Genomic DNA, 46,460 nt, shown 5'->3' on the forward strand with positions numbered 1-46,460 from the left:
ATTGCGCGGCGCCTGATTGCGCTGCAGCTGGTGGTGTGCGCCACGCCGGACTACCTGGCCCGCCATGGCACACCCACCCGCATCGAAGACCTGGCGCAGCACCGCTGCAGCGGGTTTCGCCACCCCACCACCGGCAAGCCCATGCCGTGGGAGTTTCAGGTGGGCGATGACATCGTGGCCCATGCCATACCGCCTGCGTTCTGCGTCAACGACATCGAGCTGGAAGCGCGCGCGGTGCTGGGCGGCCACGCCATCGGCCAGCTTGTCGGCGTGACGGCGGCGCCACTGGTGCGCAGCGGGCAACTGGTGCCCGTGCTGACCGAATTCGTGCCCCAGCACCTGGGCCTGTACGTGTACTACGGCAGCCGGGCAGCGCAGCCGGCCCGCGCGCGCGCCTTCATCGATCTGGCGGTGGAGATGCTGGCCGACAACCCGGCGTTCGGGCTGAGCGTGCAGGAGCTGCGGGCCCAGGCCCCAAAGCCCCGGCGACGCAAAGCTTCGGCCACCTGAACGGGCTCCGGCCGCCGATGGCTGCCGTGTGCGCCCGCCGCGTCGGCGCACAACGTCTTCGCCCGGGAAAGGGGCGATTGCGGGTCATATCGCAAACAGTCCGTTGCGGAGAAGGGTATTTATCGGTGTGGTCGCACGCCCTACAGTGACTTGACTGCCCGAGAGGGCGGAAGCAACGCACCGGATTCACCCATGACCACCTTCTCTGCCACGGTCCAGACACACATCAAGGCCTCCCCGGCACTGGCGTTCCAGCACATCGCGCCCATTGACCCGCGCGCCCTGTTCACCGGCTACGGGCCTTTGCCCGCAGTGATCGGCACGCGCGACCAGACGGGCGCCTGGGACACGCCGGGGCAGACGCGCATCGTGGCGCTGTCCGATGGCAGCGTGGCCGAAGAACGGCTCAAGCACTACCACCCGGCGCAGTACTTCAGCTACACCGTCAGCGGCTTCACGGGTGCGATGCGCTGGCTGGCCACCGGCGCCAACGGGGCCTGGTGGTTTGACCCGCAGGCGGGTGGCACGCAGACCACGGTGCGCTGGCGCCACGCGTTTCATCCCCGCTCCAAATGGGCCGCGCCGGTGCTCTGGCTGCTGGCCAACGTGCTGTGGCGCGGCTACATGCGCAAGGCGCTGCGGCTGGCCAAGATGCAGATCGAGACCCCACTGCGTGCGCCCGGAGGCCCAGCGATTTCAGCCTGAGGCGGCCCCCATCCGACCCGACGACTGCCCACCACGGCTCAGTTGCTTTTGGCTTCGAAGAATGGCGTGCCCTGAATGGCCGACGGGCTGACGGTAAACGTTCTCAGGGGCTCCAGGGGCGGGGTCTCGCCTGGTTTCGGCGCAGGGCGCGGGGCGCCAGGATTCAGCGCGGGGGCTATGCAACCCGTACGCACTGTTTGCACCACTTCAGGGTCCAGCGCCCGGCGTTTGCCCAGGCGGCTGCCTGACAGAAACAGCATGTCTCCTTTCAGCTCGGCCCGCTGGCTCATCAGCGGCAAGGCCTGCAGCGGATCAAACCCCACACGCACTGAATTGGCACCGTCCAGCCGGTACTGCACCACCTTCACGACCGCTGGCTTTCCCGGGGCTTCCTCCACCACGTCGCCCAGGTAAAAGTAGCGCACGGCCTCTGCAGGCAGTGGGGGCAGCGGGTAGTTTTCAGACCAGCTGCTGTGGTCCGGGCCAAACAGCGGGCGCAGCGTGGCCGGGGCCTTGTCATCAGCCGACACCGCAAACACCGGCGCGCGGGCACTGGACAGCGTGGGGCCGTGGAAGTCGAACTCCACCATGGCGCCCAGCGCTGCCACCTTGCGGGCGTAGGCCGGGAACAAGGTCTGGTCCTGCCGCACCTGCTGCAGCCGGACTCCGCTGCCTTCCGCCTTCCAGCGGCCCGCCATCAGCATGTCCAGCACCCCGCCCGTCACCGCAAAACAAAAGGTGTTGTCGTCCAGCAGCGCCAGTTGCGTGATGGTGTCCACGGAACGCCCCCGGTATTCGCCCACATAGCCCGACTCGGCGGGCGTGGCGGCGTGCAGGGAGACGCTGACCATCAGCGCGGTCAACGCTGCTGCAGGGGCGCAGGCATTGCGCAAAGTGCGGAGGGTGAGGTTCACAAAAGGGTCCCAGGTGGAAGGGTGGGCCACTATATCGCCCTGGGCGCAACCCGCGCGCGCAACGCCACCCACCAGCACAAAGTCCCCAAAGTCCCGCGAGCCCAGAGCTACCTTGGCTCAGGCAGCAAACCCGCCATCGATGAGCAGGCTGGCCCCGGTCACCATGCCCGACTCCGGCCCCGCCAGATAGGCCACCATGCCCGCGATCTCGTCGGGGTGGGCATGGCGGCCGAGCGCCATCATGCCGTGCATGTTGCTGGCCAGGGGGCCGTCGGCGGGGTTCATGTCGGTGTTGACCGGGCCGGGTTGCACGTTGTTCACCGTGATGCCACGCGGCCCCAGGTCGCGCGCCAGGCCTTTGGTGAGGCCCACGATGGCGGCCTTGCTCATGCCATAGACGCTGAAGCCTGCCCATGGCACACGGTCGGAATTGGTGCTGCCGATGGTGATGACGCGGCCATAGGCACCGCCCTGGCCCATGTGGCGCACGGCAGCCTGCGTGGCCACAAACACCGCGCGCACGTTCACGTTGAGCGTGTGGTCGAAATCGGCGAGGGCAAAGCTGTCGATCTCGCCCGCCACTGCCACGCCGGCGTTGTTGACGAGGATGTCGAGGCGGCCCAGCGTGCGCGCGGCCGTGTCGATGGCTTGCGTGAGGGCGGCGGCGTCTGCACTGTCGGCACGCAGCGCCAGGGCCTTGCCGCCGGCCGCTTCAATAGCCGCCACCAGCGCCTGCGCGGGAGCTTCGGAGCTGCTGTAGGTGAAGGCCACGGCCGCTCCGTCGCGCGCCAGGCGCTGGACGATGGCGGCGCCGATGCCACGCGCGCCGCCGGTGACAAAGGCCACCTTGCCCGCCAGCAGGCGTGACGCGCTGGCAGGCAGCGTGGTGGGGGCGGATGTATCGGGCACAGAAGACATGGTGTTTTTCCTAAAAAAATCAGATGGTTGAAAAGGTTCTTCACGGAACCAGGAACACCTGCAGTTTCAGAAAAACATTGCTTTGCGGGTAGCCAGGAATGGGCTGGATCTATTTCAACCTGCAGTTGAAAATGCAAACCATGCAACCCCTGAGCCACCTCGAATCGTTCGTCAAATCCGCCGAGTGCGGCAGCTTCTCGGCCGCCGCGCGGCTCATGGGCCTGACGCCTGCCGCCGTGAGCAAGAACGTGGCGCGTCTGGAGGCAGGCCTGGGCGTGCGGCTGTTCCAGCGCAGCACGCGGCGCATCACGCTCACCGAAGGCGGGCAGCGCCTGCTGGCGCAGATCAGCCCGCCGCTGACCGCGCTGGCCGATGCGGTGGACCACGCGGCCGAGGCCGAGCAGCAGCCTGCGGGCACGCTCAAGGTGAGCATGGGCCTGGCGTTTGGCCGTGCCTACATCGTGCCGCTGCTCACCGAGTTTTTGCAGCGCTACCCGGCCATCCAGCCCGACTGGCGCTTTGAGAACCGCCAGGTGGATCTGATCGGCGAGGGTTTTGATGCCGGCATTGGCGGTGGCCTGAATCTGAACCCCGACATGGTGGCGCGCACGCTGGGGCCGATCCACCTGGTGGTGGTGGCCGCCCCCGCGCTGCTGCAGGGCCGCAAGGCGCCGCGCCACCCGGCAGACCTGGCGCAGTGGGACGGCATTGCGCGCCGCGCCATCCGCACGGGGCGCGTGCCAGTGACCACGCTGCGCAACAAGGCGGGCGACGCTGCAGCGGCAGTGTTCCGCCCCCGCATCGTGTTCGACGACCCCGAGGCCATGTGCCAGGCCGCGCTGATGGGCCTGGGCCTGGCCGTGCTGCCCATGCCGTTTGCGCAGCCCTGGCTGGCGCGCGGCGACCTGGTGCGGGTGCTGCCGGGCTGGTGGGCGGATGCAGGGCCGACATCGCTGTACTACCCCAGCAAAAAGCTGCTGCCAGCGCGCACGCGGGTGTTTGTGGATTTTGTGGTGGAGCAGTTCGCGCTGCGCGGGTTTGCGCAGCGGGTGCGGGGCGATTGAGCGCAAGCCCCTGCGCGAGACTGACCTGCGCAACCTGCACCACCCTCGGCCTAGCCCTGGTGGGAGAGGGCGGGGAGAGGGAGAACAAGCGCGGCGCCCCCGAAGCCCCGTCTCCCCCACCCCCTCCCGCGAGGGGAAACGGAGTTAACCCCGGCGCTGCGGCGATGGAAGGCGGCCGTGCCCAGCGGGCGTCATGGCTGCTTGCCCACAAACGCCACGGTGAGCCCCTTGGCCGTCACCGTGATGGGCCCGGGCTGCAATCCCAGGCCGTCGAACATGGCGGTGTCCTGCGGGCGCAGCTGGTGCAAGGTGACTTCGCGCAGGGATTGTTCGGCCAGCACGGGAGCATAGGCGTTGATCAGTTCGGTGACGGCCGGTTTGAGCGTGGGGAAATCCAGCCGCCCCAGCCGGATCTGGTGGGCGCGCAGCGTGCGGTCACTGGCTTCATAGCGCAACGCAAACTCCACATCGAACGTGCCCGCGTGGCTGCGCCGCAGCGCAGCGCCCGCCGCGTCCACCGCCATGACGGCGCCCAGGCGATTGACCTCAGGCAGCAGGCGCAGGCGCGGGGGCTGCAGGGTGAGATCGAACAGGCCTTGCACCGGCACACTGCGCGGGAACTTCGTGGCCACCATCTCCTGCAGCTGCGCGAGCGGCACGGTGTAGCTGGGCTGGGCCCACGCGGCACGCCCTGCCAGCAGCAAAGCGGCGCCGCCCAGGGCCAGGCCGCTGCCGGTGGTTCTCAGAAATCGTCTGCGGTGCAGCATGAGGCTATCTCCTTGATAGGCCTGTGTGACACGCACGAGATGAAAAGGTGCCCCATTTGTGGGCCATGGCTGTGTATCCGTTCGCACAGCCCTGCAAGCCGTTCCCAGCCATGGGTTGGAACCCAAAATGACCGCTGGCGCTTATCCAACAAACGCTGACCTCTCTCCATGGAGATGCGATTGCTTATCGCCCCACCACCGACCAGCCTGCCTTCTGGTTGCCCTTGTCGTTCTCATACTCCCACGCCGTGCCGCAGCGGTCGCACACATAGCGGGTGATGGTGACGGAGCCCGTCTCGCGGTCTTCCTTGCGGTTGCCGCGCTGCACCAGCTCGGCGTGGCCCGGCGCCTTGCGCCAGTTGCGCTGGATGCCCTGGCAGGGCTCGCACAGCGCCATGGGTTTGAGTTCGTTCTGTCGGGCCAGGTCTTTGGTCATGGGGTGTCAGCCGTCGTGGGCCGGTGTGGGTGGGTTTGTCTGCTGCGGGGCGGCTACTGTAAGGCACCTGCGGGTGCAAAGACACAGCATGATGGCTGAATTACAAGCAAAATCAGCCTCTAGCGCTTGATAGACAAGCGTAACCAGCTATCAAATCAGGAGTTGCCTTAGCCCATCACCAGCGCCTTGGCCATGCGCGCGTTGTGCAGCACCACGCCCGCACGCTCCACCTGCTGGCGCGCTTCCACCGCGAAGCCCTGGGCGGCAAAAAAAGGCTCGGCCGTCAGGCTCACATGGGCGTTCAAGCGGGTGATCCCGCGCTGCGCCGCCTGCGCGTGGAGGTGTGCCATCAGCGCCCGGGCCACGCCCTGGCCTGCAAACGCCGGGGCCACAAAAAACATGTCGATGGTGCCGCTGGCGTGCAGATCGGCAAACCCAGCTATCGCCCCGCCGTCAATGGTTTGCGCGATGAAGGGCTGGTTGGCCCGCATGCGCTCGGCCCACTGCACAGCGTCGTGGTGCAGCGGCGCCCAGGCGGCCAGCTGTTCGCCGGTGTAGTCCTTGCAAGCCAAGCCATGCACCGAGGCATGAAAAACGGCGCGCAACGCGGGTTCGTCGCCAGGGCAGAAGTTGCGGATGCGGAAGGAAGGCATGGCGAGCGAACTGCAGAGAAAAAGGGGCGCGATGGTGCCACAGCGCAGCGCAGTGGGGAAATCTCAGCCCGCCGCCATGCGCAGCCTGCGCGCTGCATCTTCGTCGCGCGCGTCGTCGATCTCGCGCAGCACGGCCTGCATGTCCACATCGGCATGCGTGGGCGCATAGATGCCGGTGAGCGGCGTCTCGTTGCTCAGCAGGCCGCTCTGGTACAGGCTCCAGATCTCGGGGCCGTATTGGGTGGCGCGCAGCTCGGGGGCAAACTGGCCGAAGAAGTCGCGCAGGTTGGCCACATCGCGCAGCAGCATGCGCTGGGCGTGGTTGTTGCCCGCAGCGTCCACGGCCTGGGGCAGGTCGATGATGACGGGGCCATCGTGGCCGGCTTCTCCACCTTCTGCGCCCGGCAGGTGGGCCAGCAGGATGTTGAACTCCGACAAGTCACCATGCACCACGCCCACACACAGCATGCGCACCACCTCGGCCACCAGCGTGGCGTGGTGGGTGTGCGCGTCTTCGGGCGTAAAGCTCACATCGTTCAGGCGCGGGGCGGCGTCACCGTGGGCGTCGGTCACCAGCTCCATGAGCAGCACGCCGTCGTGAAAGTTGTAGGGCTGCGGCACGCGCACGCCGGCAGCGGCCAGGCGGTAGAGCGCATCGACCTCGGCGCTTTGCCAGGCGGCCTCTTGCTCTTGCCGGCCAAACTTGCTGCCCTTGGCCATGGCGCGGGCCGAGCGTGAGTTCTTGACCTTGCGGTTTTCGGTGTAGTCCACCGCCTGCCGAAAGCTGCGGTTGTTGGCCTCTTTGTAGATCTTGGCGCAGCGCGTTTCATCACCACAGCGCACCACATAGACCATGGCCTCCTTGCCGCTCATGAGCTGCCGGACCACGGTGTCGATCAGGCCTTCCTCAATGAGGGACTGCAGGCGGGGGGGAGCTTTCATCGGGTCAGTGCGGTAGAGGGGGAATGGTCCATTGTCGTTGCAAGGCCACAAGAGCACGGCGTGCCCAGGGCCTTGAACGACAATCCGACGGCTTTTCAGTGTGACGACAGGCCGCCCCTGGGCACGCCGCCGTTCCACCGCCTTCTCTTTTTCTTGCGCCGTACCAGGCGCTGCCGCCCGGAGACACCCCCCATGCCCTTCGCCATTGCGCTCCCCGCCACCGCCCCGCGCGCTGCCGTGTTGGCGGGGCTTCTGATCGGGGGCGTTGCGGTTTCGCAGCCTGCGGCGGCTGCCGGGTTCCGCCAGGGTGCCTATGCGGACTCCTTGGGCAGCACCGCCGTGGTGTGCGTGACAGCGCAGCACATGGCCAGCCTGACGGCCCCCGCCTGGAAGAGCGCCATGCAGCCGCGCGGCATGGACTGCACGGTCAGCGAGTCTGACCAACCCATGCCCGGCCATGAGACCTGGAAGGCCCGCTGCGTCGCCCCTGCCCAGGCCGCAGGCGCCAGCGCCGCGCACCTGTACCAGTTCACCGTGCACGCCGATGGCGAGCAGCTTGTCATCGACAGCGGCATGCAGACCTCGGCGGGCCGGCAGATGATGAAGAAGGCCTTTTTCGGCACCTACCAGGGGGCGTGTGCGCCCGGCACCCCACCCCTGGACGTGTGGGCCTACCTGGATGGCACGCACGGCATGGGGACACCTGCGCAGGCCGATGCACGCAAGGCGGTCGCCATCGACCTGATCCGCTGCGGCAATGTGTTCAACGGCCTGTCGCTGAGCGTGGCAAAAGCCCGGCAAGAAGGCATGCGCGCCGCTGCGGCGGCCATGCTGGAAGCAGCGGTGGCGCTGCACCCGGGCGAGGGCGACTTCCACATCGACGCGCTCAAGAAATCGGCGCCCGAGGTGTCGGCCGAACTGGTTGGTACGTCGGCAGAAAAGAAGTTTGCGCTGTACCAGACCTGCAGCCCGTATCTGGAACCAGACGGCATCACCAAGGCGGTACAAAGCCGCGTGGCAGCGGGTGCCACCCCACGCTAGTGGGGTGTTGCACGCTATCCGGCACGTAGAACGGCGTTTCGTTCGCAACTGCAGCACCTCGGTTCAGCCACCTCACGGTGCCCACAAACACCAACGCCCCGCACCACGCACAGTGGTGTCGGGGCGCTGCTTGGGGCTAGGAGTCTGCGCTTATTTGTCCAGCTCGGCGGCCAGCATGTCCCAGCTGGGGTACGAGCTTTCATCGAGAGTGATCGCACCCTTGCCTGCGGCAAACTTGAAAGCGGTGGTGCCGGTGCGGGCAAATTCCAGGGTCTTGAGTTGGCACACTGCGGCCTTGGAAGGGGCATCGTTGCAGTAGCGCGGGGCGTTGTCCACGATGGTGCCGGCCGCGTAGCGCACCTGGCGCAGATGGTCCACGGTCTGAAAGCTGTCCTGTTTCACATCCATCTTCACATCGCAGCCGCACGATTGCTTGAGGGTGCTGGCGGCGGTTTTCAGCGCGGGGGCCACCTCGGCAGCAAAAAAGTCGCGCTCGGCCTTGCCGGCATGCGCCAGCGATGCGACAGCCAGGCTGAGGGTTGCGACGAGCAACAGGGGGGTCTTGTTTTTCATGGTTCTCCTACGGGTTGGCTTTGGGTGTGCAGGCCCCTGCCCCTCCCGGACAGACGGGCCGCGCCAGAGGTGGTGGCGCCAGCGCGGAATTTTGCGGGGGGCCAGGTGCAGCGCTTGTAACAACGCGGTAACAGCGCATGCTTTTTGGGCAACAGGTCATGCACGCACGCGGCCCGGCAGTCCGAGGGGCGATGGCTCAGAGGCTGAGAGTTTTTTAGCCGAGCCCGAAAGGCGCGCGAAAACGCCTCGGATCTAGGCACAAAGCACAGCCATAGCTCGGGCTATGGCGAGCATGTGCAACGACGAGCCGGGGCGTTTCGGCGTGCAAGGCGGGCATGGATAAAAGACTCTCAGACTCTCAGCCGCGGCCCTGCGCCAGAAGCCGGAGCCGTGCGTGCGCCGCCCCGTTCACGTCCGGCGGCAGCTGGTGCTTGGCTTGCAGGTAGTGGTGGGTGAACACGTCCAGGTACGCCTCCAGCGCCTGTGCTGCCTGCAGCTCGCCCGCCAGCTCCAGGCACAGCGCGCCCACCTCCGAGGTGCAGAAATGGTCCGTGCGCGTGGAGCGGCGCAGGTGGTAGCGTGAGAGCTGCTCGGGCTGCAGGCTCAGCACGGGCAGACGGTCCAGGTACGGGCTCTTGCGGAACATCTTGCGCGCCTCGGGCCAGGTGGCATCGAGCAGGATGAACAGCGGGCGCTTGCCCGTCGGCTCGGTGCTGCCCACCTGGGTGACCACGCGCCCGGGCTCCACAAACTCACCCGGAAACACCACATACGGCTGCCACTGGGGGTCAGCCAGCAGCGCCAGCAGGTCGGGGTGCACCTCGGTGCGCGCCCAGCCAAACGCGTAGGTGTCGGCCACCACATCGGCAATCAGCCAGCCGGTGTTGCTGGGCTTGAGCGGCTCGATGTCGGCCATCAGCAGGCACATGCCCGCGCGCGTGGGCAGCACGGGGCGCAGTGCGCAGATGCAATGGCTGGGCACCAGTCGGCAGCCCGCGCAGCGCTCGCCCTTGGGGCCGCCCCGGGCCAGGAAGGGCTTGGCGCTGCGGGCCAGGCGCTCGGTGCGCAGGCGCGATACCGCATGGGGCGGGTGCGGCACCGCCTGCGGCTGGGGCGGCGGCACAGGGGTCGCCGTCACTGCCCGCCCGCCTGCTCCAGCGCAAACAGCGGCAGCTCGGCCCGGCGGCTGAGCCACACGCCGCCACCCAGCTCGATGGCGCCTTCGCGCAGGCCGCGCCGGTACAGCTCGGCACGGTGGCGGAACACGCGGTTGTCGGTGATCTCTTCGTCGATGATGTCGCGCTCAAAATCCTCGCGCGACACAGCCTCGACATACAGCGCGCCTTGTGTCAGACGGCCCAGGTTGAGCAGCGCGGCCTTCAAATCCGGAGGGCTCAGGTAGGGCAGCACGCCCTGGCAGATGACCAGGTCATACGGCGCATCAGCCGCGTAGTCCAACACCGAGCCCTGCTGCCACCCAAAGCGCTCGCACAGGTAAGGGCTGAACTCCACGCCCTGGTAGCTGGCCTCTGGAAAATGCTGCGCCACGATGCCCTTCCACAGCCCGATGCCGCAACCCACATCCAGCACGCGGTTCACCGGCACGCGCAGGTACTTGAGGTAGCTGCACACGAAGGTGCCCAGGCGCTCCATGTGCGCCGGGTCCACCACGCTGGTCTTTTTGTCGAAGTAAAAGCGCTGGTAGTAGGCCTCGTCAAAAGTGGTGGCGCTGGCGGATTTCAATGGCGGGTCCTTGGGTCTTTTGGGGGGGTTTGCACCACCCGGCGGGCGGCACAGCGAAGCGGCCAAGTATCCCCCACGCATGCTGGCGTGCCATCGCAGCAGCACGCTGCGGTAGTCTGTCGCCATGGATTCGCTGATCTCCGCCGCCGCCCGCGCGCTGGCCGCAGGCGACGCCCTGGCCGCCCTGCAGCGCGTGGCCCTGCGCGACGACCCCCCGGCCCTGGCCCTGCGCGGCATTGCCATGGCCCAGCTGGGCGAGCACCCGCGCGCCCGCGATCTGCTGCGCCGCGCCGCACGCGGCTTTGGCACGCACGAGCCCGTGGCCCGCGCCCGCTGTGTGGTGGCCGAGGCCGAGGTGGCCCTGGCCCAACGCGACCTGGGCGGGCGAGCGCAGGCGCTGATGTCGGCAGGGGCTACGCTGCAGGCCCACGGCGACATCGCCAACGCGCTGCAGGCACGGTTGGTGGCAGCGCGCACGCTGATCCTGCTGGGCAAGTTGGACGAAGCATCGGCTGCGCTGGCAGGCGCTCCCACCACCGACGCCACAACGCGACTGCCCCCTTCCCTTGTCGCGGTGGCCGAACTTGCCGCCGCAGAGCTGGCCCTGCGGTCACTGCACATCGGCGCAGCGCGCACCGCCCTGCAACGCGCGCAACAGGCTGCCGCCCAATCCGGCGTGCCCGCGCTGCTGACCGAGGTGGCGCAGGCCCATGCGTTGCTCGAACAGCCCGCTGCGCGCTGCCTTGCGAATGGCGCCGAGCACACGCTGCGGCTGGATGACGTGGCCGCGCTGCTGGCGTCCTCCACGCTGTGGGTCGTGGACGCCTGTCGCCACGGCGTGCGCGCGGGCGAGGTGTGGCACCCGCTGGCACGCCGCCCTGTGCTGTTTGCGCTGGTGCGCGCGCTGGCTACCGCGTGGCCGGGCGATGTGGACCGCGAAGCCTTGATTGCCAACGTGTTCCGCACCCGCCACCCCGACGAAACCCACCGCGCCCGCCTGCGGGTGGAAATCGGCCGCCTGCGCGCCCTCATCGCTCCGCTGGCCGGGGTGGAGGCCACGCCGCGCGGCTTTGTGCTCCGGCCCCACGGCGGACGCACTGTGGCCGTGCTGGCCCCGCCGGTGGAGGGCGAGCAAGGCGCGCTGGTGGCGCTGCTGGCCGACGGCGCGGCATGGTCCACATCCGCCCTGGCGCTGGCCCTGGGCGACAGCCAGCGCACCGTGCAGCGCGCACTGGCTGAACTCGAAGCTACCGGCCGCGTGCGCGCCATCGGCCAGGCGCGCGCACGCCGCTGGCTGGCCGCGCCCCTGGTGGGATTCACGACGATCTTGTTACTCCCCACCGCGCAGCCGATTGCCTAAAGTGGCTTCACCGCCCAACGCACAGCGCCCTTGCGGTGCACCGGGTACCTACCCTCAGGAGCTTTCGAGATGACCACAGCCACCCCTACCGCCACCCACGACACCGCCTGCAGCAGCGACATGGCGGGCACCCCGCCGTCCACCAAACAGCTGCCCATTGCGGCCCGCCAGCCCGCCGAGGTGGTGCGCGAATACGGCCCCTTTGGCGGCGCCAGCACCATCCACGGCGTGACGCACGATGGCCAGCGGGTGTGGGCCGCCACGGGCGAACACCTGGTGGGTTTTGACCCGGCCAGTGGCGCCACCACCCGCACGCTCAACGTGGTGTGCGACGCAGGCACCGCGTTTGACGGCACGCACCTGTACCAGATCGCTGAATCACGCATCGACAAGATCGACCCCGCCACGGGCCGGGTAGTGGCCACCATCCCCGCACCGGGCGGCGGCAACGATTCAGGCCTGACCTGGGCCGAAGGCAGCCTGTGGGTGGGCCAGTACCGTGACCGCAAGATCCACCAGATCGACCCGGCCACAGGTGCGATCCGCCGCACCATCGAATCCAACCGGTTTGTGACCGGTGTGACCTGGGTGGACGGCGAGTTGTGGCACGGCACCTGGGAGGGCGAAGAAAGCACTCTGCGCCACATCGACCCCACGAGCGGCGCCGTGCTGCAGCAGCTCGATATGCCGCAAGGCGTGGGTGTGAGCGGGCTCGAATCGGATGGGGCCGGGCTGTTCTACTGCGGTGGTGGCGGCAGCGGCAAGGTGCGCGCCGTGCGTCGGCCCGGCGCACACACGCCCGCTTGAAGATCAGAAAACCGATGCGCTGAGCCGGTCGGCCCGGCCGTCACGCCGCTGGCTTGGGTGGGCGGTGCAGCGCGCAGATCTTGTTGCCGTCCGGGTCGCGCAGGTACGCCAGGTAGAGCTTGCCGCCAGGGCCTTCGCGGTAGCCCGGTGGGTCTTCGCAGGTGGTGCCACCGTTGGCCACACCGGCCGCGTGGAACGCATCGGCCTGCTCGGGCGACTGCATGGCAAAGCCGATGGTGCCGCCATTGGCAAAGGTGGCGGGCTCGCCATTGATGGGGGTGCTGATGCAGAAGGTGCCGGTGGGGCCCCGGTAGAAATACCGGTTTTTGTTGGCGACACCAGGGGGCACACCGATGGTGCCGAGCAGCGCGTCGTAGAACTTCCGGGACACCTCCAGATCGTTCACACCGACCATCACATGACTGAACATAGCTTCTTGTCTCCGTAGTGCCCCCGGGGGCAGTGGTTGATAGGCCCGGGGATGTTACCGGCCCTGCACCCACCCGGCGCGCACGCTGGCGACACGGCCACACACGGCAGTCTGGTTTCAGACCAAAATGCCATCTACCGCTTATCCAACAAGCGCCACCAGCTATGAAATCATGAGCAACCCCGACCCACAACATTCGCCCCGAATCCCCCACATCGCCCCCGTCCCCCTCGACAAAGCCTACCGCCTGCTCAACCACGGCCCCACGGTGCTGGTGTCGGCAGAGCATGCGGGCCAGCACAACGTGATGGCTGCATCGTGGGCCTGCGCGCTGGACTTTGCACCGCCCAAGGTGACAGTGGTGCTCGACAAAGCGACACGCACGCGCGAGCTGGTCGAAGCCAGTGGCGAGTTCGCATTGCAGTTGCCCACCCTGCCCATGGCGGCGATGACCGTAGCCCTTGGCACCGACAGCGCCAAGACCCACCCCCACAAACTGCAGCAGCACGGCGTGGAGCTGTTCCACGCCCCTGGCCATGCCACCCCGCTGGTACAGGGCTGCGCCGCCTGGCTGCTGTGCCGCGTCATCCCCGAGCCCCACAACCAGCAGACCTACGACCTGTTCATCGGCGAAGTAGTGGCCGCCTGGGCGGACGAGCGCGTGTTCCGCCACGGGCACTGGGCGTTCGACACCGCGCCCGATGCGCTGCGCACGCTGCACTACGTGGCGGGTGGGCAGTTTTATGCGACGGGGGCGTCGGTGACGGTGTAGCCCCGGGCCCGTGTCTGTGCCCGGAGGAGTATTCAGGCCTTGACCCCCAGCTTGGCCAGCAAGGACTCTGCGCGGTAGTTCGGTTCCGCCACCCCATCCAGCAGAAACACCGTGGATTGCGCGTGCTGCGCACGCAGTGGAATCAGCTCGGCATAGGCTGGCGATTCGTACCAGGCACGCGCCTGCTCCATGGCCGGGAAGCTGATGATGATGCAGTCCCCATCGAACACGCCTTCCTTGACCTCTGCCCGGGTGCCATGCACGAGGAAGGCCCCGTCATAAGGCGTGAGGGTCGCGTCGATGCGCTGCAGGTAGGTGACGATATCGGGGCCGAACTGCAGATTGCTCAACAGGCCAACGGCATAGGCAGACATATCTGGGGCTCCTTTCTGGTCTCTCAGTGAGTTGGTTGGCTGCGTCTGTGCATGCACAGACGCAGCGCGCGTCTTCAATGCCGCTTTGCGCTGGCAACCGACCCGCGAGGACCACTGTAGAAAAAGGCGCTCCGCTTGGCGATTACCTCAGAGGTCAAGGTTTGGCGCCGCGATGCTCTTGCATCACTCCCCGTCCAAAAGCCCCACCTGCTTGAGCTCTGCAAACTTGGCCGCCATCGTAGGGTTGCCGCGGGTCAGCTTTTTGATCGTGAGGTCTTCGGCCTTGTCGTTGGCCAGGCGCAGGTTGTTGGCCGACTTGTGCAGCGCTTCCTTCGTCTTCTCCAGGTCCTTGATGGCCTCGTCAATGCGCCGCACGGCCTCCTCAAACCCGTCTGACGCCAGGCGCCAGTTGCGCCCAAATGCCGTCTTGAACTCGTCCAGCTGGGTCTCGAACTTGGTGATGTCCAGGTTCTGCGCCTTCACCAGCGCCAGCTCCGACTTGTACTGCAGCGACTTCATCGCAGCGTTGCGCAGCAGTGTGATGATGGGGATGAAGAACTGCGGCCGCACCACGTACATCTTGGGGTAGCGGTAGAACATGTCCACGATGCCGGTGTTGTACAGCTCGCTCTCAGGCTCCAGCAGCGACACCAGCACCGCGTACTCGCAGCCCTTTTCAGTGCGGTCCTTGTCCAGCTCTTTCAAGAAATCTTCATTGCGCTTCTTCGTGGCCGTCTCGTCGCTCTCGTTCTTCATCTCGAACATGATCGAAACGATCTCGTTGCCCGCCTCGTCCGCATCGCGAAAGATGTAGTCGCCCTTGCTGCCGCTGCGCGCGTCGTTGTCCTTCTCAAAGTAGGCGCGGGGAAACGCCGTGGCGCGGATGCGGTTGAACTCCGTCTCGCAGTGCTGCTCCAGCGTCTCGCCCACCATCTTGGTGGACAGGCGCGCCTTCATGTCCCGCAGCCGCGCAATCTCGCCGTCGCGGTCGCGCAGCTGCAGGGCGAACTGCTCCTTGATGGCGGCCTCCTCCAGCTGCTTTTTCACCACTACCAGGTTCAGGTCGTTCCTGAGTTCATCGCGCTCCCGCGCCACCACCGTGACTGCCTCGGTCACCGCCAGCCTGCGCACCACTTCGCCTGCTTCCAGCTGCGATTTCAGCTGCTGAATCTCCGCGTCCTTTTGGGCAGCCACACCTTGCAGCTCCTGCGCCAGCCGGGCTTGTGCCAACTGGTCCGCTGCCTGCTGCGCCTGCCGCGCACGCTCCAGCTCATTGGCCAGCGCATCGCGCTGCTTTTCTACCGCGCTCAGGGCGTGCGCCACCGCCAGGTCGCGCTCCACCGCGCCCGCATCCAACTGCGCCTTCAGGGCTTGGATCTGTGCATCCTTGGCGGCTGCCGCCTTCTGCAACTCATTGGCCACCTGGGCCTGTGCCAGCGCCACCGCATTGCGCTTGTCCTGCTCGGCCAGCTCCAGCCGCTCGTGCAACTGCGCATGGAAATCTGCGTCGCGCACCTGCTTGAGGATGTCGGCGTAGCCGGTCTCGTCCACCTTGAAGGCCTTGTTGCAGTGGGGGCAGATGATGTCGTGCATGGCGGTCACCGTGTGTCGTGTTGCGTTGGTGGGGGAGCATAGCGGGCAGGAGCATGAGCGGATTCATGCTGCATCAGCCGCAGGTCTGCGGCGGCAGTTCCTGCATCGCGCCCATCTTGCTGATCACCAGCTCCATGAAGGCAGACACCGCCAAGGGCAGGTAACGCCGGCTGGGGTACACCATGTGCACGCCGTGGCCCTGCCGGCGGTACTCGGGCAACACAGGCACCAGCAGGCCAGCGCGCAGATCGCGCTGGGTTAGCGTGGAGGGCAGGAGCGCAATGCCCAAACCCGCCAGCGCGGCCTTGCGCAAAGCCTGCGCCGTGTTACCGCTGAAGCGGCCCGCCACCTGCACCTCGGCCTGCGCTCCATCCGGCCCCGTCACGCGCCAGGTGGCCTTTCCGCTGGGGTGGCCGAACACCAGGCAGTCGTGGCCTGCCAGGTCTTGCAGCGTGTCCGGCACGCCCTGGCGGGCCACGTAGGCCGGGCTGGCCACCAGGCCGTCGTTGCCCGCATCCAGCACCTTGCGGGCAAAAAGACTTGAGTCCTCCAGGATGCCGCCCCGAAGGGCCACATCAATCCGGTCTGCAATCAGGTCGGCGCGCCCGTCGCTCAGTACAAAGTCCACCCGCACCTTGGGGTGCGCTGTCAGAAACTCGGTCAGCCACTCCATCGCAAAGAAATCAAAAAAATCGGCCGGTGCCGCCACCCGCACCAGGCCACTGGGCTCCTGGTTCACCGCCTGCAACTCCTCGCCCGCATCCATCAGCCCCTCTACCGCGCCGCTGCAGCGCTCCAGAAACACCTGGCCCGCGCTGGTAAGCGTGAGATGACGGGTAGAGCGCTGCATCAGCCGGGTACCCAGCTGCGCTTCCAGCTGCTGCACCCGGCGGCTCAGGGTGTTGGGCGGCACGCCCAAGCGGCGCGCGGCCTCGGCAAAGCTGCCACAGCGCACCACCTGCACAAAGATGGCCACGTCATTCAGATCCAGCATGGTCGCTCTCATTAATTCAAATAATGGACGAGTTCAATCATATTGCACCATCTAGTCAATCAATCGATGAATTTTTAAGCTACAGGCATCAGTTCAACACCTCCAAGGTTCTCTTGATGTCTGCACCCGCCACAGCCCCCCGCGCCATCGCCCACCGCACCCGTGGCACCGCGCACGGCCCCATCACCCGTCTCATGAGCCCCGGGGACCTGGGCCAGGTGCTCAAGCCCTTCATCTTTTTGGACCTGGTCCACTTTCAGCCGGGTGCCGCGCAGCAGGGGTTTGGCATGCACCCGCACTCGGGCATCGCCACCGTCACGTTCTTGTCAGAAGGCGATGTGCGCTACGAAGACAGTACCGGCCAAGCGGGCCTGCTGCCTGCGGGCGGTGTGGAATGGATGCGGGCGGGCAACGGCGTATGGCACACCGGCGCCCCCGTGGGCGACACACCGGGCCGGGGCTTTCAGCTGTGGGTGGCCCTGCCCGCCGCGCTGGAAAACGCCCCCGCCCAGAGCCAGTACCTCGCCCCTGAGCTGGTGCCACAGGTCGGCCCGGTGCGGGTGCTGCTGGGCGAGTACGGCGCAGCGCACAGCCCGGTGGCGGCGCCCGAGGGCATGACCTATCTGGCCGTGCAGTTGGCCCAAGGTGCGCGCTGGACCTACACCCCGCCCCCCGGCCACACCGTGGCATGGGCAGCAGTGGCCACCGGCGCGCTGACGGCAGGCGAAGCCATTGACGCTGGCGAGCTGGTGGCGTTTGAGCCCAGCAGCCAGAGCATCGACTTTGTGGCCCCCCAGGCCACCAGCTTTGTGCTGGGCTCTGCCGTGCCGCACCCGCACGACCTTGTCATGGGCCGCTACTCGGTGCACACCAGCCCGGCCGCACTGGCACAGGGCGCCACAGAAATCCGGCGCATTGCCACGCAACTGCGCCAGGCCGGGCGGCTCGGGTAGTCGTCTAGCCCTTCCATCCCGCTTTCTCACCTCACCCCTTCCACCTCACTTCAACCCACTGCATTTCAACCAGGCAAACATCATGAACATCGGCATCATCGGTTCTGGCGCTCTCGGCTCCAACGTGGCCCGCGCATTGGCCAACAAGGGCCTGTCGGCCACCCTCTCCACCCGGCGCGGTCCGGAATCTTTGGCCCCGCTGGTGGCCGAACTGGGCCCGACCATCAAGGCGGGCACCGTGGCAGAAGCTGCCGCCACAGACATCGTGCTCATCGCCGTGCGCTGGGAAGACCTGGGCCAGGCCCTGGGCCCCCTGCCCGCCTGGAACGGCCGCATCGTCATCGACGGCACCAACCCCGTGGCGTTTCTGGACCCCAACTCGCCCGACGCCCAAGACCCCACCAACCCGCTGGCGGCCTACGGCATCAAGGCCATCGACCTGGGCGGGCGCTCGTCCAGCGAAGTGTTCAGCGAATTCGTGCCCGGCGCCCGCGTGGTCAAGGCGTTCAACCACCTGGATGTGAACGTGCTGGCCCAGCCCCAAGTGTCTGGCGGCCAGCGCGCCATGTTCTACGCAGGCGACGATGCCGCCGCCAAGGCCGAAGTGCGCAAGGTGCTGGACGCCATCGGCTACTTTCCGGTGGACCTGGGCACGCTGGCGGTGGGCGGGCGCTTGTCGGAGCTGCCGTTTGGCGCGTTGTCGAGCACGCAGTTCATCAAGATTTGAGCGGGGTGCCTGCCCAGGCACTTTCAGGGCCCCAGGTGCACCTTGTCTAGCCCAAGGTACCTGGGGTCTAGGCATTTATTGCAAGCGCTGGTCACCGCCGAATTGGTATCCATGGAGGAGGTGTCGGGGCAGACTCCCTCAGCCCCGTGGGTGTGGCGCTGTGAGACTTGGGTTTTGGATCGCTGGATGACAACACGCTGGAGATGGCGCTGACCGCGATGGACACTGAATACCAGCGGGAAGATGATCGGGATCATTGGCCATGTGGATGCGTTGACGGAGCGGCGTCATGCGCAGATCAGGGTTAAATTGCACCGCATGCCTACCACCCCTGCTTCTGCACACATCGCCGCCCCGGCATCCCTCATCGATTCACCCCAAGCCGCCTGGCGACTGCTGACCACCCTAGGCCTCGTGGTGCTGGGCAACAGCAGCATGTATGTGGTGTCGGTGGTGCTGCCGGCCGTGCAGGCCGAGTTCGGTGTGGGCCGCGCGGATGCGTCGCTGCCCTACACGCTGATGATGGTGTGCCTGGGGCTGGGCGGGCTGTGGACGGGGCGCATGGCGGACCGGCATGGGCTGATGCCGGTGTTGTGCGTGGGGGCGGTGGCGGTGTGTGGCGGTTTTGTGTGGGCGGGGCTGTCGGGCAGCATCTGGATCTTTGGGCTGGCGCATGGGTTGATGGGGTTGGTGGGCAGCTCGGCCACGTTTGCGCCGTTGATGGCCGACACGGCGCTGTGGTGGAACCGGCGGCGCGGCATTGCGGTGGCGATTTGCGCCAGCGGCAACTACATTGCGGGCGCGCTGTGGCCGCCCATCGTGCAGCACGGCATCGAAGCCATTGGTTGGCGCCAGACCTATGTGCTCATGGGGCTGGCGTGTGGCGCGGGCATGCTGCTGTTGGCGCTGCGCATGCGCCAGCGGGCGCCGATGGTGCTAATGGATGCTGCGGCCGTGGTGCCTGCGTCGTCGTCACCTTCGGCAGGGGGTGCTGCACTGGGTGCTGCTGCTTCACCAGCGACTGCGTCCGCACCTTTGGTTCCCTTGGCACTGGACCGCAGCCGCCCGTTTGGCTTGCGCCCGGTGCACGCGCAGTTGCTGCTGTGCGTGGCGGGCGTGGCGTGCTGTGTGGCCATGGCGATGCCGCAGGTGCACATCGTGGCCTATTGCACCGACCTGGGTTTTGGCGCGGCGCGGGGGGCAGAGATGTTGTCGCTGATGCTGGCGTGCGGCATTGTCAGCCGCCTGGTGTCGGGCGTGATCTGCGACCGCATTGGCGGGGTGCGCACGCTGCTGCTGGGGTCGGCGCTGCAGGGGGTGGGGCTGATGCTGTTTCTGCCGTTCGACGGGCTGGTGCCGCTGTATGTGATCTCGGCGATGTTCGGGCTGTTCCAGGGCGGCATCGTGCCCGCGTACGCCATCATCATCCGCGAGTATTTCGCGCCGCAAGAGGCGGGCGCCCGGGTGGGCGCGGTGATCATGGCCACGCTGATCGGCATGGCGCTGGGGGGCTGGATGTCGGGCTGGATTTTTGACGTGACGGGCAGCTACCAGGCTGCGTTTATCAACGGCATGGGGTGGAACCTGCTGAACCTGTCGATCATGGGCTGGCTGTACTGGCGGGTGCGGCGCCAGGGTGCGGCTGGGGGGCGGATGCAGCCCAGTGCGGGGTGAGTGTGGCGGGCGCTAGTGTGGTGTTGCACGCTTGACGGCACATTGAAAACCGATGGATTTTTGGTCAGGGCAAGGCGCAAACCACAGCGATACCCGTAGGTATCGCGAGGATTTGCAACGCAACCCTGGCCGAAAAGACGCGGTTTTAAGTGCCGGATAGCGTGCAACACCGCACTAGGGGCTCGCTGGCCCTGCGCCGCCTTCATTTCGTTGAAATTTTTATCAAATAGGGCTCTAGCGCTTCATGGTCAAGCGCCTGCAGCTATTGATTTATGAGCAATTGAGCGGTGCAGCATTCGCTCAACAGGCCCCGGCAGGTGCAACCCGATTTTTTATCGGCCTGCACCTGCCGGGGCCCCACGGGACCGCAGCAGCAGCTGCGGTCCCTGAGCAGGTCGTCGTTACCTTCGACCCTGTGTTCGGGCTGCTCAGCAAGGCGTTTCTCACCAGGCTGCATGCCTTCATCCCGAAGGTATGCGCCCGGTGCTAGTAGCAACCCTGTCGCCTTTGCTGTCAGCCTCTCCTCCCTGTTCCCGCCCTTGTGTGCATTTGTTACTTGACTGTAGGGGGTGAGGGAGCGCGGCACAACCTGCGAAAGTTGGTAGGTACGGCGGGCTGTGCGGGGCGAGGGTTCGGCAAAAAGAATCAGCCAACATGGCTCTATCGCCTTGCTGTATTGCATTGGCAGCTTCTGCTTTGATAGCAAACGGAATTTGCACGGCACAAACCCACGCACAGGGTGCCGCGCGATTCTTCGGGGTCTTGGTGCGAATTGGCTACACCGCCGCCTGCAGATAGCGCCCCGCCAGCTCTGTCTGCGCGGCGGCGTCCACGCCTAGCACGTCCACCAGATACGGCTGCAGGCCGCCGAACTCGGTGTCTACCTTGTGCAGGGCGGCGTCCAGAAACTCCTCTTGCACGCGCCACAGCACGGCCAGCACTTCCTCGGGCGCGTGGCTGCCCATGCCTTCGGGGCGGCGGTAGAGGGCGTTGGTGAGCAGGTAGTCGTGCATGACCACGTCGCGCGGCACTCCCAGGGTGAGCAGGATGAGGGCGGCGGCAAAGCCGGTGCGGTCTTTGCCAGCGGTGCAGTGGAAGACGGTGGGGGTGTCGCTGGCCAGCAGCAGCTTGAACAGTTCGGCAAAGCGCGGGGCGTTGTCGTGCACAAAGCCGCGGTAGGTGTCTTGCATGAGCCCCACGGCGTCTTGCGCGGTGAGCTGGCGGCCGGTGCGCTGCAGGTCGAGTGCACGCTGCACCACGGTGGGCTCGATGGCGAGCGGGTGGTAGGCGATGCCGGGCAGCGCGTAGGCATAGGCGGCGCTTTCGGCCTTGCCGCGAAAGTCCACCGCGCGGGCCACGCCCAGCTGGGCCAGCAGGGCCTGGTCCTCGGGGGTCAGGGCGGCGAGGTGGTCCGAGCGAAAGATGCGCCGCCACTTCACGGGCCGCCCGCCGTGGCCGGTGTAGCCGCCCAGGTCCCGAAAGTTGGTGGCGCCTGCGAGGGGGAGGGATCGGGTGGGGGCTTGCTCTTGCTGCATGGTGCGTGGCACAGGTGTGCGGTGGATAGGGATGCTGAAGCAACAAGGATAGTCGGGCAGTGCGGCAGGCGCGTGTCGCACGGGTGGCTGGTGCAATGCGCGGGGCGCGACCGTGTGCAGAATCCGGGCATGCAGCGTTTTGTGCCCGTGCCCTCTGATTTGCAGCCCTGGCTGATGGCGGGGGTGGTGGTCGACGCCCCGGCGGAGCTGGTGCAGTCGCAATTCCCGGCCATGGTGTCGAGCATGCTGGTGGTGCGGCTGGCCGGGCAGGTGCATTGCCGGGGCGCACTGGTGCCGCCAGCGGCCTGGATCAGCGCCAGCACCACGGCCACGGCGTACGAACACGGCGGGCCGGTGCGGGCCGTGGGGCTGGTGCTGCAGCCTGAAGCCGCGGCTGCACTGTTTGCCAGCGCACGCGGTTTGGTGAACACGCTGCGGCCGCTGGCAGAACTGGTGGGCCCTGGGTGGACCGAGGTGGAGCACGGCGTGCATGCTGCGCAGGATGATGGCGCGTGGATCGCGGTGCTGTGCCAGTTCGTCCGGCAGCTGGTCGCACCGCCGTCACCCTGTGAAGCACGGCGCCTGCAAGCCCTGGCCCTCTTGCAGGCGGCCCACGACGATGCCCCAGGCGCGAATCAGCGCATGGGCCTGAGCCAGCGGCAGTTTGAACGGCGCTTTGTGGCGCACTGGGGCATGGCTCCCAAGCAGTTTCAGGTGATTGCGCGGCTGAACAGCACGCTGGGCAACGCCCTTGCCGCGCCCGGCGGCCCGGTGGTGGACCTGGCGGCCGACCAGGGCTACTACGACCAGTCGCACATGGCGCGCGATGTGCGCAGGCTGGCGGGCCACCCGCTGCAGACCCTGGTGCAGGGCACGCGCAGCCCGCTGACCGCGCACTGGCCCTTGCAGATTGGGGCACAGACCCTACCGAATCAACCTGCCCCACCCTTGGAGCCCACGCGCAAGCGCTGAGCCAGGTACAGCGGCATCACAAACGCGAGGCCAATGCCAAAGCAGGCGGCGATGTAAGCCCAGCGCCACGCGCCCAGGCTGCGGTCTGCCGCCACCCAAGCGGAGAACGCCACGGCGGCCAGGTACACGTCGAGGGTGATGCCGGTAGTCAATGCATTGGCAAAGGCATCGCGCCAGAAAACGTCTGGCATCACGCTGCCGCCCGCCAAAAAATACACGGTGTTGAAGTACCAAGGGACGGCCAGACCCAGAAGGGCCAGCAGAAGAAAAAATGCGCGCAGGCGGGTGTGGTTTTGCATCGGTGCATGCGGCCCTCGAAATAGAAAGAGAGAGGCCTTGGGTAGTGAATCAACGCACCGATTGAATCCGCGCAGCCCCTGGCGGGCTAGGAAAAAAACGACATGCCTCGCACCGGCGGACGAGCCGCTGCACGCCATCTTCATGAACTTACTGCGCGCGCGGCAGCGATGTCACAGCGCCATCCACCGGCAGCTCCTGCGTGCCCTTGGGGCAGGGCTGGTCGGTGTAGGTGGTGCGGCCGTCCTTCACGCACTTGCGCGGCTGCGGTGCCACGGGCTCAGACGCTCCACTGTTCGCAGAGCGGGCCTGTGCGGCAGGCTGCTGCTTGCCGGGCGGCAAGGTGTCGGGGCCGGGGCGGGTGATCTTCTTCCAGGCCTGCTCGGTCCACGGCCCGGCGTGGGGCAGCCACTGGTCGGCCGTCCACCATGCGGCGGCTGCGGCGGCCAGCAGCAGTGCGGCCAGAATGGACCAGAGGGTGCGTTCGCGGGTGCTGCGCATGGGGTGGGCCTGTGGTGTGGTGGGTGACCACCAAGCTTAAAACATCACGACGCCCACCCGACCACGCGGTATCACGGCTGCTTGCCTTTGGCCGCAGGGCGCCCGTAGCGCGCCGTGAGCGTGGCCTTGCCCAGGCTGTTGGCGTTGATCATGTAGCCGGCCAGCGCGGCGGTGGCGTCGGCAGGCAGGTCCAGGCGCGGCACCTTGAGCGCGTGCACGGTGAAGATGTAGCGGTGCGGCGCATCGCCTTCGGGCGGGCAGGCCCCGCCCCAGGCGGCCACGCCGTAGTCAATGCGCACATGGCTGGCGCCTGCGGGCAGCTTGGCGCCGCCGGCAGCACCCGCGTCGGGCCGCAGCTCGGTGGTGCTGGCGGGGATGTTGACCACCGACCAGTGCCACCAGCCCGAGCCGGTGGGGGCATCGGGGTCGTAGGCGGTGGCGGCGAAGCTTTGGGTGCCTGCGGGTGCACCGCTCCAGCGCAGGGCGGGTGATTGGTTGTCGCCCGCACAGCCAAAGCCCTTGAACTCGAAGCGCTGGGGCAGTGTGCTGCCTTCGGCAAAGTCGGGGCTGGTGAGCGCGAAGGCCTGGGCGTGGGCGGCAGGGGCCAAGCCGATGGTGGCGAATGCTGCGATGGCGGCGCCAACGCGAAGAGGGCGTGAAAGTGGGTGGGTCATCTGAAAAGCTCCTTGCAGTAGCGGTGTGAGACAAGGGCTTGATGGTGCTGCGCGCCGCGCCTTCGCATTGGCCCGGCGGCGTCAATGGCTGTGCGCTGCGCGTCAGCCGCAGCAATCAGGGCCGCAGCTGCGAAGGCGGAAAGCCGAAACGTTCGCGGAAGGCCGCGCTGAAGCGGCTGTGCGATTCATAGCCGCAGCGGGCCGCAATCTCGGACACCTGCAGCGTGGAGCTTTGCAGCAGCACCAGCGCCGTCTCCAGCCGCACATCGCGCAGGCACTGGCTCACGGTCTCGCCCTCTTGCGCCAGGCGGCGCTGCAGGGTGCTCGCGCTGGTGGCAAACGCGGCGGCGATGCGCTCCACCGTCCAGTCGGCCTGCGGGCTGGGGCCGACCAGGCGGCGCACGCGTTCAGCCCAGCCCAGCTCGCCCGGCGGGGCGAAGACGATGCCCGCCTCGGCCAGCATCAGCAGCACTTCGAGCGCGCGGTGTTCGCGCAGCGCCTGCGAGCTGGCATCGCTCTCCAGCGCGGCCACGGCGCGCGTGAAACTGTCTCCAAAGGTGGCGTCGGCCGCCAGGCCTGCGCAGCCCTGCACCGGCGGGACGGCTGCAAACTGCCCGAACTTGCGGTGGAACTGCTCCACCAGCTCGGGCGCAAAACACAGCAGTCGCGCCACATAGCGGCCTTGGGGCGCCGGGTCGTTCACCACCTCCCACTGCGCGCCACGCGGCAGCACAAACACCCGCCCGCGGGGGTAGCGGTGGCCGCCGCCGGGCGTGACCAGGTGCTTGGTGCCCGAGACCACCCAGCCCACCGAATCCATGCGCACGGTGACGGTGTGGATGCGGTGGTGGACCGTGGTGGCAATCTGCAAGGACAGTGCGGGTTCGCCCATCGTTCTTTCCCCTGGGGCTCAAGCGCCATCATCTGCGCAGCGCTGTGCCGGATGATGGCAGGCTTCACCCGACAGCAGCACAAGCACCGTCAGCGTGTGCGCTCTTTCGTCACGCCGACATCGATGTCGCCAAACACGGTCACGCCGCTGGCACCTTGAGGCTGCTGCTGGCTGGCAGGGTCGCTGGAGCGCGCAGAGCCTGCGGTACTGCTGCAACCACCCAGCGCACCGGCAACCGCCAAAGCCGCCAGCGTGGTGCGCCAGAAGCCTTGTGCGAACCGTGCGGGCGATGCGGCGTGTTCCGTGTGGAGCGGCTGCATCATTCGCCACCCAGGTGGTTGCCCAGGATGCCCGCCAGCTCGAACATGCCCGCGCTGTCCTTGCCAAACACGGCGCGCAGCTTGTCGTCGGCGACGATGGTGCGCTTGTCCTTGGGGTCTTGCAGGTTGTGGGCCTTGATGTATTCCCACATCTTCTTCACGGCCTCGGGGCGCGCCACGGGTTCGTTGCCGATCACGGCAGCCAGCGCGGCACTGGGGGCCTTGCCAGCGGCGGCCTTGCGCGGTGCCTTGGTGGCAGCGGTCTTGGTGGCCGGGGCCTTTTTGGCAGCGGCAGGTTTGGCGGATTTTTTGGCTGCAGCGCTTGTCTTGCCTGCCTTGGCAGCTATCGTTTTAGCAGCAGCGCCTGGGCGCGGCGGGAACTTGCTGGGCGCAAACTCAAAGTTGACCTTCCCCGCCTCCTTGTCCCACGCCAGGTGGGCCTTGAAGGCGCGGCGCGTGCGCATGCTCACGAACTTGTCGAGCAGGTCGGTCTTGCCGGTGTCCAGCAGCTTGGTCATCTGCTCGCGCTCCACAGGCTGTTGCAGGATGATCTTGCCGCTTTTGAAGGTGCAACTCGGTGTGGGCTGCGCAGCGGTGGGCACGGCCTTGCTGCACACGTAGTTGCTGCCGTGCTCATGCACTTCCGATCCGCAAATGGGGCAGGCACCCAGCGATGCGTCTTCAAACTCGACGATCTCGCCGGACTCTTCGCCTTTCTTGTCATCGCCAAAGTCGAATTCGAGCTTGTAGTTGTGCGCTTCGTCGTCGTACTTGATGACGATCTCGGACGTGAACGGCCAGCCGGCCTTGGAGCGGAAGCCTTCCAGCGGGCCGATCTTCTTGTCGCGCAGCAGGGCGTTGGCCTCTGCGGTTTCAAACGTGCGGCCTGCGGGCGACTTGCCAAAGCTGAAGCCGCAGCCTTCCGAGCCGGGCTTGCCCACGCAGGCAAAGCGGCGGTAGTTCTCTTTGACCACGCCGCCGCAGTTGGGGCACGGCGATTCGAGCGTGGCGTAGTCGCCGGGGATGGTGTCGCGGTCGTATTCCTTGGCCTTCTTGACCATGCGCTCGGTCATGGCGGCGATCTCGGCCATGAAGGATTCGCGGCTGAGCAGACCCTTTTCCATTTGCGAGAGCTTGAACTCCCACTCGCCGGTCAGGTCGGCGCGGCAGAGTTCTTCGACCTCCAGCCCGCGCAGCAGCGTCATCAGTTGAAACGCCTTGGCCGTGGGGATGATCTCGCGGCCTTCGCGCAGCATGTACTTTTCAGTCAGCAGGCCTTCAATGATGGCCGCGCGCGTGGCTGGCGTGCCCAGGCCTTTTTCCTGCATGGCTTCGCGAAGTTCGTCGTCGTCGATCTGCTTGCCCGCGCTTTCCATGGCGCCCAGCAGCGTGGCTTCGGAATAACGTGCGGGCGGTTTGGTCTTGAGGCCCTTGGGGTCCACCTGCAGGGTGTTGACCATTTCACCGGGCTTCACGGGCACCAGGTTCTGGCCCTTGTCTCCGTCCTTGCCGCCTTCCACCTCCTCGGCCGCTTCCTTGCCGTAGATGGCCAGCCAGCCCGGCTTGACCAGCACCTTGCCTTCGGTCTTGAAGCTGTGCGGGGCCACGGTGCTGATGCGCGTGGTCACGGTGTATTCAGCGCTGGGGAAGAACACCGCCATGAAGCGGCGCACCACCAGGTCGTACAGCTTTTGTTCGGCCTCGCTCAGCCCGCTGGGCGCCTGCAGTGTAGGGATGATGGCAAAGTGATCGCTCACCTTGCTGTTGTCGAAGATGCGCTTGGACGGGCGAATGTAGTTGTTGTTCAGCGCGGTGAGCGCGTGCGGCGCCAGGTGGCGCATGCCGCTGTCGGCCAGCATCTCGAAGGTCTGCTTGGCCACGGGCAGATAGTCTTCGGGCAGCGCGCGCGAATCGGTACGCGGGTAGGTCAGGGCCTTGTGGCGCTCGTACAGGCTTTGCGCCAGGGCCAGCGTGGTCTTGGCACTGAAGCCGAACTTGCCGTTGGCCTCGCGCTGCAGGCTGGTCAGGTCGAACAGCAGGGGCGAGGCTTGCGTGGTGGGCTTGCTCTCTTCGGTGACCGTGGCCTGCTTGCCGCGCACGGCGTTGGCAATCGCCTGGGCTTCTGCGGCAGACCACACGCGGTCGGCGCGGGCTTCCACATCCTCGCCCTTCTTCCACTTGGGGTCGAACCACTTGGCGGGGTATTCACCGGCCTGGGCGCCAAAGGTGGCGTGGATTTCCCAGTAGTCGCGGCTGATGAACTTGCGGATCTTTTCTTCGCGCTCCACCACCAGCGACAGGGTGGGCGTCTGCACCCGGCCCACGGTGGTCAGGAAGAACCCGCCATCGCGCGAGTTGAACGCCGTCATGGCGCGGGTGCCGTTGATGCCCACCAGCCAGTCGGCCTCAGACCGGCTGCGGGCTGCACTGGCCAGTCCCGCCATCTGCTGCTCGGTGCGCAGTGCGTCAAAGCCGTCGCGGATGGCCTGGGGCGTCATGGATTGCAGCCACAGGCGCTTGACCGGCTTGCCCAGGGGCTTGGCGCCGCCAGCGTATTGCTCGATCAAACGGAAGATCAGCTCACCCTCGCGGCCCGCGTCACAGGCGTTGATGAGTTGCGTCACGTCCTTGCGCTTGGCTTGCTTGACCACGGCGTTCAGGCGCGTCTTGGTCTTGTCCACGGGCTTCAGGTCGAAGTACGGTGGGATCACGGGCAGGTGCGCAAAGCTCCACTTGCCACGCTTCACGTCAAACTCTTCGGGCGCCTGTATCTCTACCAGGTGGCCCACGGCGCTGGTGACTACATAGCGGTCGTTCTCGAAGTGGTCTTCGTGTTTGTCGAACTTTCCGGCCACGGGAGTCAATGCGCGCACGATGTCTTGCGCGACAGAGGGTTTTTCTGCAATTACCAGGGTCTTGGTCATTTTGGGGCTCTCGCCAGTCATTCTGGTTGCCCGGGTTCCGGGCGCTTCTACAATTCGGGTCTCACGCGCATGCACACGCATACACGCGCACGCACACATGTGTGCACTATCAAGTTAACAGAGTTTTTGCCATGCCCCGCTCCGCATCGCCTGCCGCCCCCACCCTTGCACCGGGCCGCCGCATCCAGACCCGGCGCTCTGGCGTCCATGGCAAGGGCGTGTTTGCCGTGCAGGATATTGCGGAAGGCGAAGTCCTTGTGGAGTACACGGGCGAAGTGATTGGCTGGCAGGAAGCGCAGGACCGGCACCCGCACGACCCCCTGCAACCCAACCACACGTTTTACTTTCACGTGGATGAAGACCACGTGATCGACGCAAAGTTCGGCGGCAATTCGTCGCGCTGGATCAACCACAGCTGCAACCCCAACTGCTACGCCGACGAGCGGGACGGCCGCATTTTCATCACCGCGCTGCGCAATATCAAGGCGGGCGAAGAGCTGAACTACGACTATGGCCTGATCATCGAAGAGCGCTACACCAAGAAGCTCAAGGCCGAATACCCCTGCTGGTGCGGCAGCAAGAACTGCCGGGGCACGCTGCTGGCGCCCAAGCGTGGCTGGGCACCACCGGTGCCGTTGCCACCATCCAAACCCTCTCCAGCCAAGTCTTCCGCCAAAAAAGCCAAAGCCCCCAAAGCGCCTTCAACCACCAAGCCGCGGGGCCGAAGCCAGTGAGCGCCGCCTCCCCCATCCGCTGGCCCGCCGAGGCCATCTGGGAAGCAGTGTCACCGCTGTTACCGGGCTTTACCGTCGAGGTGCTGCCCACCATCGACTCCACCAACACCGAGCTGATGCGCCGCGCGCGCAACGGCCAGTGCGAGCCCACGCTGCTGGTGGCCGAGCAGCAGACCGCCGGGCGCGGGCGGCTGGGGCGGGTGTGGCAAAGCGATGTGGGGGCTTCCCTCATGATGTCGCTGGGGCTGCCGCTGGCGCCGCAGGATTGGTCGGGTCTCTCGCTCGCTGTGGGGGTGAGCGTGGCTGAAAGCCTGCAGCCTGTGCTGCCCGCTCTGGGCGCCGACCAGCCCGCGCGCGTGGGGCTCAAGTGGCCCAACGACCTCTGGCTGGGCGGCGCGGCGGGTGACCGCAAGCTGGGCGGCATCCTTGTGGAGACTGCGAGTTTTGTGGCGCCCCAGGCGGCCTCTGCTGCAACAGCCAGTGCCAGCACCGCACGGTATGTGGTGGTGGGCATCGGCATCAACGTGCTGCCGCGCAGCGCCGAGGGCATGAGCATGCCGCCCGGCAGCTTGCAGGACGTAGAGCCCGGCCTGGACGCCCCCTCCGCCCTGCTGCGCATCGTGCCCGCGCTGGTGGCCATGCTGCAGTCGTTCGAGGGCTACGGCTTTGGCCCCATGCAGCCCCGCTTTGCAGCCCGCGATGTGCTGCAGGGCCGGGCCGTGACGCTGAGCGACGGCCACACCGGCACGGCGCACGGCGTGGGGGACGATGGCGCACTGCTGGTGCACACTGCGGGCGGCATGCAAGCCATCACGAGTTCCGAAATCAGCGTGCGGCCCACTGCGGTGCCTCCGGTGTGAAGAAGCTCCCTTTGTTGATCTCGATGTTCCTGAAAGGCCGCGCTCCATGCTCCGTCTTGCCGTGATCGCACTGCTGCTGGCCAACGCGGGCTACTACGCGTGGTCGCAAGGGCTGCTCAAGGACTGGGGCTTTGCCCCCGAGGAACAGACTGAGCCGCAGCGCATGAACCAGCAGATCCGGCCCGAGACGCTGCAGATCCTGCGTGTGAACCCCAGCAAAACCTCTTCCTCCTCCTCTTCTTCGTCCTCCCCCCCACCCTCTCCCTCCACCCCCGGCACGGCCACCGCATCGGCCGACGTGGCGTCTTCCGCCGCTTCCTCCCCACCCCCTGCCGATACCGCCGAATGCCTGCAGGCCGGTGTATTTGACGAGCGCCAGGCCGACGCCCTGCGTACCGCCGCCGCCAACCTGCCGCCGGGCAGCTGGCTGCTGGAGCCCACGCCCATCCCGGGCCGCTGGATGGTCTACATGGGCCGCTTTGAAGACCTGGAAACGCTGGACCGCAAACGCGCCGAACTGCGAGCCCGCAAGGTAGACCACGACCGGGCTGGCGGCACACTGGAATACGGCCTCTCGCTCGGCCGTTTTTCGTCCAAAGAGGCCGCAGAGCGCGAACTGGCCAACCTGGGCAACAAGGGCGTGCGCACGGCCCGCGTGATCCAGGAGCGGCCCGAGTCCCCCGGCTTCACGCTGCGCCTGCCCGCCGTGACCGACGCACTGCGCCCGCAGTTCGACGCGCTGCGCAGCGCCATGGCGGGCAAGACGCTGCGCAACTGCGCGTAACGGCAGCAGCTGCGATGGCGGGGCCATCGCTTGCGCCGCCGGTTGTCACATCGGGACGGCGCGCGTCTCGCCGTGGCGCATGAGCCAGACCCGGTCCTGCGGCAGGCCGCGCTGCGCCAGCGCTGCGGCCACGTCGCGCGGCGGGTGGTCAAACGCCTCCTGCGTCAGCATGAACGTGCCCCAGTGCACGCCCATGGCCTGCTTGGCGTCCACATCCAGCATCAGCTGCACGGCGTCCTCGGGGTTCACGTGCATGGGTTTCATGAAATCGCGCGGCAGGTAGGCGCCGATGGGCAGGGCCAGGAAATCCACAGCCCCCAGGCGCTGGCGGATGGCCTTGAAGTCGTCGCTGTAGCCCGTATCGCCCGGAAACAGAAACCGCCAGGGGTCCCCAGCGTTCGGGCGCGCCCATTCCAGCGCGTAGCCGCCCCACAGCGAGGCGTTGGTATCCCATGGGGTGCGGCGGCTCCAGTGCTGGGCGGGCGTGAAGTGCACCCGCACACCCGGGGCGATGTCGGTGTGTTCCCACCAGTTCAGCTCGGTCACGGGGCCCATGCCGCGTTGGGTGAACCAGTCTCCCAAGCCCCGGGGCACCACAAAACGCGGCGACTGGCCCGCGTCGCGCAGGCGGCGCAAGGTGCCGTAGCACAGGTGGTCGTAGTGGTTGTGCGAGATCAGCACCACGTCGATGGGCGGCAGCTGCTCGGGGGTCAGCGGTGCCGGTACGCGGCGTGGTGCGCCAAAGCGGCCGAGTGGCCCGGCAAAGCCGCACAGTGTCGGGTCCATGAGCGCGTTCAGGCCTGCCACCTGAAGCAGGATGGACACATGGCCCAGCCAGGTGACGACCGGTGCCTGCGGGCGCTGCGCCAGGCGCGCGTGGTCCACGGGCGCGCTCCACTGCCGGGCAAAGACTTCATAGCCCCCGGCGGGGTCCGAGCGGGGTTTGAAATCGCCGCGCAGCGAGCGCCACACCATCTCGTACCAGGGGAAGTTGCCAATGACGACGCCGGGGTGGGTGTTGGCAAAACGGCTGGGTGATGGGGGCATGGTGGCAGCTTCGGGTCAAAGAGGTCGCATGATGCCGCAGCCGGGTGCGGGGCGGTGGGGTGTAGTGCAATCGCCCCTGCGGTGTGCCCGTATTCGGGCGTTGCTGTTCAGCCGCCCGCCACCTCATCGCGCGCGGCAAAACGCACGCTGAAGCGCGCGCCCGGCGGCTGCTGGCCCGGGCGTGCGTCCTCCAGCGTGACCTCCGCCTCGTGCTTGCGCGCAATCTCCAGCACGATGGGCAGGCCCAGACCGGAGCCGTCGGCCTCGCTGCCCAACGCACGGTAGAACGGCTGGAACACCAGCTCGCGCTCGGCCTCGGGCACGCCGGGGCCTGAGTCTTCGACCTGCAGCAGCAGCACATGGCCAAACGTATCGGCCAGCACGCGGGCCGTGACCACGCCCGGCTTGTCGGGCGTGGAAGGGGTGTAGTTGAGGGCGTTGTCCACCAGGTTGCGCACCAGTTCCTTGAGCAGCGTGGGGTTGCCGTCGAGCATCACGCCGGACGAGCCCGGCTCTGCACCGTCGTAGCCCAGGTCGATGTGTTTTTCCAGGGCGCGGGGCACCGAGTCGCGCACCACCTCGATGGTGAGCCGGGCCAGGTCGCAGGGCTGGCGCGCAAAACCCACGCCGCTGCCCTCGGCGCGCGCCAGCGCCAGCAGCTGGTTGACGGTGTGTGTGGCGCGGATGCTGGAGCGGCCAATCTGCTGCAGCGAGCGCTTGAGTTCCTCGGTGCTGGTGCCCTCGCGCTGGGCCAGGTCGGCTTGCATGCGCAGGCCTGCCAGGGGCGTCTTGAGCTGGTGCGCCGCATCGGCCAGAAAGCGCTTTTGCGTGGCCAGCGAGTCGTTCAGGCGCTGCAGCAGGTCGTTCACCGAGGCAACGAGGGGCGCCACTTCGAGCGGCACCGTGCGGTCGTCCAGCGGGGAGAGGTCGTCGGGGTTGCGCGCGCGGATGCGCTGCTCCAGCTGGTTGAGCGGCTGGATGCCCCGCGCCAGCGCCAGCCACACCAGCAACACGGCCAGCGGCAGGATCACGAACTGCGGGAGCATCACGCCCTTGATGATTTCGGTGGCCAGCACGCTGCGCTTTTCGCGCGTTTCGGCCACCTGCACCAGCGCCACGGGGGTATCTGGCAAGGGCAGGCGCACCCAGATGTAGGCGACGCGGATCTCGATACCGCGCATTTCGCCGTCGCGCAGGCGCACCTCGCCGGACATGGGCACCTCGTCGGCGGGCGGCTCGGGCAGCTCGCGCTCGCCGGAGAGGAACTCCCCGCCGGGGCCCAGCACCTGGTAGTAGACGATGTCGGACTCATCGGCCCGCAGGATCTCGCTGGCAGGCTGGGGCAGGTTGAACTGCACCTTGTTGCCCGCCACGCCCACCAGCTGGGCAAGGGCGTGGGCGTTGTATTCGAGCGCCCGGTCAAACGGCTTGTTGGCCAGGCCCTGCGCCACCAGCCAGGTCAGCGCCAGGCTGACGGGCCACAGCAGCAGCAGCGGCGTGAGCATCCAGTCGAGGATTTCGCCGAACAGGGATCGCTGCTCTCGCTGGAATATTTTCAAGGCGTTCGCCGTGGCGGTTTTGAATGAAATTGGCCTCTAGCGCTTATCTATCAAGCGCTAGTAGCTATCATTTTTAAAGTATTCAATCGGCACGTCATGTCCGTCCACAGCATGTGCAACTGACGCGGCCAACGCCAATGCACCCGTGGAACTGGCTCCGCCAGGCCACCGGGTGCGTCCCCCTCCCGAAGGAGAGGGGGAAGGCGCGAAGCGACTCAGGGGGTGCTTCATATCAACCTGGAATCTTTTCCAAACAGTAGCCCAGGCCGCGCACGGTGGCGATGCGGATGGGGCCGCCTTCGATCTTCTTGCGCAGGCGGTGGATGTAGACCTCGATGGCGTTGTTGCTGACTTCTTCGCCCCACTCGCACAGGCGCTCCACCAGTTGTTCCTTGCTCACCAGGCGGCCCGCGCGCTGCAGAAGCACCTCCAAAAGGCCCAGCTCGCGCGCCGACAGCTCGATCATCTTGCCGTCGATGGTGGCCACGCGGCCGGCCTGGTCATACACCAGCGGGCCGTGTTTGATGGCGCTGCTGGTGCCGCCCATTCCCCGCCGCGTGAGGGCGCGCACGCGGGCTTCGAGCTCCTGCAGGCTGAAGGGCTTGGCCATGTAGTCGTCGGCGCCAAAGTCCAGGCCCTTCACACGCTCTTCCACGCTGTCAGCGGCGGTGAGGATGAGCACGGGCAAGGCGGAGCCTCGGCCGCGCAGCTTTTTGAGCACCTCCAGCCCGTGCATCTTGGGCAGGCCCAGGTCCAGGATGAGCAGGTCGAATTCGTTGTTGGTCAGGAGCGCTGCATCGGCCTCGGTGCCGCTGGCCACGTGGTCCACCACGGCTCCCGAGGCGCGCAGGGTGCGCAGCAGGCCATCGGCCAGCACCTGGTCGTCTTCGGCAATGAGAATGCGCATGCGTTGTCTCCTGGTGAGGTGGCGGCGGTCTGGTGCCGCGCCTGTGCTGTGATTTTAGGCGTCTGGCTCCCGCCTGGTCTTTGGTTTCGTGCAAGCTTGGGCGGGGACAATCACCGCCATGCACATCCTGCTCATTGAAGACGATCTGGACCTGGGACAAGCGCTGCTGCAGGCCCTGCAGCTGGAGGGCTTCACGGTGCAATGGCTGCGCAGCGTGGCCGCCACGCCGCCCGTGCCAGACGCCAACGAGATTGCCGCCGTGCTGCTGGACCTGACCCTGCCCGACGGCCAGGGCATGGCGCTGCTGCGCCACTGGCGGCGCGCGGGGCTCGCGGTGCCCGTGATCGTCATCACTGCCCGCACGGCGCTGCAGGACCGGCTAGACGGCTTGGACGCCGGTGCGGACGACTATGTGCTCAAGCCCTTTCACGTGCCCGAGCTGCTGTCGCGCCTGCACGCGGTGCTGCGGCGCAGCGCCCGCCAGGCCTGCGAGGAATGGACACTGGGCACACTGCGGATTGCGCCCCGGCGACATGAGGCCTGGCAGGGCGACGCCCTGCTGGCCCTGTCGCCGCGCGAGTTCCGCCTGCTGGTGGAACTGGCCCGCGAGCCCGGCACCGTGGTCGCCAAGAACGTGCTCGCCCAGCGGCTCGAACCGCTGGGCGATGCGCTGGACGCCGCCACGCTGGAGGTGCATATCTCCAACTTGCGCAAGAAGATTGGCGCCCAGCGCGTGGTCACGGTGCGCGGCGTGGGCTACCGGCTGCAGCCATGAAGTGGCCTGTCCTTGCACACGGCGCATGGAACCGCTGGTGGGGCCCCAGCCTCACGCGGCGCACCCTGCTGGCGCTGATTGCAGCCATGGGGCTGGTGTGGCTGGTGCTGCTGGCGCAGATGGCCTACACCCACTACGAGACCATGGGCACCAACCCGGGCGTGCGCCAGCTGGCACAGGGGCTGGCAGTGCCGCTGGCCTCCATGCCCGACCCGGTGGAAGCCCGCGCGCTGGTGCGCGGCACGGCACAGACGTTCAACGCCATGCGCCTGGACGTGGAACTGCTGCAGGGCGAGAAAGTCGTGCTGCAGCTGCAGGACACGCACGGGCTGCTGTTTCACAGCAGCGCCGCCGACCTCCCCGCCGTGGCCCTGGCCGGCCCGTCCGGCCACGCCAAGATGGTGATTGCGGGGCGCCCGCACTGGGCCGCGTGGGAAACCTCGGGCGCGTGGCGCGTGCTGGTGGCAGAGCCCCTGTTGTCCGACGCGCGCCTGCTCAGCTTCATGGGCGAAGACCTCGCGGCCTCGGTGCTGCTGGCGCTGCCCCTGGTGGGACTGCCGCTGTGGCTGGCCGTCCGCACGGGCCTGCGCCCACTGGCGCGGCTGGGTGCCCAGATCGCGGCGCGCTCTGCCCACGACCTGCGCCCCCTGCAGGACCTGCCCCCCCAGCGCGAACTGCGCGGGCTGGCCCAGGCATTCGACCACCTGCTCAACCGACTGCGCGCCCACCTGGCACGTGAGAAGGCGCTTGTGCACGACGCGGCCCACGAGCTGCGCACGCCCATGGCAGTCATTGCCACCCAGGCCCACGTGCTTCTCCAGGCGCCCGAGGGCCCCGCGCGGGCGCGGGCCTCTGAGGCGCTGATGCACGCCGTTGAGCGCGCGGCCCACCTGAGCGAGCAATTGCTCACGCTGGCTGCGCTGGAGGAAGCCCCGCCCCCCAGCGCCGAACGGCAGGACCTGATGGCCTTGCTGCAGGACTGCCTGGCGCAGCGCATGCGCTGGGCGGACGAGACGGGCGTGGAGCTGTTGCTCGAAGGGCCCGATGCCTGGGTGCTGGCCTTTGACCGCCAGCTGCTGTGGTCGGCGCTGGGCAATGTGCTGGACAACGCCCTCAAGCATGGCTGCGGACCGGGCGCCGGGCATGAGGTGCAGTTGCGCGTGAGCCAGGACGGTGGCGACGTGGTGGTCTGGGTTGCCGATGACGGCCCAGGCATCGAGGCCGGCGAGCAGACACGGGTCTTCGAGCGGTTCTGGCGTTCGCCACGCGCGCGCAGCAGCGGCTCCGGCCTGGGGCTCACCATCGCGCAGCAGGCCATGGGACACCTGGGCGGGCGGGTCACTGTCGGCACGGGCCTGCATGGCCGGGGCGTGGGCTTCACGCTGCGCTGGCCAGCTGAGACCTTTGGGTAGGCCCAAGGTTCGCGTTCCAACAATCGGGCATCTTTTCTTTGCGAGATGCCATGAACTTCCTGAATTTCCTTGCGGCGCGCGGCGCCATCCTTTCTCGTCGCCGCTGGCTGGCCGCAGCTGGCCTGGGCACCCTGGTGACAGCCTGTGGCGGCGGTAGCGACGATGGCGCTGACGCCTTGCTGGAGCGCCTGCAGTCCCAGGCCAGCAAGCTGGTGTCCCAAGGCGTTGTGGGTGCGGCCACCGGCTGGACGGATTCCACGCGCGCCCAGGTGGCGGTGGCCGGGCTGCGCAGGTTGGGCGGCACCGCCGCGCTGGAGCGCGGCGACCTGATGGCAATTGGCTCCAACACCAAGGCCATGACGGCGTGTGTGGCCGCCAGCGTGGTGGACCAGGGCCTGCTGCGCTGGGACAGCACGCTGGCGCAGACGCTGCCCGGCCTGGCCCGCGAGGCCCTGCCCGCCTACCAGGGCGTCACGCTGCGGCAGTTGCTGGACCACCGCGCGGGCGTGATGGCATTCAACAAGCCGGAGGATGTGGCGATGTTCCTCGGCGAAGTGGGCACCGACGTGCTCACCCGACTGCAAGAGCCCGCCGAAGTGGAGGACTTCTTCCTGCAGTGGCTGCTGCGCCAGGCCCCTGTCCGGGGCACGGGGGCCGACCCGGATTTTGCGTACTCCAACGCTGGCTATGCGCTTGCGGCCCGCATGCTGCGCGCCGCCACGGGGCAGGACTGGGCAGACTTGCTGCGCCAGCGCGTGGCCCAGCCGCTGGGCATCTCCCTGTTCGTCGGCGAGCCTTTGCGAAGGGGTAGCGACCAGCCCGCAGGCCATGCACTGGAAGGTGGGCAACTACAGCCCCAAAGCTTGGCCGGGGCGCCCGAGCGCGCATGGCTGGAAATCCTGAACCCAGCCGGCGCCGTGAGCCTGACCGCGCGGGACGACGCCCTGTGGCTGCAATGGCACCTGCACGCCCTCAGGGGTGACGCCACGCCCCTGCCCCGCAGTTACCTGCAGGGGCTGCAAGAGCTGGCACGCGCTCCTGCAAACCGCTATGCGCTGGGGTGGATCACGCACGCCATGCAGGGCGCAGGCTGGCTGTTGCACACGGGCGAAACCGGCGGGTTTCAGGCGTTGTCGCTGGTGGCCATGGACGGGTCGCGCGCCGCCTTTGCGCACAGCAACATCGCCACCGAGGACAGCATCGCGCTGCTGTACGAAAGCGTTTCTGTACTGCTGGCCTGAGAAGCGTTTCTGAAAGCGACTCGCCCCCGTCAGCGCGGATCGTGCGCGAGCAGCCTGCGCACCAGCGCCTGCAGGTCGGCCTGCAGCCGTGCCATGCCCTCGGGCACCTGCGCCAGCGTGCGCTCGTCCATGTAGAGCTTGCGGTTGATTTCGACCTGAACGCTGTGCCGGTGCTGCGCAGGGTTGCCATAGCGGCGCACCAGCTCCACGCCTTTGTAGGGGTGGTTGTATTCCACGCTGTAGCCGCACGCGCGCAGGTGATCGCAGATCAGTGCGGACAGCGCAGGGCTGGCCGTGGTGCCGTCGCGGTCGCCCACCACGAAATCGGCGTGTTCGAGGCCCGGAAACTCGGTGGCAAAACGCCCGGCCACGGCGGGCATGGAATGGCAGTTGAGGTGGATGCTGTAGCCGTGGCGTGCATGGGCGGCATCGATGGCCTGGGCCACTGCCGCGTGGTAGGGGCGCCAGCATTGGTCGATGCGCGCACGCACTTCGGCCACGGTGAGCTGGCGGTGGTAGATGGGCTCACCCTCGTCGGTGAACTTCCAGATCAGGCCCTTGCCCAGGCGCACCTTGCTGAGCACCTTGGGATCGGTGGAGATAGGGTCGGTCCATTCGCCGTCGATCAGGCTGGTATCCAGCTCGGTGGTGTCGCGGTTGGCATCCAGGTAGATGCGGGGGAAGTGGGCCTCGACCCAGGCCACGCCCAGCGCCGGGGCAAAGGCGTAGATTTTTTCGACGTGGGTGTCTTCCGCACGGCGCAGGGTGGCCAAAGCGAGGGCAGAGCCAAAGTCGGCGGGGTACTGAGTGCCGCTGTGGGGAGAGTCAAGCACCAGCGGTGTACTGCCGGACACCGCAGTGACGGTGGCAGATGGTTGCGTGGCCTGCCCGGGTGAACCGGTGACTCCCGGTTGGGCGTGCTGAAAGCGGTGGTGGATCAGTTTCAAGGCTGAATGCATAGGCAGAGTGTGCGCAAAATGGGGCGGCTGGCCTAGCCGTCCAGACCGGGCGAAGACCATGGTTATCCCTGTGACGGTCTTCCCCGGCTATGGCCGCCGGGCCCGCGGGCCCGGTGTGGGTTCAATCGAGCACCACCTTGGCGTAGGCGGCAACACCCTTCATTTTCTCGATCTCACGGGCGATCTGTGCGGTGAATTCCTTGGAGGTTGTACCGGAGGGGTACAGGCCCTGACCCGCCAGGCGCTCGCGCACGGCAGGTTCCTTGAGGGCCTGGGCCACGGCCTGCTGGATGCGGTCTATGGCCGCGGCGGGCGTCCCCGCCGGGGCCACCATGCCAAACCAGGAGGGCTCGTTGGCCTGTTTGTAGCCCACCGCAGCATAGGTGGGCACATCGGGCAGGACTTCCAGCCGCACCGGCCACGACACGGCCAGCGCCCTGAGCTTTCCAGCCTTGATGTGGGGCAGCGAGGAAGCCACCTGGTCAAAGTACACCCCCACCTGGCCAGCCAGCACGTCGTTGATGGCCGGACCCGCACCGCGGTAAGGGATGTGAACCATGGAGACACCTGCGCTGCGCTTGAACAGCTCGCCCCACATGTGTCCGATGGTGCCGTTGCCCGGAGTGGCATAAGCCACTTTGCCGGGGTTGGCCTTGAGATAGCTCACCAGCTCGGCGAGGTCCTTGACGGGCAGGACGGCCGGGTTGACCACCACCACGCCGGGCGCTTTCACAATCTCGGTCACGCCCACAAAGTCCTTGATCGGATCGTAAGGCAGCTTGCTGTACACGGCGGGGTTCACGCCGTGGGTGGACAGCGTGGCCACGCCCAGGGTCAAACCGTCCGCAGAGGCCCGCGCCACTTCAGCCATGCCGATGGAGCCGCCTGCGCCGCCCCGGTTTTCCAGCACCACGGGCTGCTTGAGGATGCGGGCCAGTGACTCCTGCAAGCTGCGGGCGGTGATGTCGGTAGCCCCGCCGGGGGGGAAAGGCACGATGATACGCAGAGGCTTGACCTCTTGCGCCAAGGACATTCCAGGAACGAAAGATACAGCGGCCAGCGCTGAGAGCATGTGACGGCGTTGCATGGGTTCTTCTCCTATAAGGAGCCACAAGGTTAAGTGAGGCATACACAACCGCCAAGCAATGGATACGCCTGATAACATTCCATTGTGGAATGATTAAATCCAGCAACCATGTCCTCTCTTCGTCGGCTGTCGCCCCCTTTGCACCTGTTGCGCGCGTTTTCCATGGTCACGCGGTTTGGCAGCGTCTCGCGCGCTGCCGAGGCCTTGCACCTCACGCAAAGCGCGGTCAGCAAGCAGGTCAAGGAGCTGGAGGGCTGGGTGGGCGTGGCATTGTTTGAGCGCAGCCGCAAGCGCTTGGCGCTGACGCCCGCGGGCGAACGCTACGAGAAAGCCGTGCGCGCGGTGCTGGCGCAGCTGGAGGCCGCCACCCTGGAGCTGATCACCAGCGACGATGGTGGCGGGGCGCTGCACCTGTCCAGCCTGCCCACGTTTGCGGCCAAGTGGCTCATCCCGCGCCTGCCGCAGTTCCAGCAGCTGCACCCGCAGGTCACGCTGCACTTCGTGCCCTACGTGCACAGCTACGACTTCGAGCGGCCCGAGCTGGACTGCTCCATCCTGTTCGGTGAAGGCCACTGGCCCGGCGCACACGCGCACTACATCACGGGCAATGAGGTCGCCTTGATCGCCCCGCGCACCCGCGTGGCCGACTGGACCATCGACACGCCAGGCGATGTGGCCCACCACACACTGATGCGCCACGTGACGGTGCCCGAGGCCTGGCTGCGCTGGAGCGAGACACACGGGGTGGAGTCCCTCATCGACCCGCTGGCCGGGCCGCAGTTCGACCAGTTCCAGACCATGATCCGCGCGGTGATGGCCGGCATGGGCCTGGCGCTGGTACCGCGCTGCTTGGTGCAGGATGAAATCACGGCGGGCCTGGTGCGCGAGCCCCTTGCCGACCATCCGCTGCGCGGCGGCTTCCGCAGCGACATGGGCTACTGGTTTTGTTACCCCGAGGGCCGCACGCAGCTGCAGGCGCTGCAGTGCTTTCGACAGTGGTTGCTGGCGTGTGAGTCGCCCGGGGGTGAGACAGTGCTTTCGCCACCCACACCGGGTGCCGGGCCGATCGCGCTCGCTCCGCGGTGACGCCTTGCTGACGACAGGCCGTCGTCAACATGGGTTGACGAGAGAGATATTCGTCAACCATAGTTGACGAATGCAAGCGCCACCCGCACTCCCCTCACCCGACAACCCCGAGGCCGCGCTGGCTGCCGTAGTCGCCTTGCGGCTGATGGCCGACCGGCTGGAAGCCGCCGCCGTGGCTGCGGCGCTGGAGCAAGGGTGGTCGTGGGCACAGATTGCCCAGGCCCTGGGCGTGAGCAAGCAGGCAGCGCACAAGCGCCTGTCACCCCACATGCCCCAGGCCCCACAGCGCCCCCGTTCTTGAGAAGGAGTTATCACCATGTTTCGCCAATTGCAGCACCGCTTCCAGAGCATGCGCACCCTGAGCCGCCTGTGCACCGGCGCCGAGGCACATGCCCGCGCAAGCGGCCAAGCCGCACCGGGGGCAGAGCATTTTTTGCTGGCCGCCATCGACCTTCCCGATGGGTCGGCCCGGCGTGCGCTGGAGAGCGTGGGCGTCGCACCCGCCGCCGTGCGGGATGCGATCGAGCAGCAGTACCGCGATGCGCTACGCAGCGTGGGGCTGGATGCAACCCTGCCGCAGGCGCCAGCCCTCGCGCCACCGGCCCCGGGCCTCTACCGGGCACAGCCATCGGGCCAGGAGGTCATGCAGACGCTGGCGCGCTCCCGCAAGAGCCAGGGCGGCCCCCTTCTGGGCGCCCACGTGGTGGCAGCGGTGGCCACCATGCCGCACGGCGTGGCGGCACGCACGCTGCGTGCCATGGGCATTGACGCTGACCAGCTGGTGGCAGTGGCGCAGGCCCAGGTGTCAACGGCAACAGCAACCGCAACGGGTACAGCCGACTAGCCGGGTTCAGCGCATCAACATGCCCGCCCCATCGCCGCCCGCATAGGCTTCCAGCCCAATCGCCACCACAGTGGCCACGTCATGGCCCACTTCGGCCCGGAACTCGGCCTCCGCCTGCGCCACAGCATCGCGAAACGCCTGCAGCCAGGCCAACCCCGTGGACGTAAAACACACGCGGCGGGCGCGCGCGTCCAGCGGGTCGGCCTCGCGCGTGACCAGGCCCCAGGCCTCGCACTGATCCACCAGGTTGGCCATGGCCTGCTTGGTCATGCCCGCGCGCTGGGCCAGGTCGGTCAGTCGGTCGCCCTGCAAGGCCAGGTGCCGGGTGATGTGCACATGCGCGGCCGTCACCTGGTCGCGCGCCGCCAGGTTGGACAGCGCCAGCGGCACCTCCACATTGCGCGCCATGAGCTGCAGCACGCGCGCGTCAAAACGCCGCATGGCGTGGCCGAACAGGCGACCCAGGTGGGTCTGGCGCCAGCCGTCTTCGGCAGGGGATGGAAGGGGCAAATCAGGCATCACCGAATTGTCAGGCAAACTGACTAAATTATCCTTGAAGACCTTGCAACAGCTCGCATAAACTACTGTTCAAGCATCCAGCCTGTGATTAATCGCAGAGCAGTGCAAACATCCAACCTGTTGTTTTTCAAGGAGTTTCTCATGGACGTCGCAGTCAAAGGCACCAACCCCGCATTGCCCGTGAACACCGAAAAGGCCAAGGCCCTGGCCGCCGCGCTCGCCCAGATCGAGAAGCAGTTTGGCAAGGGCACGATCATGCGCCTGGGTGAAGGTGAGGTGATCGAGGACATCCAGGTTGTCTCCACCGGCTCGCTGGGCCTCGATATCGCGCTGGGCGTGGGCGGCCTGCCCCGTGGCCGTGTGGTCGAAATCTATGGCCCGGAATCGTCGGGAAAGACCACGCTCACGCTGCAGGTGATTGCCGAGATGCAGAAGCTGGGCGGTACCTGCGCGTTTGTGGATGCCGAACACGCGCTGGATGTGCAGTACGCCCAGAAACTGGGGGTGCAACTGTCCGACCTGCTGATCAGCCAGCCCGACACCGGCGAGCAGGCGCTGGAAATTGTGGACAGCCTGGTGCGCTCCGGCGCCGTGGACCTGATCGTGGTGGACTCGGTCGCCGCGCTCACGCCCAAGGCCGAAATCGAAGGCGAGATGGGCGACGCCCTGCCCGGCCTGCAGGCCCGCCTGATGAGCCAGGCGCTGCGCAAGCTGACCGCCACGATCAAGAAGACCAATTGCATGGTCATCTTCATCAACCAGATCCGCATGAAGATCGGCGTGATGTTCGGCTCGCCCGAAACCACCACCGGCGGTAACGCGCTCAAGTTCTATGCCTCCGTGCGCCTGGATATCCGCCGCACCGGCACCATCAAGAAGGGCGACGAAGCCATCGGCAACGAAACCAAGGTCAAGGTGGTCAAGAACAAGGTGAGCCCACCCTTCAAGACGGCCGAGTTCGACATCCTGTTCGGCGAGGGCATCAGCCGCGAGGGCGAAATCATCGACATGGGCGTGACCGCCAAGATCGTGGAAAAGAGCGGTGCTTGGTACGCCTACAACGGCGAAAAAATCGGCCAGGGCCGCGACAACGCGCGTGAGTTCCTGCGCGAGAACCCCGACCTCGCCCGCGAGATCGAGAACAAGGTGCGCGAAGGCCTGGGCATTGCGCTGCTGCCTGGCGCACTGCAGGCCCCTGCCGCCACTGCGGACGAGTGAACTCCGAAGTTTCAAGAAAAATTGGCTGCTAGCGCTTGATTGGCGAGCGCTAATAGCTATCAAATTTGAAGCAAATAGATTCATGGGATTCACCACGCTCTCGCTCAAGGGCCGGGCCCTGCGCCTGCTAAGCCAGCGGGAGCATTCCCGCAGCGAGCTGGCCGCCAAGCTCGCGCCCCATGCAGAGAGCCCCGAGGAGTTGGCCGCCCTGCTGGACCTGCTGGTGGAGCAGGACTGGCTGAGCGACCAGCGCGCGGCCCAATCCCTGGTGCACCGCCGTGGCCCCCGCCTGGGTGCAGCCCGCCTCGTTCGGGAACTGCGCAACCGGGGAGTGGCCGATGAGCTGGTGCGCGAGGCCACGGCCCCGCTGCTGGCCACCGAGGTGCAGCGTGCCCGAGAGGTATGGCAGCGCAAGTTTGGCCAGGTGCCGCTGGACATGAAAGAACGCTCGCGCCAGGTCCGCTTCCTGATGGCACGCGGCTTCACGATGCATGCCATCCAGAAAGCCATTGGTGGCGATACGGACGGCGACACGAATGACGAGAACCCTTGCGCCACCTGACCCAACCGGGCAGCGTCCGCAAGCTAGGCCAGGCCAGCCCCGGTCAGCGCTGTGTTGTCAACTCTGCAGAGGTACTGCTGGCTGAGGGTGCCGCAAGCACCTCGGGTGGCAAGGGTACCCACCGGGCATCCAGGCCATTGGGGTCCACCACATACACGATGGCCTGCCCCGAGCCTCGGTCGCTCAGGATGCCCGTGATCCATGGGGCATGTGCGGACACGCTGCCCGGCACAGGGTGCACGCTGTCCTGCGACACCACGCCCACCAGACGCTCCACCAACAGCACCACCGGGCGGCCTTGGCTCTTGACCACGACCGCCACGGCCCGCCGAGGGTCGGCCAATGCAGACAGGCCCGCAATGCGGCAGGCGTCATAGGCGGGCGCCATGCGGGTGCCGCCTTCGTGGGCAATCTCCAGCATGCCGGCCAGCTGCGCCGGGCCCGGCACCTGCACCAGGCGCACGGCCGAGATGGCCTGCTGCACGTGCATGCTGTCAATGGCCAGCAGCAGGGCGCCACAGGCCACCACACCATAGCGGCGCACATTGCCGCCCGCCCCCTGCACAGATGACTGCGGCAAGGCCAGGGCACCGCCGCTGGCCACGGCGGGCTGCACGGGCATCAGCAATACGGAGTACACGGGTTCTCGGTATCCATCGTCGCGCTTGAATTCCCGGTATCCGGTGCTGACCGCCACACCCGCCAGATAGTCCCGCCCTTGCCAGTGCACGCGCTGCGCGGTGGCGGGCAGGACCGACGCAGTCGCCGCAGAGGACGTTCTTGCGCCTTGCCCGGGCTGCCGCCCTGCAGCCGCTGGTGGCACTGCGGCCCGTGCAATATCCGCCACAAAAGGCAATACAGGTCGCGCACCGCCCTGAGCGGCATCCATGCCATCCTCGTCGGCGCTGGCTAGCACGCGCCCCTGCGCATCGGTGAAGAAGCCGCGCATGCCCTGGCCCTGCGACAGTGCGTCGCGCAGCATGGCCTTCAGCTCGGTGGCGCAGTTGAAGGCCAGCGCGATGCCGCCCACCACCGGGCCGCCCGGCGCAGCGCGCAGCGCGGCGCAGTACACATAGGCGGGCAAGCCATCGGCCAGCGCCTGGGGCTGCATGGGCGACACGGCGTAGGCCTGCGAACCTTGCAAGGCCAGGGTGCGCCGGACCAGGTCGGCATCCAGCTGCAGGTCGGCGGGCAGCGTGTTGGCATCGCAGGACACGGCCACCACGAGCCCCTGGCGGTCAAACAGCGCCACGCGCCGGTACACCGTGTAGAGGCTGTTGAGGTGCGCGAGGATCTGTGCCGCGCGCTGTGCTGCAGCGGCGGATTGCCCGGGCGCGCCCCGCGCCTGGATGTCACCCAGCGCATGGGCCAGTTCTTCGGACAGCGCCCACCAGCGGCAGTCGTTGGCGCGTTCGTAGAGGTTGCGGTCCATGATGCGGACCGCCAGGCCCGCATGGGCCTTCATCTCGGCGCGGCGCCCTGCCAGCAGCAGTCCGCGCAGTTCCTGGATGGCACCGTCGAAGACGGCAATGGTGTCCTTGCCCGTGCGCCCGATCTGGTCAAACACGGCATGGATCGACGAGCCTGCACTCACTGCCGATTCGGCCACCTTGCCATTCCAGATCACGCGGGTAAGCCCTTCTTCGATGGCGCGGGCGCGTTCCACAATGGCGCGCAGCATGGGATCGTCCACCTCCATGCGCGCTGCCTCAGCCGTCGCCGGCGCGCCACCGCCCCCTGCCGACTCCTGCATACCTTGCTCGCCCTTGAACGCCGCATCCAGCCGCACCAGCGCCACCGCCCGCCAGGGCAGGCCTTGGTAGCCCTGGTAGCCCCGGGTGGTGCGCGCCTGCGCCAGGTAGTCGTGGCCCCGGTGGGTGCAGGGGCGGGCGTCAAGCGACTGCAGAGAGCCAGTGACCACGACCTCGCCCATTGAGAATTCAGCGGGCTTGCTGGACGCAATGACACGATCACTGCCATCCACGAGCAGCAGCGCCACGCGGTCCTCGGGGTCGCGCAGGTCGGCAAAGATCGACTCCAGCTCGGAATGGAGTCCAAAGCGCAGCACCACGGCCCCGCAGGCGCGCCCCTGCGCCGATACAACGCGGTGCGCATACAGCAGCAGATCGCCTTCGCCGGGATACCAGTCCGAGGCACCGTAGTGCTCGCCATAACCGGGCCTGTCCATCGCACCCCGCCACCACGAGGGTTCCTGCACAACCAAGGCCTCGGTCACCGGCCGGTCTTGCAGGCCCAGCAACGGATGGGCACAGTCATCCAGCAGCAGGATGTCGTCATAGACGGTGTATTTGGCGCGGTACTCTTGCAACCGCTGGCGCAGCAGCGTGGCGGCATCGGGGTCGCCTTGGACTGCCGCAGCCTCCACAAAAGCCACCAGCGGTCCATCGGTGGCGATGAAGCCGACATCGGCCGTGCGCTCGAAAAGGTTGCGCACCAGAATATCGATGGCCACCTGGGCGCGGGACGCCAGGTCGACCATACGGTTGCTCAGGTGGGTGGTGGCAATGTGCTCCACCATCTCCTGGGCCAGCGTAGCGAACGCGGTACGCGTCTGGTCCAGGGTATGCAGGAAACCCGCCGCCTCGCCCGGGCACACGATGCGTGCAGTGGTGTCGATGACCTCCCAGCGAAGATCCAGGCGCTGCAACGCAGCTTCGAGCTTCTGCAGCGACCGCATCTGCGGCGCCACGATGTCATAAGACAATGGAAAACCCATCAGCCCCCCCAAACATACGGCGTGCGCCAGTGGGCCTGGCGTGGTCAGCGGTCTGGAATCAGCT

General features: G+C 67.1%; 50 protein-coding genes (1 of these 50 cut by a window edge). 23 read left to right on the forward strand and 27 right to left on the reverse strand.

What is annotated here, in order from left to right:
• Together ACSQ22_RS20775 and ACSQ22_RS20780 are read left to right on the forward strand one after the other, a co-directional pair.
• On the forward strand, positions 1-510 hold the 3' portion of the coding sequence (locus tag ACSQ22_RS20775) for a LysR family transcriptional regulator (RefSeq protein WP_431151176.1). 465 nt of this gene lie to the left of the window's left edge; 510 of the gene's 975 nt are visible here — the last part of the coding sequence; its start codon lies beyond the left edge, outside the window; it ends in the stop codon at positions 508-510.
• Positions 511-702: 192 nt separating this feature from the next.
• Complete coding sequence (locus ACSQ22_RS20780) at positions 703-1,215, forward strand: SRPBCC family protein (RefSeq protein WP_431151177.1); 513 nt, start codon at positions 703-705, stop codon at positions 1,213-1,215.
• Between the two features lie 38 nt (positions 1,216-1,253).
• Here the strand turns inward: ACSQ22_RS20780 and ACSQ22_RS20785 are convergent, their stop codons facing one another.
• Positions 1,254-2,129 (reverse strand): hypothetical protein, encoded by an 876-nt coding sequence (locus ACSQ22_RS20785; RefSeq protein WP_431151178.1) that lies wholly within the window; start codon positions 2,127-2,129, stop codon positions 1,254-1,256.
• A 117-nt stretch (positions 2,130-2,246) separates the two neighbouring features.
• The gene (locus ACSQ22_RS20790) at positions 2,247-3,047 is read right to left on the reverse strand and encodes an SDR family oxidoreductase (protein WP_431151179.1); all 801 of its coding nucleotides are present in this window, start codon (positions 3,045-3,047) and stop codon (positions 2,247-2,249) included.
• Between the two features lie 140 nt (positions 3,048-3,187).
• Between ACSQ22_RS20790 and ACSQ22_RS20795 the strand changes: the two genes are divergently transcribed.
• Positions 3,188-4,111 carry a LysR family transcriptional regulator gene (locus ACSQ22_RS20795; protein ID WP_431153146.1) on the forward strand — a complete coding sequence of 308 codons (924 nt, stop codon included), beginning with the start codon at positions 3,188-3,190 and terminating at the stop codon, positions 4,109-4,111.
• Positions 4,112-4,302: 191 nt separating this feature from the next.
• On the opposite strand, the gene ACSQ22_RS20800 is transcribed toward ACSQ22_RS20795, so the two are convergent.
• The 4 genes from ACSQ22_RS20800 to ACSQ22_RS20815 all read right to left on the reverse strand — a co-directional run bounded on the left by ACSQ22_RS20800 (position 4,303) and on the right by ACSQ22_RS20815 (position 6,909).
• Complete coding sequence (locus ACSQ22_RS20800) at positions 4,303-4,878, reverse strand: hypothetical protein (RefSeq protein ID WP_055401110.1); 576 nt, start codon at positions 4,876-4,878, stop codon at positions 4,303-4,305.
• A gap of 184 nt (positions 4,879-5,062) precedes the next feature.
• Positions 5,063-5,314: a hypothetical protein gene (locus ACSQ22_RS20805; protein ID WP_055401112.1), complete on the reverse strand. Its 252-nt coding sequence runs from the start codon at positions 5,312-5,314 to the stop codon at positions 5,063-5,065.
• A 167-nt stretch (positions 5,315-5,481) separates the two neighbouring features.
• Positions 5,482-5,967, reverse strand: coding sequence for a GNAT family N-acetyltransferase (locus ACSQ22_RS20810; RefSeq protein WP_436131426.1), 486 nt, complete (start codon positions 5,965-5,967; stop codon positions 5,482-5,484).
• Positions 5,968-6,030: 63 nt separating this feature from the next.
• A complete protein-coding gene (locus ACSQ22_RS20815; RefSeq protein WP_436131427.1) occupies positions 6,031-6,909 on the reverse strand; it encodes a PA4780 family RIO1-like protein kinase in 879 nt (292 codons plus the stop codon).
• A gap of 192 nt (positions 6,910-7,101) precedes the next feature.
• On the opposite strand from ACSQ22_RS20815, the gene ACSQ22_RS20820 reads away from it, so the two are divergent.
• Positions 7,102-7,950 (forward strand): hypothetical protein, encoded by an 849-nt coding sequence (locus ACSQ22_RS20820; protein ID WP_436131428.1) that lies wholly within the window; start codon positions 7,102-7,104, stop codon positions 7,948-7,950.
• A 150-nt stretch (positions 7,951-8,100) separates the two neighbouring features.
• On the opposite strand, the gene ACSQ22_RS20825 is transcribed toward ACSQ22_RS20820, so the two are convergent.
• The 3 genes from ACSQ22_RS20825 to ACSQ22_RS20835 form a co-directional block, all read right to left on the reverse strand.
• Positions 8,101-8,523 (reverse strand): hypothetical protein, encoded by a 423-nt coding sequence (locus ACSQ22_RS20825; protein ID WP_306553044.1) that lies wholly within the window; start codon positions 8,521-8,523, stop codon positions 8,101-8,103.
• A 358-nt stretch (positions 8,524-8,881) separates the two neighbouring features.
• Positions 8,882-9,661 (reverse strand): tRNA-uridine aminocarboxypropyltransferase, encoded by a 780-nt coding sequence (locus ACSQ22_RS20830; protein WP_228897222.1) that lies wholly within the window; start codon positions 9,659-9,661, stop codon positions 8,882-8,884.
• Entirely contained in the window at positions 9,658-10,266 is a 609-nt protein-coding gene (locus ACSQ22_RS20835; protein WP_436131429.1) for a class I SAM-dependent methyltransferase, read from the reverse strand. Before ACSQ22_RS20835 ends, ACSQ22_RS20830 begins: the two co-directional genes overlap by 4 nt.
• Positions 10,267-10,390: 124 nt before the next feature.
• On the opposite strand from ACSQ22_RS20835, the gene ACSQ22_RS20840 reads away from it, so the two are divergent.
• Together ACSQ22_RS20840 and ACSQ22_RS20845 are read left to right on the forward strand one after the other, a co-directional pair.
• Positions 10,391-11,626, forward strand: coding sequence for a helix-turn-helix domain-containing protein (locus ACSQ22_RS20840; RefSeq protein ID WP_436131430.1), 1,236 nt, complete (start codon positions 10,391-10,393; stop codon positions 11,624-11,626).
• Between the two features lie 120 nt (positions 11,627-11,746).
• Entirely contained in the window at positions 11,747-12,433 is a 687-nt protein-coding gene (locus ACSQ22_RS20845) for a DUF5074 domain-containing protein (protein WP_142150949.1), read from the forward strand.
• Between the two features lie 40 nt (positions 12,434-12,473).
• On the opposite strand, the gene ACSQ22_RS20850 is transcribed toward ACSQ22_RS20845, so the two are convergent.
• The gene (locus tag ACSQ22_RS20850) at positions 12,474-12,863 is read right to left on the reverse strand and encodes a VOC family protein (RefSeq protein WP_055401124.1); all 390 of its coding nucleotides are present in this window, start codon (positions 12,861-12,863) and stop codon (positions 12,474-12,476) included.
• A gap of 172 nt (positions 12,864-13,035) precedes the next feature.
• On the opposite strand from ACSQ22_RS20850, the gene ACSQ22_RS20855 reads away from it, so the two are divergent.
• A complete protein-coding gene (locus ACSQ22_RS20855; RefSeq protein WP_436131455.1) occupies positions 13,036-13,635 on the forward strand; it encodes a flavin reductase family protein in 600 nt (199 codons plus the stop codon).
• 32 nt (positions 13,636-13,667) lie between these two features.
• Here the strand turns inward: ACSQ22_RS20855 and ACSQ22_RS20860 are convergent, their stop codons facing one another.
• From ACSQ22_RS20860 to ACSQ22_RS20870, 3 genes are all read right to left on the reverse strand, one after another.
• Positions 13,668-14,009, reverse strand: coding sequence for a DUF1330 domain-containing protein (locus ACSQ22_RS20860; protein ID WP_436131431.1), 342 nt, complete (start codon positions 14,007-14,009; stop codon positions 13,668-13,670).
• A gap of 183 nt (positions 14,010-14,192) precedes the next feature.
• Entirely contained in the window at positions 14,193-15,602 is a 1,410-nt protein-coding gene (locus ACSQ22_RS20865; RefSeq protein WP_436131432.1) for a DUF2130 domain-containing protein, read from the reverse strand.
• 73 nt (positions 15,603-15,675) lie between these two features.
• Positions 15,676-16,596: a LysR family transcriptional regulator gene (locus tag ACSQ22_RS20870; protein WP_436131433.1), complete on the reverse strand. Its 921-nt coding sequence runs from the start codon at positions 16,594-16,596 to the stop codon at positions 15,676-15,678.
• A 116-nt stretch (positions 16,597-16,712) separates the two neighbouring features.
• Between ACSQ22_RS20870 and ACSQ22_RS20875 the strand changes: the two genes are divergently transcribed.
• The 4 genes from ACSQ22_RS20875 to ACSQ22_RS20890 all read left to right on the forward strand — a co-directional run bounded on the left by ACSQ22_RS20875 (position 16,713) and on the right by ACSQ22_RS20890 (position 20,440).
• On the forward strand, positions 16,713-17,549 hold the full coding sequence (locus tag ACSQ22_RS20875; RefSeq protein WP_436131434.1) for a pirin family protein: 837 nt from the start codon (positions 16,713-16,715) through the stop codon (positions 17,547-17,549).
• 82 nt (positions 17,550-17,631) lie between these two features.
• The gene (locus tag ACSQ22_RS20880; protein ID WP_436131435.1) at positions 17,632-18,276 is read left to right on the forward strand and encodes an NADPH-dependent F420 reductase; all 645 of its coding nucleotides are present in this window, start codon (positions 17,632-17,634) and stop codon (positions 18,274-18,276) included.
• Between the two features lie 318 nt (positions 18,277-18,594).
• Positions 18,595-19,950: an MFS transporter gene (locus ACSQ22_RS20885; RefSeq protein ID WP_436131436.1), complete on the forward strand. Its 1,356-nt coding sequence runs from the start codon at positions 18,595-18,597 to the stop codon at positions 19,948-19,950.
• Positions 19,951-20,194: 244 nt separating this feature from the next.
• The gene (locus ACSQ22_RS20890) at positions 20,195-20,440 is read left to right on the forward strand and encodes a hypothetical protein (protein WP_436131437.1); all 246 of its coding nucleotides are present in this window, start codon (positions 20,195-20,197) and stop codon (positions 20,438-20,440) included.
• 286 nt (positions 20,441-20,726) lie between these two features.
• Here the strand turns inward: ACSQ22_RS20890 and ACSQ22_RS20895 are convergent, their stop codons facing one another.
• Positions 20,727-21,485: a tyrosine-protein phosphatase gene (locus tag ACSQ22_RS20895; protein WP_431151186.1), complete on the reverse strand. Its 759-nt coding sequence runs from the start codon at positions 21,483-21,485 to the stop codon at positions 20,727-20,729.
• Between the two features lie 129 nt (positions 21,486-21,614).
• Between ACSQ22_RS20895 and ACSQ22_RS20900 the strand changes: the two genes are divergently transcribed.
• Complete coding sequence (locus ACSQ22_RS20900; protein ID WP_436131438.1) at positions 21,615-22,457, forward strand: helix-turn-helix domain-containing protein; 843 nt, start codon at positions 21,615-21,617, stop codon at positions 22,455-22,457.
• On the opposite strand, the gene ACSQ22_RS20905 is transcribed toward ACSQ22_RS20900, so the two are convergent.
• The 6 genes from ACSQ22_RS20905 to ACSQ22_RS20930 form a co-directional block, all read right to left on the reverse strand.
• Positions 22,418-22,756: a DUF2834 domain-containing protein gene (locus tag ACSQ22_RS20905; RefSeq protein ID WP_436131439.1), complete on the reverse strand. Its 339-nt coding sequence runs from the start codon at positions 22,754-22,756 to the stop codon at positions 22,418-22,420. The two genes, ACSQ22_RS20900 and ACSQ22_RS20905, sit on opposite strands and share 40 nt — an antisense overlap.
• A 148-nt stretch (positions 22,757-22,904) precedes the next feature.
• Positions 22,905-23,255: a DUF4124 domain-containing protein gene (locus ACSQ22_RS20910; RefSeq protein WP_055401712.1), complete on the reverse strand. Its 351-nt coding sequence runs from the start codon at positions 23,253-23,255 to the stop codon at positions 22,905-22,907.
• Between the two features lie 71 nt (positions 23,256-23,326).
• Positions 23,327-23,929: a YbhB/YbcL family Raf kinase inhibitor-like protein gene (locus ACSQ22_RS20915; protein ID WP_436131440.1), complete on the reverse strand. Its 603-nt coding sequence runs from the start codon at positions 23,927-23,929 to the stop codon at positions 23,327-23,329.
• A gap of 115 nt (positions 23,930-24,044) precedes the next feature.
• Positions 24,045-24,821, reverse strand: coding sequence for a helix-turn-helix transcriptional regulator (locus ACSQ22_RS20920; RefSeq protein WP_436131441.1), 777 nt, complete (start codon positions 24,819-24,821; stop codon positions 24,045-24,047).
• Positions 24,822-24,910: 89 nt separating this feature from the next.
• On the reverse strand, positions 24,911-25,144 hold the full coding sequence (locus tag ACSQ22_RS20925; RefSeq protein ID WP_082437623.1) for a hypothetical protein: 234 nt from the start codon (positions 25,142-25,144) through the stop codon (positions 24,911-24,913).
• A complete protein-coding gene (locus ACSQ22_RS20930; protein ID WP_176887492.1) occupies positions 25,141-28,065 on the reverse strand; it encodes a DNA topoisomerase III in 2,925 nt (974 codons plus the stop codon). The genes ACSQ22_RS20925 and ACSQ22_RS20930 overlap by 4 nt, the downstream gene beginning before the upstream one ends.
• A gap of 131 nt (positions 28,066-28,196) precedes the next feature.
• Between ACSQ22_RS20930 and ACSQ22_RS20935 the strand changes: the two genes are divergently transcribed.
• From ACSQ22_RS20935 to ACSQ22_RS20945, 3 genes are read left to right on the forward strand one after another with little or no spacing between them, the layout of a single operon-like run.
• Positions 28,197-28,799, forward strand: coding sequence for an SET domain-containing protein (locus ACSQ22_RS20935; RefSeq protein WP_426305588.1), 603 nt, complete (start codon positions 28,197-28,199; stop codon positions 28,797-28,799).
• Positions 28,796-29,659 carry a biotin--[acetyl-CoA-carboxylase] ligase gene (locus ACSQ22_RS20940; RefSeq protein ID WP_436131442.1) on the forward strand — a complete coding sequence of 288 codons (864 nt, stop codon included), beginning with the start codon at positions 28,796-28,798 and terminating at the stop codon, positions 29,657-29,659. Before ACSQ22_RS20935 ends, ACSQ22_RS20940 begins: the two co-directional genes overlap by 4 nt.
• Before the next feature lie 46 nt (positions 29,660-29,705).
• Positions 29,706-30,443, forward strand: coding sequence for an SPOR domain-containing protein (locus ACSQ22_RS20945; protein WP_436131443.1), 738 nt, complete (start codon positions 29,706-29,708; stop codon positions 30,441-30,443).
• Positions 30,444-30,488: 45 nt separating this feature from the next.
• On the opposite strand, the gene ACSQ22_RS20950 is transcribed toward ACSQ22_RS20945, so the two are convergent.
• The 3 genes from ACSQ22_RS20950 to ACSQ22_RS20960 form a co-directional block, all read right to left on the reverse strand.
• Complete coding sequence (locus tag ACSQ22_RS20950; RefSeq protein ID WP_436131444.1) at positions 30,489-31,490, reverse strand: MBL fold metallo-hydrolase; 1,002 nt, start codon at positions 31,488-31,490, stop codon at positions 30,489-30,491.
• A 107-nt stretch (positions 31,491-31,597) separates the two neighbouring features.
• Positions 31,598-33,049: a sensor histidine kinase N-terminal domain-containing protein gene (locus tag ACSQ22_RS20955; RefSeq protein ID WP_426305592.1), complete on the reverse strand. Its 1,452-nt coding sequence runs from the start codon at positions 33,047-33,049 to the stop codon at positions 31,598-31,600.
• Between the two features lie 232 nt (positions 33,050-33,281).
• A complete protein-coding gene (locus ACSQ22_RS20960; protein ID WP_055394601.1) occupies positions 33,282-33,956 on the reverse strand; it encodes a response regulator in 675 nt (224 codons plus the stop codon).
• A 118-nt stretch (positions 33,957-34,074) separates the two neighbouring features.
• Between ACSQ22_RS20960 and ACSQ22_RS20965 the strand changes: the two genes are divergently transcribed.
• Genes ACSQ22_RS20965 through ACSQ22_RS20975 form a run of 3 tightly spaced genes read left to right on the forward strand, consistent with a single transcriptional unit; the run spans position 34,075 to position 37,384 of the window.
• Positions 34,075-34,731, forward strand: a complete 657-nt coding sequence (locus tag ACSQ22_RS20965) for a response regulator (protein WP_436131445.1) — start codon at positions 34,075-34,077, stop codon at positions 34,729-34,731.
• A complete protein-coding gene (locus ACSQ22_RS20970; protein WP_436131446.1) occupies positions 34,728-36,143 on the forward strand; it encodes a sensor histidine kinase in 1,416 nt (471 codons plus the stop codon). Before ACSQ22_RS20965 ends, ACSQ22_RS20970 begins: the two co-directional genes overlap by 4 nt.
• 50 nt (positions 36,144-36,193) lie before the next feature.
• Positions 36,194-37,384: a serine hydrolase domain-containing protein gene (locus ACSQ22_RS20975; RefSeq protein WP_436131447.1), complete on the forward strand. Its 1,191-nt coding sequence runs from the start codon at positions 36,194-36,196 to the stop codon at positions 37,382-37,384.
• A 29-nt stretch (positions 37,385-37,413) separates the two neighbouring features.
• Here ACSQ22_RS20975 and ACSQ22_RS20980 read toward each other — a convergent pair whose 3' ends face one another.
• The gene (locus tag ACSQ22_RS20980; protein ID WP_436131448.1) at positions 37,414-38,343 is read right to left on the reverse strand and encodes an N-formylglutamate amidohydrolase; all 930 of its coding nucleotides are present in this window, start codon (positions 38,341-38,343) and stop codon (positions 37,414-37,416) included.
• Between the two features lie 121 nt (positions 38,344-38,464).
• Positions 38,465-39,430, reverse strand: a complete 966-nt coding sequence (locus ACSQ22_RS20985; protein WP_121421568.1) for a Bug family tripartite tricarboxylate transporter substrate binding protein — start codon at positions 39,428-39,430, stop codon at positions 38,465-38,467.
• A 108-nt stretch (positions 39,431-39,538) separates the two neighbouring features.
• Here ACSQ22_RS20985 and ACSQ22_RS20990 point away from each other — a divergent pair, with 108 nt between their 5' ends.
• The 3 genes from ACSQ22_RS20990 to ACSQ22_RS21000 all read left to right on the forward strand — a co-directional run bounded on the left by ACSQ22_RS20990 (position 39,539) and on the right by ACSQ22_RS21000 (position 41,360).
• Positions 39,539-40,516: a LysR substrate-binding domain-containing protein gene (locus ACSQ22_RS20990; protein WP_436131449.1), complete on the forward strand. Its 978-nt coding sequence runs from the start codon at positions 39,539-39,541 to the stop codon at positions 40,514-40,516.
• 70 nt (positions 40,517-40,586) lie between these two features.
• On the forward strand, positions 40,587-40,817 hold the full coding sequence (locus ACSQ22_RS20995; protein WP_121421570.1) for a helix-turn-helix domain-containing protein: 231 nt from the start codon (positions 40,587-40,589) through the stop codon (positions 40,815-40,817).
• A 15-nt stretch (positions 40,818-40,832) separates the two neighbouring features.
• The gene (locus ACSQ22_RS21000) at positions 40,833-41,360 is read left to right on the forward strand and encodes a Clp protease N-terminal domain-containing protein (RefSeq protein ID WP_436131450.1); all 528 of its coding nucleotides are present in this window, start codon (positions 40,833-40,835) and stop codon (positions 41,358-41,360) included.
• A 6-nt stretch (positions 41,361-41,366) separates the two neighbouring features.
• Here ACSQ22_RS21000 and ACSQ22_RS21005 read toward each other — a convergent pair whose 3' ends face one another.
• The gene (locus ACSQ22_RS21005) at positions 41,367-41,879 is read right to left on the reverse strand and encodes a MarR family winged helix-turn-helix transcriptional regulator (RefSeq protein WP_436131451.1); all 513 of its coding nucleotides are present in this window, start codon (positions 41,877-41,879) and stop codon (positions 41,367-41,369) included.
• A 141-nt stretch (positions 41,880-42,020) separates the two neighbouring features.
• Here ACSQ22_RS21005 and recA point away from each other — a divergent pair, with 141 nt between their 5' ends.
• Positions 42,021-43,097, forward strand: coding sequence for a recombinase RecA (recA, locus tag ACSQ22_RS21010; RefSeq protein ID WP_121422935.1), 1,077 nt, complete (start codon positions 42,021-42,023; stop codon positions 43,095-43,097).
• 82 nt (positions 43,098-43,179) lie between these two features.
• Positions 43,180-43,659, forward strand: a complete 480-nt coding sequence (gene recX, locus ACSQ22_RS21015) for a recombination regulator RecX (RefSeq protein ID WP_436131452.1) — start codon at positions 43,180-43,182, stop codon at positions 43,657-43,659.
• A gap of 43 nt (positions 43,660-43,702) precedes the next feature.
• Here the strand turns inward: recX and ACSQ22_RS21020 are convergent, their stop codons facing one another.
• The gene (locus ACSQ22_RS21020; RefSeq protein ID WP_436131453.1) at positions 43,703-46,396 is read right to left on the reverse strand and encodes a chemotaxis protein CheW; all 2,694 of its coding nucleotides are present in this window, start codon (positions 46,394-46,396) and stop codon (positions 43,703-43,705) included.
• Between the last annotated feature and the right edge of the window lie 64 nt (positions 46,397-46,460).

The sequence above is a fragment of the Acidovorax sp. LjRoot38 genome (assembly GCF_964252975.1).
Taxonomy (GTDB): domain Bacteria; phylum Pseudomonadota; class Gammaproteobacteria; order Burkholderiales; family Burkholderiaceae_C; genus Acidovorax; species Acidovorax facilis.

What these genes read in the sequence shown, in the direction of transcription:
- ACSQ22_RS20880 (WP_436131435.1), top strand. Translation starts at nt 17,632, where the DNA reads ATGAACATCGGCATCATCGGTTCTGGCGCTCTCGGCTCCAACGTGGCC.
- ACSQ22_RS20945 (WP_436131443.1), top strand. Translation starts at nt 29,706, where the DNA reads ATGCTCCGTCTTGCCGTGATCGCACTGCTGCTGGCCAACGCGGGCTAC.
- ACSQ22_RS20925 (WP_082437623.1), bottom strand. Translation starts at nt 25,144, where the DNA reads ATGATGCAGCCGCTCCACACGGAACACGCCGCATCGCCCGCACGGTTC.
- ACSQ22_RS20815 (WP_436131427.1), bottom strand. Translation starts at nt 6,909, where the DNA reads ATGAAAGCTCCCCCCCGCCTGCAGTCCCTCATTGAGGAAGGCCTGATC.
- ACSQ22_RS21020 (WP_436131453.1), bottom strand. Translation starts at nt 46,396, where the DNA reads ATGGGTTTTCCATTGTCTTATGACATCGTGGCGCCGCAGATGCGGTCG.
- ACSQ22_RS20920 (WP_436131441.1), bottom strand. Translation starts at nt 24,821, where the DNA reads ATGGGCGAACCCGCACTGTCCTTGCAGATTGCCACCACGGTCCACCAC.
- ACSQ22_RS20975 (WP_436131447.1), top strand. Translation starts at nt 36,194, where the DNA reads ATGAACTTCCTGAATTTCCTTGCGGCGCGCGGCGCCATCCTTTCTCGT.
- ACSQ22_RS20995 (WP_121421570.1), top strand. Translation starts at nt 40,587, where the DNA reads ATGCAAGCGCCACCCGCACTCCCCTCACCCGACAACCCCGAGGCCGCG.
- ACSQ22_RS20930 (WP_176887492.1), bottom strand. Translation starts at nt 28,065, where the DNA reads ATGACCAAGACCCTGGTAATTGCAGAAAAACCCTCTGTCGCGCAAGAC.
- ACSQ22_RS20910 (WP_055401712.1), bottom strand. Translation starts at nt 23,255, where the DNA reads ATGCGCAGCACCCGCGAACGCACCCTCTGGTCCATTCTGGCCGCACTG.
- ACSQ22_RS20985 (WP_121421568.1), bottom strand. Translation starts at nt 39,430, where the DNA reads ATGCAACGCCGTCACATGCTCTCAGCGCTGGCCGCTGTATCTTTCGTT.
- ACSQ22_RS20885 (WP_436131436.1), top strand. Translation starts at nt 18,595, where the DNA reads ATGCCTACCACCCCTGCTTCTGCACACATCGCCGCCCCGGCATCCCTC.
- ACSQ22_RS20825 (WP_306553044.1), bottom strand. Translation starts at nt 8,523, where the DNA reads ATGAAAAACAAGACCCCCCTGTTGCTCGTCGCAACCCTCAGCCTGGCT.
- ACSQ22_RS21005 (WP_436131451.1), bottom strand. Translation starts at nt 41,879, where the DNA reads ATGCCTGATTTGCCCCTTCCATCCCCTGCCGAAGACGGCTGGCGCCAG.
- ACSQ22_RS20965 (WP_436131445.1), top strand. Translation starts at nt 34,075, where the DNA reads ATGCACATCCTGCTCATTGAAGACGATCTGGACCTGGGACAAGCGCTG.
- recA (WP_121422935.1), top strand. Translation starts at nt 42,021, where the DNA reads ATGGACGTCGCAGTCAAAGGCACCAACCCCGCATTGCCCGTGAACACC.
- ACSQ22_RS20780 (WP_431151177.1), top strand. Translation starts at nt 703, where the DNA reads ATGACCACCTTCTCTGCCACGGTCCAGACACACATCAAGGCCTCCCCG.
- ACSQ22_RS20855 (WP_436131455.1), top strand. Translation starts at nt 13,036, where the DNA reads ATGAGCAACCCCGACCCACAACATTCGCCCCGAATCCCCCACATCGCC.
- ACSQ22_RS20800 (WP_055401110.1), bottom strand. Translation starts at nt 4,878, where the DNA reads ATGCTGCACCGCAGACGATTTCTGAGAACCACCGGCAGCGGCCTGGCC.
- ACSQ22_RS20900 (WP_436131438.1), top strand. Translation starts at nt 21,615, where the DNA reads ATGCAGCGTTTTGTGCCCGTGCCCTCTGATTTGCAGCCCTGGCTGATG.
- ACSQ22_RS20875 (WP_436131434.1), top strand. Translation starts at nt 16,713, where the DNA reads ATGTCTGCACCCGCCACAGCCCCCCGCGCCATCGCCCACCGCACCCGT.
- ACSQ22_RS20810 (WP_436131426.1), bottom strand. Translation starts at nt 5,967, where the DNA reads ATGCCTTCCTTCCGCATCCGCAACTTCTGCCCTGGCGACGAACCCGCG.
- ACSQ22_RS20915 (WP_436131440.1), bottom strand. Translation starts at nt 23,929, where the DNA reads ATGACCCACCCACTTTCACGCCCTCTTCGCGTTGGCGCCGCCATCGCA.
- ACSQ22_RS20935 (WP_426305588.1), top strand. Translation starts at nt 28,197, where the DNA reads ATGCCCCGCTCCGCATCGCCTGCCGCCCCCACCCTTGCACCGGGCCGC.
- ACSQ22_RS21000 (WP_436131450.1), top strand. Translation starts at nt 40,833, where the DNA reads ATGTTTCGCCAATTGCAGCACCGCTTCCAGAGCATGCGCACCCTGAGC.
- ACSQ22_RS20990 (WP_436131449.1), top strand. Translation starts at nt 39,539, where the DNA reads ATGTCCTCTCTTCGTCGGCTGTCGCCCCCTTTGCACCTGTTGCGCGCG.
- ACSQ22_RS20840 (WP_436131430.1), top strand. Translation starts at nt 10,391, where the DNA reads ATGGATTCGCTGATCTCCGCCGCCGCCCGCGCGCTGGCCGCAGGCGAC.
- ACSQ22_RS20870 (WP_436131433.1), bottom strand. Translation starts at nt 16,596, where the DNA reads ATGCTGGATCTGAATGACGTGGCCATCTTTGTGCAGGTGGTGCGCTGT.
- ACSQ22_RS20980 (WP_436131448.1), bottom strand. Translation starts at nt 38,343, where the DNA reads ATGCATTCAGCCTTGAAACTGATCCACCACCGCTTTCAGCACGCCCAA.
- ACSQ22_RS20790 (WP_431151179.1), bottom strand. Translation starts at nt 3,047, where the DNA reads ATGTCTTCTGTGCCCGATACATCCGCCCCCACCACGCTGCCTGCCAGC.
- ACSQ22_RS20795 (WP_431153146.1), top strand. Translation starts at nt 3,188, where the DNA reads ATGCAACCCCTGAGCCACCTCGAATCGTTCGTCAAATCCGCCGAGTGC.
- ACSQ22_RS20820 (WP_436131428.1), top strand. Translation starts at nt 7,102, where the DNA reads ATGCCCTTCGCCATTGCGCTCCCCGCCACCGCCCCGCGCGCTGCCGTG.
- ACSQ22_RS20865 (WP_436131432.1), bottom strand. Translation starts at nt 15,602, where the DNA reads ATGCACGACATCATCTGCCCCCACTGCAACAAGGCCTTCAAGGTGGAC.
- ACSQ22_RS20805 (WP_055401112.1), bottom strand. Translation starts at nt 5,314, where the DNA reads ATGACCAAAGACCTGGCCCGACAGAACGAACTCAAACCCATGGCGCTG.
- ACSQ22_RS20970 (WP_436131446.1), top strand. Translation starts at nt 34,728, where the DNA reads ATGAAGTGGCCTGTCCTTGCACACGGCGCATGGAACCGCTGGTGGGGC.
- ACSQ22_RS20960 (WP_055394601.1), bottom strand. Translation starts at nt 33,956, where the DNA reads ATGCGCATTCTCATTGCCGAAGACGACCAGGTGCTGGCCGATGGCCTG.
- ACSQ22_RS20895 (WP_431151186.1), bottom strand. Translation starts at nt 21,485, where the DNA reads ATGCAGCAAGAGCAAGCCCCCACCCGATCCCTCCCCCTCGCAGGCGCC.
- ACSQ22_RS20850 (WP_055401124.1), bottom strand. Translation starts at nt 12,863, where the DNA reads ATGTTCAGTCATGTGATGGTCGGTGTGAACGATCTGGAGGTGTCCCGG.
- ACSQ22_RS20950 (WP_436131444.1), bottom strand. Translation starts at nt 31,490, where the DNA reads ATGCCCCCATCACCCAGCCGTTTTGCCAACACCCACCCCGGCGTCGTC.
- ACSQ22_RS20890 (WP_436131437.1), top strand. Translation starts at nt 20,195, where the DNA reads ATGGTCAAGCGCCTGCAGCTATTGATTTATGAGCAATTGAGCGGTGCA.
- ACSQ22_RS20860 (WP_436131431.1), bottom strand. Translation starts at nt 14,009, where the DNA reads ATGTCTGCCTATGCCGTTGGCCTGTTGAGCAATCTGCAGTTCGGCCCC.
- ACSQ22_RS20845 (WP_142150949.1), top strand. Translation starts at nt 11,747, where the DNA reads ATGGCGGGCACCCCGCCGTCCACCAAACAGCTGCCCATTGCGGCCCGC.
- recX (WP_436131452.1), top strand. Translation starts at nt 43,180, where the DNA reads ATGGGATTCACCACGCTCTCGCTCAAGGGCCGGGCCCTGCGCCTGCTA.
- ACSQ22_RS20905 (WP_436131439.1), bottom strand. Translation starts at nt 22,756, where the DNA reads ATGCAAAACCACACCCGCCTGCGCGCATTTTTTCTTCTGCTGGCCCTT.